General features: G+C 67.5%; 56 protein-coding genes, 2 tRNA genes and 1 riboswitch (1 of these 59 cut by a window edge). Of the genes, 24 read left to right on the plus strand and 34 right to left on the minus strand.

The window, feature by feature from the left end; genetic code table 11:
* Positions 1-281: 281 nt before the first annotated feature.
* From VRZ77_RS09290 to hisD, 8 genes are all read right to left on the minus strand, one after another.
* Entirely contained in the window at positions 282-641 is a 360-nt protein-coding gene (locus VRZ77_RS09290; RefSeq protein WP_414592460.1) for a response regulator transcription factor, read from the minus strand.
* Positions 642-765: 124 nt separating this feature from the next.
* Positions 766-1,422 carry a response regulator transcription factor gene (locus VRZ77_RS09295; protein WP_414592374.1) on the minus strand — a complete coding sequence of 219 codons (657 nt, stop codon included), beginning with the start codon at positions 1,420-1,422 and terminating at the stop codon, positions 766-768.
* 378 nt (positions 1,423-1,800) lie between these two features.
* Positions 1,801-1,876 (minus strand) — tRNA-Phe (locus VRZ77_RS09300).
* A 134-nt stretch (positions 1,877-2,010) separates the two neighbouring features.
* The gene (yacG, locus tag VRZ77_RS09305; RefSeq protein ID WP_414592375.1) at positions 2,011-2,235 is read right to left on the minus strand and encodes a DNA gyrase inhibitor YacG; all 225 of its coding nucleotides are present in this window, start codon (positions 2,233-2,235) and stop codon (positions 2,011-2,013) included.
* A complete protein-coding gene (locus tag VRZ77_RS09310) occupies positions 2,232-2,855 on the minus strand; it encodes a Maf-like protein (protein WP_414592376.1) in 624 nt (207 codons plus the stop codon). The genes yacG and VRZ77_RS09310 overlap by 4 nt, the downstream gene beginning before the upstream one ends.
* A gap of 126 nt (positions 2,856-2,981) precedes the next feature.
* Positions 2,982-3,389 (minus strand): low molecular weight phosphatase family protein, encoded by a 408-nt coding sequence (locus VRZ77_RS09315; protein WP_414592461.1) that lies wholly within the window; start codon positions 3,387-3,389, stop codon positions 2,982-2,984.
* A gap of 87 nt (positions 3,390-3,476) precedes the next feature.
* Positions 3,477-3,986, minus strand: a complete 510-nt coding sequence (locus VRZ77_RS09320; protein ID WP_414592377.1) for a UPF0262 family protein — start codon at positions 3,984-3,986, stop codon at positions 3,477-3,479.
* Between the two features lie 10 nt (positions 3,987-3,996).
* A complete protein-coding gene (gene hisD / locus VRZ77_RS09325) occupies positions 3,997-5,289 on the minus strand; it encodes a histidinol dehydrogenase (RefSeq protein ID WP_414592378.1) in 1,293 nt (430 codons plus the stop codon).
* Positions 5,290-5,463: 174 nt separating this feature from the next.
* Between hisD and VRZ77_RS09330 the strand changes: the two genes are divergently transcribed.
* Positions 5,464-6,312: an AbiJ-NTD4 domain-containing protein gene (locus VRZ77_RS09330; RefSeq protein WP_414592379.1), complete on the plus strand. Its 849-nt coding sequence runs from the start codon at positions 5,464-5,466 to the stop codon at positions 6,310-6,312.
* Between the two features lie 4 nt (positions 6,313-6,316).
* Here VRZ77_RS09330 and VRZ77_RS09335 read toward each other — a convergent pair whose 3' ends face one another.
* The 3 genes from VRZ77_RS09335 to VRZ77_RS09345 form a co-directional block, all read right to left on the minus strand.
* Positions 6,317-6,805: a DUF2948 family protein gene (locus VRZ77_RS09335; protein WP_414592380.1), complete on the minus strand. Its 489-nt coding sequence runs from the start codon at positions 6,803-6,805 to the stop codon at positions 6,317-6,319.
* A gap of 101 nt (positions 6,806-6,906) precedes the next feature.
* Complete coding sequence (gene murA, locus VRZ77_RS09340) at positions 6,907-8,196, minus strand: UDP-N-acetylglucosamine 1-carboxyvinyltransferase (RefSeq protein WP_414592381.1); 1,290 nt, start codon at positions 8,194-8,196, stop codon at positions 6,907-6,909.
* A 165-nt stretch (positions 8,197-8,361) separates the two neighbouring features.
* Positions 8,362-8,589, minus strand: coding sequence for a hypothetical protein (locus VRZ77_RS09345; RefSeq protein ID WP_414592382.1), 228 nt, complete (start codon positions 8,587-8,589; stop codon positions 8,362-8,364).
* A 190-nt stretch (positions 8,590-8,779) separates the two neighbouring features.
* On the opposite strand from VRZ77_RS09345, the gene VRZ77_RS09350 reads away from it, so the two are divergent.
* From VRZ77_RS09350 to VRZ77_RS09365, 4 genes are all read left to right on the plus strand, one after another.
* Positions 8,780-8,854: transfer RNA gene (locus tag VRZ77_RS09350), tRNA-Thr, on the plus strand.
* 326 nt (positions 8,855-9,180) lie between these two features.
* A complete protein-coding gene (locus tag VRZ77_RS09355; RefSeq protein WP_414592383.1) occupies positions 9,181-10,218 on the plus strand; it encodes a hypothetical protein in 1,038 nt (345 codons plus the stop codon).
* Between the two features lie 53 nt (positions 10,219-10,271).
* Positions 10,272-11,354 carry a hypothetical protein gene (locus tag VRZ77_RS09360; protein WP_414592384.1) on the plus strand — a complete coding sequence of 361 codons (1,083 nt, stop codon included), beginning with the start codon at positions 10,272-10,274 and terminating at the stop codon, positions 11,352-11,354.
* Positions 11,351-12,361 carry an acyltransferase family protein gene (locus VRZ77_RS09365; RefSeq protein ID WP_414592385.1) on the plus strand — a complete coding sequence of 337 codons (1,011 nt, stop codon included), beginning with the start codon at positions 11,351-11,353 and terminating at the stop codon, positions 12,359-12,361. Before VRZ77_RS09360 ends, VRZ77_RS09365 begins: the two co-directional genes overlap by 4 nt.
* A gap of 96 nt (positions 12,362-12,457) precedes the next feature.
* On the opposite strand, the gene VRZ77_RS09370 is transcribed toward VRZ77_RS09365, so the two are convergent.
* Entirely contained in the window at positions 12,458-12,850 is a 393-nt protein-coding gene (locus VRZ77_RS09370; RefSeq protein WP_414592386.1) for a GFA family protein, read from the minus strand.
* Positions 12,851-13,099: 249 nt separating this feature from the next.
* Between VRZ77_RS09370 and serA the strand changes: the two genes are divergently transcribed.
* Positions 13,100-14,389: a phosphoglycerate dehydrogenase gene (gene serA, locus VRZ77_RS09375; protein WP_414592387.1), complete on the plus strand. Its 1,290-nt coding sequence runs from the start codon at positions 13,100-13,102 to the stop codon at positions 14,387-14,389.
* 100 nt (positions 14,390-14,489) lie between these two features.
* Here serA and VRZ77_RS09380 read toward each other — a convergent pair whose 3' ends face one another.
* Complete coding sequence (locus VRZ77_RS09380) at positions 14,490-16,808, minus strand: Tex family protein (RefSeq protein WP_414592388.1); 2,319 nt, start codon at positions 16,806-16,808, stop codon at positions 14,490-14,492.
* Positions 16,809-16,950: 142 nt separating this feature from the next.
* Between VRZ77_RS09380 and VRZ77_RS09385 the strand changes: the two genes are divergently transcribed.
* Positions 16,951-18,441 carry a carboxypeptidase M32 gene (locus tag VRZ77_RS09385; RefSeq protein WP_414592389.1) on the plus strand — a complete coding sequence of 497 codons (1,491 nt, stop codon included), beginning with the start codon at positions 16,951-16,953 and terminating at the stop codon, positions 18,439-18,441.
* Between the two features lie 3 nt (positions 18,442-18,444).
* Here VRZ77_RS09385 and VRZ77_RS09390 read toward each other — a convergent pair whose 3' ends face one another.
* From VRZ77_RS09390 to VRZ77_RS09415, 6 genes are all read right to left on the minus strand, one after another.
* Positions 18,445-19,185 (minus strand): aspartate/glutamate racemase family protein, encoded by a 741-nt coding sequence (locus tag VRZ77_RS09390; protein WP_414592390.1) that lies wholly within the window; start codon positions 19,183-19,185, stop codon positions 18,445-18,447.
* 2 nt (positions 19,186-19,187) lie between these two features.
* Positions 19,188-20,492, minus strand: coding sequence for a TRAP transporter large permease (locus VRZ77_RS09395; RefSeq protein WP_414592391.1), 1,305 nt, complete (start codon positions 20,490-20,492; stop codon positions 19,188-19,190).
* Positions 20,493-20,550: 58 nt separating this feature from the next.
* Positions 20,551-21,072 carry a TRAP transporter small permease subunit gene (locus tag VRZ77_RS09400; protein ID WP_414592392.1) on the minus strand — a complete coding sequence of 174 codons (522 nt, stop codon included), beginning with the start codon at positions 21,070-21,072 and terminating at the stop codon, positions 20,551-20,553.
* Between the two features lie 27 nt (positions 21,073-21,099).
* Positions 21,100-22,146 (minus strand): TRAP transporter substrate-binding protein, encoded by a 1,047-nt coding sequence (locus VRZ77_RS09405; RefSeq protein WP_414592393.1) that lies wholly within the window; start codon positions 22,144-22,146, stop codon positions 21,100-21,102.
* Between the two features lie 260 nt (positions 22,147-22,406).
* On the minus strand, positions 22,407-23,249 hold the full coding sequence (locus tag VRZ77_RS09410; RefSeq protein ID WP_414592394.1) for a MurR/RpiR family transcriptional regulator: 843 nt from the start codon (positions 23,247-23,249) through the stop codon (positions 22,407-22,409).
* A 72-nt stretch (positions 23,250-23,321) separates the two neighbouring features.
* Positions 23,322-23,645: a hypothetical protein gene (locus VRZ77_RS09415; protein ID WP_414592395.1), complete on the minus strand. Its 324-nt coding sequence runs from the start codon at positions 23,643-23,645 to the stop codon at positions 23,322-23,324.
* 294 nt (positions 23,646-23,939) lie between these two features.
* On the opposite strand from VRZ77_RS09415, the gene VRZ77_RS09420 reads away from it, so the two are divergent.
* Positions 23,940-24,479, plus strand: a complete 540-nt coding sequence (locus VRZ77_RS09420; RefSeq protein WP_414592396.1) for a TRAP transporter small permease subunit — start codon at positions 23,940-23,942, stop codon at positions 24,477-24,479.
* A gap of 76 nt (positions 24,480-24,555) precedes the next feature.
* Complete coding sequence (locus VRZ77_RS09425) at positions 24,556-25,968, plus strand: TRAP transporter large permease (RefSeq protein WP_414592397.1); 1,413 nt, start codon at positions 24,556-24,558, stop codon at positions 25,966-25,968.
* Positions 25,969-26,047: 79 nt separating this feature from the next.
* On the opposite strand, the gene VRZ77_RS09430 is transcribed toward VRZ77_RS09425, so the two are convergent.
* Positions 26,048-26,536 carry a hypothetical protein gene (locus VRZ77_RS09430; RefSeq protein WP_414592398.1) on the minus strand — a complete coding sequence of 163 codons (489 nt, stop codon included), beginning with the start codon at positions 26,534-26,536 and terminating at the stop codon, positions 26,048-26,050.
* A 290-nt stretch (positions 26,537-26,826) separates the two neighbouring features.
* On the opposite strand from VRZ77_RS09430, the gene VRZ77_RS09435 reads away from it, so the two are divergent.
* Positions 26,827-28,074: a multidrug effflux MFS transporter gene (locus VRZ77_RS09435; RefSeq protein WP_414592399.1), complete on the plus strand. Its 1,248-nt coding sequence runs from the start codon at positions 26,827-26,829 to the stop codon at positions 28,072-28,074.
* Between the two features lie 27 nt (positions 28,075-28,101).
* On the opposite strand, the gene VRZ77_RS09440 is transcribed toward VRZ77_RS09435, so the two are convergent.
* Positions 28,102-28,620, minus strand: coding sequence for an NUDIX hydrolase (locus tag VRZ77_RS09440; protein ID WP_414592400.1), 519 nt, complete (start codon positions 28,618-28,620; stop codon positions 28,102-28,104).
* Between the two features lie 72 nt (positions 28,621-28,692).
* Here VRZ77_RS09440 and VRZ77_RS09445 point away from each other — a divergent pair, with 72 nt between their 5' ends.
* Positions 28,693-29,091, plus strand: coding sequence for an MAPEG family protein (locus tag VRZ77_RS09445; RefSeq protein WP_414592401.1), 399 nt, complete (start codon positions 28,693-28,695; stop codon positions 29,089-29,091).
* 16 nt (positions 29,092-29,107) lie between these two features.
* Positions 29,108-29,674, plus strand: a complete 567-nt coding sequence (locus tag VRZ77_RS09450; RefSeq protein ID WP_414592402.1) for an RBBP9/YdeN family alpha/beta hydrolase — start codon at positions 29,108-29,110, stop codon at positions 29,672-29,674.
* Positions 29,675-29,683: 9 nt separating this feature from the next.
* Here the strand turns inward: VRZ77_RS09450 and VRZ77_RS09455 are convergent, their stop codons facing one another.
* The gene (locus VRZ77_RS09455) at positions 29,684-29,896 is read right to left on the minus strand and encodes a hypothetical protein (protein WP_414592403.1); all 213 of its coding nucleotides are present in this window, start codon (positions 29,894-29,896) and stop codon (positions 29,684-29,686) included.
* Positions 29,897-30,008: 112 nt separating this feature from the next.
* Entirely contained in the window at positions 30,009-30,737 is a 729-nt protein-coding gene (locus tag VRZ77_RS09460; RefSeq protein WP_414592404.1) for a phosphatase PAP2 family protein, read from the minus strand.
* Between the two features lie 272 nt (positions 30,738-31,009).
* On the opposite strand from VRZ77_RS09460, the gene VRZ77_RS09465 reads away from it, so the two are divergent.
* From VRZ77_RS09465 to VRZ77_RS09485, 5 genes are all read left to right on the plus strand, one after another.
* A complete protein-coding gene (locus tag VRZ77_RS09465; RefSeq protein WP_414592462.1) occupies positions 31,010-33,304 on the plus strand; it encodes an MHYT domain-containing protein in 2,295 nt (764 codons plus the stop codon).
* 103 nt (positions 33,305-33,407) lie between these two features.
* Positions 33,408-33,532: riboswitch (TPP riboswitch) on the plus strand.
* A gap of 57 nt (positions 33,533-33,589) precedes the next feature.
* Positions 33,590-34,594, plus strand: a complete 1,005-nt coding sequence (gene thiO / locus VRZ77_RS09470; protein WP_414592463.1) for a glycine oxidase ThiO — start codon at positions 33,590-33,592, stop codon at positions 34,592-34,594.
* A complete protein-coding gene (gene thiS / locus VRZ77_RS09475) occupies positions 34,572-34,769 on the plus strand; it encodes a sulfur carrier protein ThiS (RefSeq protein WP_414592405.1) in 198 nt (65 codons plus the stop codon). The genes thiO and thiS overlap by 23 nt, the downstream gene beginning before the upstream one ends.
* A gap of 2 nt (positions 34,770-34,771) precedes the next feature.
* Positions 34,772-35,599, plus strand: a complete 828-nt coding sequence (locus VRZ77_RS09480; protein ID WP_414592406.1) for a thiazole synthase — start codon at positions 34,772-34,774, stop codon at positions 35,597-35,599.
* 36 nt (positions 35,600-35,635) lie between these two features.
* Positions 35,636-36,241, plus strand: a complete 606-nt coding sequence (locus VRZ77_RS09485; RefSeq protein ID WP_414592407.1) for a thiamine phosphate synthase — start codon at positions 35,636-35,638, stop codon at positions 36,239-36,241.
* Between the two features lie 105 nt (positions 36,242-36,346).
* Here VRZ77_RS09485 and VRZ77_RS09490 read toward each other — a convergent pair whose 3' ends face one another.
* From VRZ77_RS09490 to VRZ77_RS09505, 4 genes are all read right to left on the minus strand, one after another.
* Positions 36,347-36,904: a DUF2087 domain-containing protein gene (locus tag VRZ77_RS09490; protein ID WP_414592408.1), complete on the minus strand. Its 558-nt coding sequence runs from the start codon at positions 36,902-36,904 to the stop codon at positions 36,347-36,349.
* Positions 36,905-37,191: 287 nt separating this feature from the next.
* Positions 37,192-38,562, minus strand: coding sequence for an NAD(P)H-dependent oxidoreductase (locus VRZ77_RS09495; RefSeq protein WP_414592409.1), 1,371 nt, complete (start codon positions 38,560-38,562; stop codon positions 37,192-37,194).
* A 138-nt stretch (positions 38,563-38,700) separates the two neighbouring features.
* Complete coding sequence (locus VRZ77_RS09500) at positions 38,701-40,050, minus strand: hypothetical protein (protein ID WP_414592410.1); 1,350 nt, start codon at positions 40,048-40,050, stop codon at positions 38,701-38,703.
* Positions 40,051-40,300: 250 nt separating this feature from the next.
* Positions 40,301-40,885, minus strand: coding sequence for a DUF1134 domain-containing protein (locus VRZ77_RS09505; protein ID WP_414592411.1), 585 nt, complete (start codon positions 40,883-40,885; stop codon positions 40,301-40,303).
* Positions 40,886-41,255: 370 nt separating this feature from the next.
* Here VRZ77_RS09505 and chpT point away from each other — a divergent pair, with 370 nt between their 5' ends.
* From chpT to VRZ77_RS09525, 4 genes are all read left to right on the plus strand, one after another.
* Positions 41,256-41,903 carry a histidine phosphotransferase ChpT gene (chpT, locus tag VRZ77_RS09510; protein WP_414592412.1) on the plus strand — a complete coding sequence of 216 codons (648 nt, stop codon included), beginning with the start codon at positions 41,256-41,258 and terminating at the stop codon, positions 41,901-41,903.
* Between the two features lie 122 nt (positions 41,904-42,025).
* Positions 42,026-43,234: a chemotaxis protein CheW gene (locus VRZ77_RS09515; protein ID WP_414592413.1), complete on the plus strand. Its 1,209-nt coding sequence runs from the start codon at positions 42,026-42,028 to the stop codon at positions 43,232-43,234.
* 154 nt (positions 43,235-43,388) lie between these two features.
* A complete protein-coding gene (locus tag VRZ77_RS09520; protein ID WP_414592414.1) occupies positions 43,389-43,742 on the plus strand; it encodes a hypothetical protein in 354 nt (117 codons plus the stop codon).
* A gap of 70 nt (positions 43,743-43,812) precedes the next feature.
* Positions 43,813-44,241 (plus strand): DUF305 domain-containing protein, encoded by a 429-nt coding sequence (locus VRZ77_RS09525; RefSeq protein ID WP_414592415.1) that lies wholly within the window; start codon positions 43,813-43,815, stop codon positions 44,239-44,241.
* A 151-nt stretch (positions 44,242-44,392) separates the two neighbouring features.
* Here VRZ77_RS09525 and ctrA read toward each other — a convergent pair whose 3' ends face one another.
* Positions 44,393-45,094 (minus strand): response regulator transcription factor CtrA, encoded by a 702-nt coding sequence (gene ctrA, locus VRZ77_RS09530; RefSeq protein WP_241616557.1) that lies wholly within the window; start codon positions 45,092-45,094, stop codon positions 44,393-44,395.
* A gap of 533 nt (positions 45,095-45,627) precedes the next feature.
* Between ctrA and VRZ77_RS09535 the strand changes: the two genes are divergently transcribed.
* A complete protein-coding gene (locus VRZ77_RS09535; protein ID WP_414592416.1) occupies positions 45,628-46,023 on the plus strand; it encodes a flagellar export protein FliJ in 396 nt (131 codons plus the stop codon).
* A gap of 54 nt (positions 46,024-46,077) precedes the next feature.
* Here VRZ77_RS09535 and VRZ77_RS09540 read toward each other — a convergent pair whose 3' ends face one another.
* Entirely contained in the window at positions 46,078-46,710 is a 633-nt protein-coding gene (locus VRZ77_RS09540; protein ID WP_414592417.1) for a GNAT family N-acetyltransferase, read from the minus strand.
* Positions 46,711-46,889: 179 nt separating this feature from the next.
* Here VRZ77_RS09540 and VRZ77_RS09545 point away from each other — a divergent pair, with 179 nt between their 5' ends.
* Positions 46,890-47,990 (plus strand): sulfate/molybdate ABC transporter ATP-binding protein, encoded by a 1,101-nt coding sequence (locus VRZ77_RS09545; protein ID WP_414592418.1) that lies wholly within the window; start codon positions 46,890-46,892, stop codon positions 47,988-47,990.
* Between the two features lie 30 nt (positions 47,991-48,020).
* Here the strand turns inward: VRZ77_RS09545 and tmpT are convergent, their stop codons facing one another.
* The 4 genes from tmpT to recQ form a co-directional block, all read right to left on the minus strand.
* Positions 48,021-48,656: a thiopurine S-methyltransferase gene (tmpT, locus tag VRZ77_RS09550; protein WP_414592419.1), complete on the minus strand. Its 636-nt coding sequence runs from the start codon at positions 48,654-48,656 to the stop codon at positions 48,021-48,023.
* Positions 48,657-48,685: 29 nt separating this feature from the next.
* Positions 48,686-49,786 (minus strand): YncE family protein, encoded by a 1,101-nt coding sequence (locus VRZ77_RS09555; RefSeq protein WP_414592420.1) that lies wholly within the window; start codon positions 49,784-49,786, stop codon positions 48,686-48,688.
* Positions 49,787-49,800: 14 nt separating this feature from the next.
* Positions 49,801-50,349: an SRPBCC family protein gene (locus tag VRZ77_RS09560; RefSeq protein WP_414592421.1), complete on the minus strand. Its 549-nt coding sequence runs from the start codon at positions 50,347-50,349 to the stop codon at positions 49,801-49,803.
* A gap of 127 nt (positions 50,350-50,476) precedes the next feature.
* Positions 50,477-52,300, minus strand: coding sequence for a DNA helicase RecQ (recQ, locus tag VRZ77_RS09565; RefSeq protein WP_414592464.1), 1,824 nt, complete (start codon positions 52,298-52,300; stop codon positions 50,477-50,479).
* 130 nt (positions 52,301-52,430) lie between these two features.
* Here recQ and cbiB point away from each other — a divergent pair, with 130 nt between their 5' ends.
* A complete protein-coding gene (gene cbiB / locus VRZ77_RS09570) occupies positions 52,431-53,414 on the plus strand; it encodes an adenosylcobinamide-phosphate synthase CbiB (RefSeq protein WP_414592422.1) in 984 nt (327 codons plus the stop codon).
* Positions 53,415-53,429: 15 nt separating this feature from the next.
* On the opposite strand, the gene VRZ77_RS09575 is transcribed toward cbiB, so the two are convergent.
* A protein-coding gene (locus VRZ77_RS09575) for a phospholipid-binding protein (RefSeq protein WP_414592423.1) crosses the window boundary here: on the minus strand, positions 53,430-53,659 show its 3' portion. 151 nt of this gene lie beyond the right edge of the window; only the last 230 of its 381 coding nucleotides appear in the window; the start codon falls outside the window, past its right edge; the stop codon is at positions 53,430-53,432.

A 53,659-nucleotide genomic window follows, 5' to 3' on the forward strand; every position in this document is an offset into this window, starting at 1 on the left:
GCGGGGCGATGCGGCGGGTGGCGGGGGTGGTCATGGCGGCTCTCCTTGAGAAGGATGGCCGGCGGCCGGCTCGCGGGGAGAAGCGAGCGGCCGCCGTACCGGGGCATCTGACGGTGAATACGCTAGACCCGCGCTCGCCCGGAGCCTATTGGCTCTAGGGGTGAGCCGCTCATACATGAGTGTGAGGCTGGCCTGGCGCGTTGCCACAGGCAAAAAAAGCCGGCGCAACCCTCGCCGCGCCGGCTTAAATACTCGCGTTAGCTGAATGAAACAGACGCCCCTCAGGCGATGCCGCCGAGCGCGTGGTCGAGGCAGGCGATCATCTCGGTACCGTCGAACGGCTTGGCGAGAAAGCCGATGGCACCGCCCGCCGCCGCCTGCCGGCGCACGCGCTCCTCAGGGAAGGCGGTGATGAAAATGAGCGGCGTTTGGAAACCGTCCGCGCGCAACGCCTCCTGAAGCTCGATGCCGCTCATGCCGGGCATCTGCACGTCGGTGATGACGCAGGCGGCATCGGGCCGTCGCGGCGAGCTGAGGAAGTCTTCGGCCGAGGCGAAGGTGCTGACCGTGAGGCCGAGCGAACGCACCAGGCTGGCCGTAGCGGTCCGAACCTGTTCGTCATCGTCGATGATCGCGACCATCGCGGGCTGGCGCACGATGAATAATCCTTTGAAACCCGCCGGAACTTGGCCGGCGATACGTCGTGTCTCCCTTTTGTATAGGCCCCGGCCTGCCTCGCCGGAATCATATCTAGGTTTGCAGTGCCTATCTCTTCGGAGCTTCGATGCCGAGAAGCTCGGCCATGCGCACGAGGTCGGCGAGCGAGCGCGCGCCCATCTTGCGCATGACATGGCCGCGATGAATTTTCACCGTGATCTCGCTCAGATTGACCGCGGCGGCGACCTGCTTGTTCATCAGCCCGGAGGTGACGAGCGCCATCACTTCCTTCTCGCGCGGCGTCAGGGTCTGGTAGGCGTCCTGAACGCCTGAGGCCGCGCGGTCGGCCTCGCGCCGCACCCGGTCCTGCTCGATGGCGGTGGAGACCGCGTCGAGAATATCCTGATCGCGGAATGGCTTGGTGAGGAAGTCGACGGCGCCGGCCTTCATGGCGCGCACGGTCATGGGAATATCGCCATAGCCGGTCATGAAAATCACCGGCATGTTCAGGCCGGAGCGGGCGAGCTGGGACTGGAAGTCGAGCCCGCTGACCCCCGGCAGGCGGATGTCGAGCACCAGGCAGCGCGGCGTGTCCGGCAGGCTCGCCGCCATCAGCTCGGCCGCCGAGCCGAACAGCTGCACCTTGAGGCCGATAGAGCGGAACAGGCTGGAAAGCGCCTCGCGTAGCGCGATGTCGTCGTCGACCACGATGACGACGGGTTCGGCGGCGGGTTCGCCGCGGCGCGGCGTGGCGGGCGCTGTCACGATATCGGTTCCTTCACGGCGGGGAGGGCAGGAGGCACGCCATGCCGCACCCCGCTCCGGGCAGGAATGCGGCCAGCATGAGCTGTGATGATAGACAGGCTGACGGAAACGCCCAGCCCCTTCCACCGGATTTCCAGCCGTGGAACGGTGCGAAGCGCGGTGGCCCGTCGTCCTGGCGTCACGCCTTCAGCGGTATCGCAGATCCGCCCGGTGACGCTCCGTGGCGCGGCATGCCGGCATGATGCGACGCGTGGCTGCTTCTGCGAAGCGGCGACGAGCCAGAAAACGAGGGCTGTGAGACCGCGGCAGGAATAATGACGAACTGGCGGAAACACACCGCCCCCGCGCTGAAAAATCTAGCGATACCAAGGGGGTAGATGGTGCCCAGGGACGGAGTCGAACCGCCGACACTGCGATTTTCAGTCGCATGCTCTACCAACTGAGCTACCTGGGCGTAGCCGGCAACGGCGCGGGGCCGTGCGGAGCGGGGCGGTTTATAGAGTCTCGATTCCTCCCTGTCCATACGCGCCGACAGGGAAAATGCGTCTTTCCCCAGACGCTCCAGCCCCGTCCGGTTCCCGGCGCGCGTCAGCGCTCGCGTGGCGGAGCGGGGGCGAGCGGGGCTTCCTCGCCGTCCTCGTCGTCATCCTCGGTGGCGGGTATCGCGTAGCTGCCGCTCAGCCAGCGGTGCAGGTCGACATCGGCGCAGCGGCTGGAACAGAACGGGCGATATTTCTCCACCGGCGGCTTGCCGCAGATCGGGCAGCCCTTGCCGGGTGCGCCTTTCTCCGGCGTGGCGTCCTTGCCGCTCATGCCGGGTTGCCCCAGGCGTGGTGCACCGGATAGCGCTCGCCGGCGAGCATCGCCACGGTCTCGGCCAGCGGCAGGCCGACCACATTGGTGTAGGAGCCGACCATCTTGATCACGAAGGTCGCCGCTAGCCCCTGGATCGCGTAGCCGCCCGCCTTGCCCAGCCATTCGCGCGAGGCGACATAGGCGTCCATCTCCTCGCGGGAGAGCCGTTTGAAGCGCACGCGCGTCTCCACCAGCCGGGTGCGGACCGCGCCCTTGGGCGTCATCAGCGCGACGCCGGTATAGACGCGGTGCGCGCGTCCTGAGAGCAGGCGCAGGCAGTCGGCCGCCTCCTCGGAAATCTCGGGCTTGGGCAGAATGCGCCGGCCGACGCCGACCACCGTGTCGGCGGCCAGCAGATAGGCGCCCTCATACTCGCCCACCGCCTTGCGGCGGGTGTCGGCGGCGCGCAGCTTCTCCTGCGCCAGCCGCAGCGCGAGCCGGCGCGGCAGCTCGCTGCGCTCCGGGGTCTCGTCGATATCGGCGGGCAGCAGGGCGTCGGGTTCGAGACCGGCCTGCGCCAGCAGCGCCAGCCGGCGCGGCGAGCCCGAAGCCAGAACCAGGACAGGATGTCCGCTCACTCAGGTCAACTCCTCGTTCCACCGGGACGGAATGGCCGGTGGCGGCATCGGCAGGCCGGCCGCCGTCAGATGGAATCATCCGGCCGACAAGTAAAGGCTCTGCGAACAGCAATGCGCGCCCGCGCGTCAGGACGGGCGGAACCTGAGGCGTATCCGCTGCTCCAGTTCGTCGCGGACCGCGCGATAGGCGTCCATGCGCTGCTCGCGATTTCCGGTTTCCAGCGTCGGGTCCGGCGTCGGCCAGTATTCCACGTCGATGGCGTTGGTGCGGGTGAGCTCCAGCGCGCGGTGATGGGCGTCGGGCGAGAGCGTGATCACGAGGTCGAAGCCGAGCCCCTCGTTCTCCTCCAGCTCCTCCAGCGTCTGCGGACGGTGGCGGTGCACGTCGAGGCCGATCTCGTCGATCACGGCGGAGACGAAGGGATCGCTCTCGCCCTTCATCACCCCGGCGGAGCCGACATAGATCGAGCGGCCGAACAGATGGCGCGCCAGCGCGGCGGCCATGGGCGAGCGTACGCAGTTCTGCCCGCACATGAACAGCACCGCCTGCGGGCGCTCTTTGCGGGCAGCGCGGGGCGGCTTGAGCGAGGGCGGCAGGTCCGGCGGAGAGGCGATCACCGCTCACCCCTTCCAGTGCAGCGCGCACATCAGCGTGAATAGCCGCCGCGCCGTGCCGAAATCGACGTCGATCTTGTCTTTCAGCCGCGCGCGCAGCAGTTCCGAGCCCTCGTTGTGCAGCCCGCGCCGGCCCATGTCGATGGCCTCGATCTGCGAGGGTGTCGCGGTGCGGATCGCCGAATAATAGCTCTCGCACACCAGAAAATAGTCCTTCACCACGCGGCGCAGCGGGCTGAGCGAGAGATGGTGCGCGACCACGGGCGCGCCATCCTGCCGCGAGATGTCCAGCACCAGCCGCCCATCCGCCAGCGACAGAGTGAGGATGTACGGCCCCGGCTCGACATCGCCGCAGGGCGCGAAGCTGTTCTCTTCGATCAGGTCGTAGATCGCGATGGCGCGCTCATGCTCGATGTCGCGGTTGGACCGGCCGATCGAGGCGGCATCAAGGGTCACCGCCACGAGGCGGCGCGTTTCGGCATAAGGATCGGAGGGGGGTACGTCCTCGTCCGCCATGCCGGCCCCGTCACAGGTTGAGGCGTATGGCGACTGAGCGGGCATGGGCGCCAAGCCCCTCTGCCTCGCCGAGCGCGATGGCCGCCGGCCCAAGCGCGCGAAGCTGCTCGGGGCCGCATTTCAGAATCGACGTGCGCTTCATGAAGTCCAGCACGTTGAGGCCGGAGGAGAAGCGTGCCGAGCGGGCGGTCGGCAGCACGTGGTTCGAGCCGCCGACATAATCGCCGATCGCCTCGGGCGTGTGGGCGCCGAGGAAGATCGCGCCGGCGTGGCGGATCTCGCCTGCCAGCAACTCGGCATCGGCGCACATGATCTCCAGATGCTCGGGGGCGAGGCGGTTGGCGAGCGCGCTCGCCTCGCCGAGAGTGCCGAGCCGGATCACTGCGCCGAATTCGCGCCAGCTTTCCTCGGCGATGTCGCGGCGCGGCAGGGTGGCGAGCTGGCGCTCAACGGCAGCGATGACGGCTTCCGCGAGGGCGTCGCTGTCGGTCATCAGGATCGATTGTGCGGCGGTGTCGTGCTCGGCCTGCGCCAGCAGGTCGGCGGCGATCCAGTCCGGGTTCTGCTCGCCATCGGCGATCACCAGCACCTCGGACGGCCCGGCCACCATGTCGATCCCCACCGTGCCGAACACATGGCGCTTGGCGGCGGCGACATAGGCATTGCCCGGGCCGACGATCTTGGCCACGGGCGCGATGGTCGCCGTGCCATAGGCCAGCGCCGCGACCGCCTGCGCACCGCCGACGCGATACACCTCGTCGACGCCGGCGAGGCGCGCGGCGGCGAGCACCAGGGGATTGAGCACGCCGTCCGGCGCCGGTACCACCATGGCGAGCCGGGAGACGCCCGCGACCTTGGCCGGCACCGCGTTCATCAGCACCGAGGACGGATAGGCCGCCGTGCCGCCCGGCACATAGAGCCCCACCGCGTCGATCGCGGTCCAGCGATGGCCGAGCTCGACGCCGAGCGCGTCGACATAGCGCCCGCCCTCGGGCAGCTGCTTGGCGTGGTGCGAGCGGATGCGCTCATGCGCGAAGGTCAACGCCTCCAGCGTCTTGGCATCGGCCGCCATCACCGCGGCATCGATCTCCTCTTCGCTCACCCGGATGCCGAGCGCGCCAAGATCCACCCGATCGAACTGCTTGGAGAGCGCGATCAGCGCCTCGTCGCCGCGCGTGCGTACCTCCTCGATGATCCGCGCTACCGCCTGCGCCACATCCTGCGACACCTCGCGCTTGGTGCCCAGAAAGGCCTGGAAGCGGTCGGCGAAGTCGTCGGAGCGTGTGTCGAGGCGAAGCGGCATCTTTGGGTCCTGCGGCAGGGCGGTCAGGTCGGCATTCGGCGCCGGGGCGGCATAAATGACGGCTACCCTATCGCAACCGCTTCGCCGGATGACAAGGGGCGTAAACGCGGCGCTGCCTTGTAGCGAATCGTGGCCAATGCCACGCTGAAACAATGCCAACGAGATTCACGACGAATGGACCGTAAATCACTGACTTTCGAGCAGGCGGAAGGTGTGGAGCCTCTGCCCTCACAGCTTAATCGCAAAGATGTGTCGCCTCGCGTCCGCGCGACAATTTGGGCGGTACTTGAAGAAGAAATTCGCACCGAAGAAAGGCCATACGGCAAATTTGGCCCCCTGTGGTTTAAGATTTTTCGTAACGAATACGCTTTTCGTCAAGGTCGTCCAATTGATGAATTCGTTAACAGTTTTGCATCGTATTATAATAAAATAAAATCCGAAATAATGAATGCGGATTACATTCAAGTTTTTGGATTTTTACAGTGGGTCATCCGAGATCCCAGTACTCCCAAAAATTTCATTACAGAAATCGCCGAAGGGCTCGCATGGTCGCATGCCGCCTACAGGTTGATCGACGGCGACACGCTAGTGCCGGTCTCGGATCCTTTGGTCACAGAAGCTCTTGAACGGGCGATGGCGGATGCTCGCTCCTCCGGCATGGGGGCTGGGCTCGCTCATCTGCGCAGCGCCATCGATCAGCTAGCTACTGACCAATACGCCAATAGCGTGCGCGAGAGCATCCATGCCGTCGAGGCAGTGGCGCTGCGGCTCAATCGGGGTTCGAAGACTCTGGGCACGGCACTGACACGACTGGAGGCCAACGGTACCATCCACGAGGCTATGAAAAAGGGCTTCTCGGCGCTCTATGGCTACACGAATGACGAACGCGGCATTCGCCATTCGCTGATTGAGGGCGAGGCCGCGAAAGTCGATGAGGCCGATGCGCTTTTCATGCTCGGTGCCTGCGCGGCCTTTGTCAGCTACCTCATCGCGAAAGGGCAAGCGGCCGGGCTGATGAAGTGACGCTTCACTCCGCCGCGTCGTGGCAGGGCGTGCCCTTGGCGTCCCAGGCCGGGCCGAGGTCTTCCAGGCCGGCTTCGAGGCATTCCACGTGGAGCTGCACCTCGGCGCCGCCGGAAAACAGGAAGGTGACAACGCCGGACGGCGAGTCGGTTTCCTCGAAGGTCACGGCGAGCAGGTTCAGTGTCGCCTCCTTGGCGGCGAGGTCGATGCCGCGCAGCTTCGCCCCCATCACCCGCTCGAAATGCATGCCCGAGCGTCGGCGCACGCAGGGGCCAGCGATCTGGGCCGGCTTCTGCCCCGCGGCCGCCATCGCCTGCGCCTTCACCTCGGCCTGCACCGCCTTTTCCCAGTCGAAGCGGTTAGCCAGCAGCGCGAAGCGGTGCTCCTTCGGCAGATAGGTCATGTCGCCGACTGAGATCACCGCGTCCTGGAGATGGACGGAAAGCACCGAGAGATCTTCCGCATCCAGCGCGATCAGCTTGAGCCCTGCCATGTCGTTCCGTCTCCGCAGCGTTACACAGCGCGAAGATGGCGTCGCAGGCCGCGTCCGGCAAGGGACGGAAGAGTGCTTAAGCCATGCTCCGGTCGCGCAGCTCAGCCGGCGAGGCGCTCGATCTGCGCACCACAGGCCGAGAGCTTCTCTTCCAGCCGCTCGAAGCCGCGGTCGAGATGATAGACCCGGTGGATCATGCTCTCGCCTTCCGCCGCCAGCGCGCCGATCACCAGCGACACCGAGGCGCGCAAATCGGTCGCCATCACCGGGGCGCCCTTGAGCCGCTCCACGCCCTCGATGGTGGCGGTCTCGCCGTCGAGATGGATGCGCGCGCCGAGCCGGGCCAGCTCCTGCACATGCATGAAGCGGTTCTCGAAGATGGTCTCGGTGATGCGCGAGGTGCCAGATGCCCGCGTGGTCAGCGCCATGAGCTGCGCCTGCAGGTCGGTCGGGAAGCCGGGGAACGGCGCGGTGGTCACGTTCACCGGGGAGATGCCGGCGCCGTTGCGCTTCACGCGCAGCCCCTCATTGGAAGGTATGATCTCCGCGCCGGCCTCGCGCAGCGTGTCGAGCGCGGAATCCAAGAGGTCCGCCCGCGCGCCGGCGAGCATCACGTCGCCGCCGGTCATCGCGACTGCCATCGCATAGGTGCCGGCCTCGATGCGGTCGGGCAGCACGGCGTGGCGGGCGCCGCGCAGGCGCGGCACGCCGACGATGCGGATGGTCGCGCTGCCCTGTCCCTCGATCCGCCCGCCCATGGCGTTGATGCAATTGGCGAGGTCGACGATCTCCGGCTCGCGCGCGGCATTCTCGATGATGGTCTCGCCGTCCGCGAGGCTGGCGGCCATGATCGCGGTATGGGTGGCGCCGACCGAGACCTTCGGAAAATCGATGCGCGCACCCTTCAGCCCTTTCGGGGCGCGGGCGAGCACATAACCGGCGTCGATCTCGATGCCGGCGCCGAGCGCCCGCAGCGCGTCGAGATGGAAGTCCACCGGGCGCGTGCCGATGGCGCAGCCGCCGGGCAGCGACACCTTGGCCTGCCCCATGCGAGCGAGCAGCGGGCCGATGACCCAGAAGCTGGCGCGCATCTTCGACACCAGCTCATAGGGCGCGGTGGTGTCGACGATGACGCGGGCGTCGATCTCCATGGTCTGCCCGGCATAGGCATCGTCGCCCCGGCGCTTGCCGTTCACGGTGATGTCGATGCCGTGATTGCCGAGGATACGCTGCAGCTGGGCGACATCGGCGAGACGCGGCACGTTTTCGAGGATCAGCTTTTCCTCGGTGAGCAGTCCGGCGATCATCAGCGGAAGGGCGGCGTTCTTGGCGCCGGAAATCGGAATCGACCCGTTGAGGGGATTGCCGCCGACGATGCGGATGCGGTCCATGCGGTTTCAGGCTCCTTCGTCCGAGGGGCGGCGCGGCGCCATGACCTTCGGCAACAACATCGTCCGGCAATGCAACGAGGATCGGGCCGATTCGTGGCGCCGCCGTTCGCCGGTCTCTCGTCTAAGGGTCTAGCGCGTGTGGCGGGGCGAGACAACGCGCGCGGCTCAGCCGCCGGAGTTGCCCGCCTTATCCACTGCCGGCACGCCTGCATCTGCCGGTGGGCCGACGGTCTCCGCCTGTCCCGCATTCGCCTCCCTTGCGCTCTCTTCCCCCGCGCCTGCCTCAGCCTGCCGGCCGCGCGCCTGCGTCTTGCGGCGCTTGAGATTGGCCCGCAGCGCGGCCGCCAGACGTTCGGCGCGGGCCTTGGCCTCATTGTCTTCCGAACGGCTCATGAAGGCTCCTGTCGTGTGCGGGCGACGCTTCGGCGCGGCCGCGCGCTCCGCACCATCTCCGGCCCGGCAGGCGGGTGATGGGCGCGATGTTCACAGCGCGATGCTCTACGTTGGATGCAGACGCTTGCACAGACCGGCGCGCTGTGGCAAACACCGCCCCGCCTCGACGGGCTCAACGCCCTCGGGAAGCGCTGCGGTAGCTCAGTGGTAGAGCACTCCCTTGGTAAGGGAGAGGTCGAGAGTTCAATCCTCTCTCGCAGCACCATTTTTCCCATGGAAGTCACGCAATCGCTCAAAGAGTATCCGGCACCGTTCGTTTGGTGCCACGCGGCGGGTTTCCTGCGTCTGAGGCTGGCCCTGACCTCCGCGATGAAGGCGCCTTGCGCGCGATATTAAAGGATGGCTGAGGCGCCTGCCTGATCCCGGTCCCGCCGTCCGCACCCTACCCGGCAACGGTTGCGCCAGTGAGCCGATGCGGTGTGAATGGGAGGCGACGTCGCTTTGCATCGACGGATGAAACCACCGTGCTCTTCTGATACATTATGCCAGATTGAGATTCCGGAAGCTGGCGTTTTTTTGCAGGGGCAGCCCATGCGTGTCCGACTTCGGCCTTTTGGCCTTGCTCTTCTTGTTGTCGTTTCGATTGCTCTTCCGGTCATTGCCCGGGCTCAGGATCGTCTCTCTTATCCCGCCACGGCGGCCGTCGGGGCGGCACCGTCGTTGCAACTCGCCGCCGCGTCGCCGGCCGATGCGAGGGCGATGCAACTCGCCATATGGGGCTCAAGCACGTCGGGCGGGCTGCAGACGCCGCTGAAGCAGGTGGCGGCGGATCTGGGGATGGGCTTTCACGGCGGGGGACGCGGGGGTGACGGCAATGCCCAGATCCTCGCAAGGATGGGGGCGGCGCCGATCCATCTCGACGCCTTCACCCTACCGCCGACCGGTCCTGTGTCTGTGACGTCCGATCTGTGGGTCGGCTTCTCGAAGGTCGGGCCGACCTATCCCGGCTATCTCGACCTCCCGGTGCCGATCGCTGGTACGCTGGGGTGGGACGCCGAGAACAAGACGAGGATCTTCACCCGCGCCGTCGCGGGCACACCCTTGGAAGTGCCCGCGGACACGAAGTTTGTCCCCGACGCGGCCAGCCAGTTCCGCAGCGCCGTCACCATCATCGGATGCGGGAAGAACAACGTCACGGCCCGCGCAACGGTGGAAGATGTCGTCTGGGGGAACCGTGCGGCCTATGACTGGCTGGCGCCCACCGCCCGGCATGTTTTCGTGCTCGGCCAGTTCACCAATCGGAACTGGGGGCCGGGGGAGGCGCGCTATGACCTGCTCGTAGCCGTGAGGCGCGATGAAATGGCGCGCTTCGGTTCCGACTATATCGACGTGCAGGGCTGGATTCTGAGCGGCCAGGCCTTCACCGATCTCGGCATCGAGCCGACAGCCGAAGACCGGGCGGATATCGCCGCGAGCCGCGTGCCGGCGTCTTTCTTCCAGGACAGCCAGCACCTCAACGGCAAGGTGCGCAGGGGCATCGTGGCCTTTTTGATCAAGCCGCGGCTGGCGGGCTTGGGACGGTATGAGCAAGGCGTCGCTCATGCTACTCAAGGGGCGAAGCCGCAGTAAAATCGCGCGGCGGACTTTTTTGATGCGGACTGATTTTCGAAAGATCGACGGTAATGCAATACGCGTCCACACCAGCGACCTCGCGTGAACCGAAGATCATCATTCGGTTCTCCCTCGTCGTCATTCTGGCGATGGTGCTGCTGTATTTCGCCATCGTCTTCGGCCTTCGAGGGGCTTTCAGCGACACGGCTGGCAGTGATTCATCGACGGTGAAGCAGCTCGCGGAATCGGGATCTTTCGAAGATGTCGGCTCCTACGCGATGACCGCGTTCATCTACGCGCTCATTCCGTCCCCGCTGCGGCTGCCCTTCGTCTATGCGACAGGTGTCGCCTATATCATCTTCGCGCTTCGGACTGCCAATGATCGTTACTCCCTGGCAGTCGTCTCCTTCATCATGATTATGCCGCTGCTGACCGCAGTGGGTACCTTTCAGAAGGACCTTTTGCTGGTCTGGTTTACATTGCCGGTTGCCTATGTCTTTCGATCAAATGCGACCTTGTCGCGATCCATCCTCGTATATATCATATTCTATTCTCTATATGCGCTATATTTTAGAAAATACTTTTTTCTGATTATGTTTGTTACTTTCGCCTTTTACATATTTTTTGCCTATAATTATAAATTCAAGCTGATGGCAGTATTCGTTTCAATTGCCGTATTGCTTCTTGTTCCGACGGATGTGCTCTATCAGTTGCAGATTCCTCGCGATCGGGCGAATTTCGTGCGTCTGATCGAGGGTGTCCGCGGTGTGCGAACGGCGTTCCTGAACCCATACCCGATCGACGGCTTGTGGCATTTCACATTGAATTATCTCAATGCGTTCTGGATGCTGGATTTTTCCTTGATATCAAGAGGTTTCAGCATTCGAGAAGCCTTCCTGACGCTGAATGTCGTGGTCTATGTCTTCGCCATGTGGCGCGGCCTCGTTGACAAGGACCTGAAGATGAAATTCCTTGGTGCGATGATCGCCGGCCACTTCTTTCTTATTCATGTGTTCGAGCCGGATTCAGGGTCGTTCCTTCGTCATCTCAGCGCCAGCCTGTTGTATGTAACCATTATTATTTCGAAATTTTCTTATGAGACACGGCTGAAGTACCGCAAGGTCGTGTATCGCCCGGTGAGATTTGCAACATGACTGAATCGACCAGTGCCGGCGCCTATTTTGCGCGAGGCGTTGTTATTGTCTTGATGGTGTACGGTCATATCTCACTGATTGGCAGCACGCTCCACGCGCAGGAAGTCATTTACGAGTTCATGCATTCGTTCAGAATGCCTGTTCTCATTATGCTGACCGGCTTTTTCTTCAGCTTCCACCGTCCGGGCCCCGAAGTGGCGTATCGCTCGTTCCGATACGTGGTCGTGCCGTACTTCATATTTGAGCTCGGATATATTCTGATCCATTTTTCGGCGAATTATTTCGGTTTCATCAAAACCAATACCGCGCCGATCGCGACCTGGGCCGAATTTTTTCATACGATCTTCTTCGCTCCGACCGGGCCTTACTGGTACCTGTACAATCTCGGCTTCCTCCAGCTGGCCGTGGCGGCGGCGATCTATGTCACACGCGGCATGCAGGGGCGACAATTCGAGCTGGTCGCGCTGATCTTCATCTTCATGCTCTGGTATCTGCGCGTGCTGAACACGGATTTCATCGTGTTCTATCTGATCGGCGTCGCGATGCGCTGGCGTGGCGAGGAACTGACTGCGGGCATCCTGATCCCGCTGATCGCCTTCATCGGCTTCGCCTATCTCGGCGCGGGCCATATCGACGCGAGCTACACCCTGCGCGTTCCCTTCGTGGTCGGGACGGCTCTGCTTCTGGTCGGCATCGGCGCGCGGTTCGCCGCTTCCACCCGCATCGTCGCCTATCTCGGCATGAACTCGATGTCGATCCTGTGCTGGCACGCCTACATCATCGCCTGCCTGCGGCCGTTCGCGTCGCTGTTCCTGTCGGTCGATCCGACCGGCATTTCCTATGTGCTGTTCGCCACCGTGCTTGGAACCATCGGCTCGCTTTGGCTGACGCGGCTGACCGACCGTATCGGGCTATCGTCCCTTCTGTTCGGAATGGACAAGGCGACCCGCGACCTCAAGCGCCCGCGACCAGCCGCACCGAAGGTCGCGCCGGTGGCTGCCGAGTGATGAGGCGCTGACGTCCCGGGGCGTGATCCTATCGCGCGCCGGGCGACCGAGCTGCCGCGATGTCGGTGGAAACCGGCGGTGGCGCGGCGGTGGGCGCTACCCTTCCTCACGCTCCTGTGTCTCCCGGTCGCGCGGGTAATGGCGGGCAAGAGGGAAGGGCGGTAGCCAGGCTTCGCGGCGGAGGGTCCAGAGCTCATAGGTCGGGGTGAAGCAGTCGGTCGTGTCCAGCGCGCCGAGATGGACCTCCACCTCGTCGCCGCTACGCCCGAACACAGATGAGCCGCAGCGCGGGCAGAAGAAGCGGCCTGCATAGTCGCGGGTCTCGCCCTCGATGCTCACCGCGTCCTGCGGGAAGATCGCCGAGGCGTGGAACAGCGCGCCGTGATGCTTGCGGCAATCCAGGCAGTGGCACACGCCGACCCTGTAAGGGCGCCCAAACGCTATGAAACGCACGTCGCCGCACAGGCAGCCTCCGGTTACGCGGTCCATGCGTCCTTGCTCCTTTTGCGCCGATGCGCCGGCCATTCTGTCCGAAGCCGCGCGCCCCGGCCAGCGGGGGACTTCCGCCGCGCCGGCTGCGTGCGGCGCGCAAGGCTGGGCTGCGCGGAGGCACCGATCGGCAGCTCGAACTGGACGCCGGACGCAAAAGGATTAAGTTCCCGCCCGCCCGTGGATGCAAGCGCTCGCGGGCGGGGAAAGGTACGCCGCCAAGCCGGCCGCCTTTCGCCGGGAGCCCCAATGCCTAAGGACGCCGAGCCCGTGTTCCATCGCCCCATCGAATCGCCGCAGCTTTCGCTGTCCAAGGACAAGATCCGCGTCCTGCTGCTCGAAGGCGTCAATGACAGTGCCGTCGAGATCATGACCGCCGCCGGCTACTCCAACATCACGCGCCTCGCCAAGGCGCTGGATGGCGATGCGCTGAAGGACGCGCTCAAGGGCGTCCACCTGCTCGGCATCCGCTCGCGCACCCAGATCACGGCGCAGGTGCTGGAGGCGGCCGACCGGCTGATCGCCATCGGCTGTTTCAGCGTCGGTACCAACCAGGTGGACCTCGACGCCACCCGGGTTCACGGCATTCCCGTGTTCAATGCGCCGTTCTCCAACACGCGCAGCGTCGCGGAGCTGGTGATCGGCGAGATCGTGATGCTGCTGCGGCGTATTCCCGAGCGCTCGCGCGCCGCCCATGACGGGCGCTGGGACAAGTCCGCCAGCAACAGCCACGAGGTGCGCGGCAAGACGCTGGGCATCGTCGGCTATGGCAATATCGGCACGCAGCTCTCCAACCTCGCCGAGGCGATGGGCATGAAGGTGATCTTCTACGATCACACCGACAAGCTGCGCCACGGCAATACCGAGGCGGTGAGCAGCCTGCACGAGGTGCTGGCGCTCAGCGATATCGTCAGCCTGCACGTTCCCGAGACCCCGGCGACCCAGAACATGATCGGCGCGGCGGAGTTCGCGGCGATGAAGGACGGCGCCTATTTCATCAACAACAGCCGCGGCACCGTGGTGGACCTCGACGCGCTGGCCGACGCGCGCCGCTCGGGCAAGCTGCGCGGGGCGGCGGTGGATGTGTTCCCGGTCGAGCCGGGCTCGAACAATGAGCGCTTCGTCTCGCCGCTGCAGGGGCTGGATAACGTGATCCTCACCCCGCATATCGGCGGCTCGACCGAGGAGGCGCAGGAGCGCATCGGCTCGGAAGTGGCGCGCAAGCTGGTGGATTACAGTGACACCGGCTCGACCATGGGCGCGGTGAACTTCCCGCAGGTGCAGCTTCCCGCCCGCCCGCTCGGCACGCGCTTCATCCAGGTGCAGCGCAATCTGCCGGGCATGCTGGGGCGGCTCAACGAAGTGCTGGCCCGCCACCACGTCAATATCGCCGGCCAGTATTACGAGACCTATGCCGATGTCGGCTATGTGGTGCTCGATGCCGACGCCTCGGCGGCCGATAGCGAGCGGGTGCTCTCGGACATCCGCAAGCTGGAGGGCACGATCCGCGCCCGGCTGCTTTACGAATACAAGCTCTGAGCGGCACGCTGGCGAGCCGGCGCGAAATGGCGACGCCCACGCCGTGGTGAGGCGTGGGCGTGCGGTCTACTCGCCGTAGAACGGGAGGACGCCGACGCGCTCAGCGTCGCTTCAGCGCGTCCAACAGCGCGGCGCCGAGTGCGCCCTGCGGCTCGCGGGCTGGCGCTTTTGCCGGGCGGGGCCCGGGCGCAGGGCGGTCGTTGCGCGGCGCGGCGTCGACGGGCGGGCGGCCGGAAGGCGCGCCATCCTTGCGCATGGAAAGCCCGATGCGCTTGCGCTTGAGGTCGACCTCGACCACACGCACCTTCACCACATCGCCGACCTTCACCACCTCATGGGCGTCCTTCACGAAGCGGTCGGCGAGCTGGGAGACGTGCACCAGCCCGTCCTGATGGACGCCGATATCGACGAAGGCGCCGAAAGCCGCGACATTGGTCACAGTGCCTTCCAGCATCATGCCGGGCTTGAGGTCCTTCATGTCGTCGATGCCGTCGGCGAAGGTGGCGGTCTTGAACGCCGGGCGGGGGTCGCGGCCGGGCTTGTCGAGCTCGGCGATGATGTCGCGCACCGTGGGCAGGCCGAAGCGCTCGTCGACGAACTGGCGGGGATCAAGGCTCGACAGTGCTCCGCTGTCGCCCATCAGGCTGCGCAGGTCGCGCCCGCAGGCCTTCACGATTTTGCGTGCCACGCCATAGGCTTCCGGGTGCACGGCCGAGGCGTCCAGCGGCTCGGCGCCGTCGCGGATACGCAGGAAGCCGGCGCATTGCTCGAAGGTGCGCGGGCCCAGCCGCGCCACATCCAGCAATTGCCGGCGGCTGGCAAAGGCGCCGTTGGAGTCGCGATGGGCGACGATAGCCTCCGCCAGCGAACTGCCGAGCCCGGAAACGCGCGCCAGCAGCGAGGCGGAGGCGGTGTTGAGGTCGACGCCGACCGCGTTCACCGCATCTTCCACCACCCCGTCCAGCGCGCGGGCGAGGTGGTACTGGTCGACATCGTGCTGGTACTGGCCGACGCCGATCGACTTGGGTTCGATCTTCACCAGCTCGGCCAGCGGGTCCTGAAGCCGCCGGGCGATCGAGACCGCGCCGCGCAGCGAGACGTCGAGGCCGGGGAATTCAGCGGCCGCAAGCTCCGAGGCGGAATAGACCGAGGCGCCGGCTTCCGACACCACGACCTTCAGCGGCTTGGGTGCGGGCATGTCGCCCAGCATGTCGGCCACCAGCTTCTCGGTCTCGCGGCTGCCGGTGCCGTTGCCGATCGCGATCAGCTCGACGCCATGGGCGCGAATGAGGCGCGCCAGCTCTGCCTGCGTGCCGCGCACGTCGTTCTTCGGCGGGAAGGGGTAAACGGTCGTGTTGGCCAGCAGCTTGCCGGTGGCGTCCACCACCGCGGCCTTGACGCCGGTGCGGATGCCGGGATCGAGCCCCATCGTGGCGCGGGTGCCGGCGGGGGCGGCGAGCAGCAAGTCCTTGAGATTGCGCGCAAACACGTTGATGGCCTCGGTCTCCGCGCGGGTCTTCAGCTCGCCCATCAGGTCGAGCGAGAGGTGCAGCGCGAGCTTGACCCGCCAGGTCCAGCCCGCCACCTCGCGCAGCCAGGCATCGCCCGGCAGCCGGTCGCCGATGCCGTTGGCGTCGAGGATCATCCGCACCACTGGCTTGATCGGGGCCGGATCATCGGCGTCGACCTCGATCTCCAGCGACAGCACATCCTCGTTGCGGCCGCGCAGCATGGCGAGCGCGCGGTGGCTCGGCACGCCGGACCAGCGCTCCACATGGTCGAAATAGTCGGAGAACTTGGCGCCGGCCTCCTGCTTGCCGTCGACCACGCGAGCGCGGAGCTGGGCGTGCTGGCGCAGATGGGCGCGCAGCCGGCCGAGCAGATCGGCATTCTGGGCGAAGCCCTCGGAGATGATGTCGCGCGCGCCTTCCAGCGCCGATTTCACGTCCGGCACCTCTTCGGAGAGGTAGGAAGTGGCCAGATCGGCCGGCGCATCGGCGCGGTTGGCAAGGATGGCATCGGCCAGCGGGCCGAGCCCGCGCTCGCGGGCGATGTCGGCGCGGTTGCGGCGCTTGGGCTTGAAGGGGAGATAGATGTCCTCCAGCTCCGCCTTGGTGGTGGCGCCGGCGAGGGAGGCTTCGAGCTCCGGCGTCAGCTTGCCCTGCTGGCGGATCGACTCGACGATCGCGCCGCGCCGCGCCTCCAGCTCGCGCAGATAGGCGAGGCGCTCGCCGAGCCGGCGTAGCTGGGTGTCGTCCAGCCCTCCGGTCGCCTCCTTGCGGTAGCGCGCGATGAAGGGAACGGTCGCGCCCTCGTCGAGCAGCGCGATGGCGGCGGCGGCCTGCTGGGGACGGGCGCCGATCTCGCCGGCGATCTGGCTGGCAAGGCGGGCGGCGAGGGCGGCGGTATCGACGGTCATCGTGTCTCTTGGAATCGCTTCGGGGGCGCGACGATAGTCACCCGCGCCGGCAAATGCCAAGCGACGGCGAATGCCAAGAGGCCGCCAATGCCACCGGGCGGCGAATATGCTAGGCCGTCTCTCCCGCCGGAGAAGGAACGTCATGACCGCTTATGCTTCGCTCGCCCGCCATTTCGGCCGCGTCAGTGCCATGTCGAACGCCATCGGCATCTTGCAATGGGACAGCGACACCATGATGCCGTCCGGCGCGGCGGCTTCCCGCGCGGAGAGCCTGGCGCTGCTGCGGGTGCTGGCGCACGGGATGGCGGTGGACCCGCGTATCGGCGACTGGCTGGAGGCGGCCGAGGCCGAGAGCGAGCTCACCGACTGGGACCGCGCCAATCTGCGCGAAATCCGCCGCGTCTACACCGTCGAGACCGCGCTGCCGGCCGATCTGGTCGAGGCGAGCAGCAAGGCGATTTCCGCATGCGAGATGAAATGGCGGCAGGCGCGCGCCGACTCCGATTTCGCCGGGCTGCTGCCCTTTCTGTCCGAGGTGCTGAAGCTCCAGCGCGAGGCGGGCGCGGCCAAGGGCGAGAAGCTCGGCGTCTCGTCCTATGACGCGTTGCTCAACGACTATGAGCCCGGCGGCTCCTCCGCCCGCATCGACGCGCTGTTCGATGACCTGGCGGCCTTCCTGCCGGATTTCACGCGCAAAGCGCTGGACGCGCAGGCGCACCGGGCGGAGCCCGCATCCATCGAGGGGCCGTTCGCGATCCAGGCGCAGCGCCAGCTTGGGCTGAAGGTGATGGCGGCGCTCGGCTATGATTTCGAGCGCGGTCGGCTCGATATTTCCGCGCACCCGTTCTGCGGCGGTGCCGACAACGACGTGCGCATCACCACCCGCTATGACGAGGCGGACTTCGCCAAGGCGCTGATGGGCGTGATCCACGAGACCGGCCACGCGCTCTACGAGCAGGGCCGGCCCGCCGCCTATATGAGCCAGCCGGTCGGCCATGCGCGCGGCATGAGCGTGCATGAGAGCCAGTCGCTGATCATGGAGATGCAGGCGTGTCGTACGCCCGAGTTCTTCGCCTTCGCCGCCCCGCTGATGCGCGAGGCGTTCGGCGGTGCGGGGCCCGGCTGGGAGGCGGAGGCGATGTGGCGGCGCGCCACGCGTGTGGAACGCGGCTTCATCCGCGTCGACGCCGACGAGGTGACCTATCCCGCCCATGTCATCCTGCGCTACCGGCTGGAAAAGGCGCTGATCGCCGACGCCATGCCGCTCAGCGAGCTGCCGGCGGCGTGGAACGAGGGGATGCAGGCACTGCTCGGCATCACCCCGCCCAACGACCGGCTGGGCTGCCTGCAGGATATTCACTGGCCCTCCGGCGGCTGGGGCTATTTCCCCACCTACACGCTCGGCGCCATGACCGCCGCGCAGTTGTTCGACGCCGCCTGCCGGGCGGAGCCCGACACGCTGCCGGGCATCGCGCGCGGCGATTTCGCGCCGCTGGTCGGCTGGCTGCGCGCCAATATCCACGCGCAGGGCTCGCGCTACGCCACGGACGAATTGCTGACCCGCGCCACCGGCCGCCCCCTCGATGCCGGCGTGTTCAAGGCGCATCTCGCCCGGCGCTATCTGGGCGCGTGAGGCTCACCCGCCGGCGATGCGCATGGCGGGTCCCTTGGCGGGCGTGCGCCGGGTGAGGGTGGCGAGCGCTTCCGCCATCGTCACCGCTGCAAGCACGGCGTCGATGAGCGGCACGGATGTGTGCCCGCGCAGCCGATCGGCAGTTCCGGTCAGTCCGCCGGAGCCGAGCAGGATGGCGTCGGCGCCGTCCTCGTTCACCGCAAGATAGATGGCGCGCAACAGCTTCTCGTGCGCGGCCCGTCCGCCTTCCGCCGCCTCGGCAACGCCGATGCCGGCGGCCCGCGCGGTGGCGATGTCGGCGGCGCCGTGATGGCGGAGCTGCCGGCGAATGCCCGGCAGCGCCGCCTCCACCGTGGTGACGACGGCGAAGCGCCGGCCCAGCGTGCGCGCCGCCGCGATCCCCGCCTCCACCGCCCCGATCACCGGCGCCCCGGTCAGCGTGCGGGCGGCACAGAGGCCGATATCGTCGAAGGCGGCCAGCACATAGGCATCCGGCCGCGCGCCTGCGGGTGCGAGGCTGTCGCGCACCAGCGCCAGAACGCCCGGTTCGGCGGCGAGCCGGTCCGCCTCGCTCTCGATCGCGAACGGTCCCGCCGCCGGATTGACCACGCGGGCGAGCGTTGAGCCGGCGACCACACGCTCCACCGCCGCGCGGATATTGGCGGTGACGCGGGCATTGGTGTTGGGGTTGACGACCAGGAGGCGGGTCGACGCCGCCTCCCGGCCGGGCACTGACGGTCCCATGATCACCGCCCCGCCAGCAGGTCGGGCAGCCACATGACGAGCTGAGGGAACACCATCAGCAGCACCGCGAACACCATCATCAGCAGGACATAGGGCAGGGCTCCCCGCGTCACGTCGCTGTAGCTGCCGCCATCGGTGCGCACCCCATGGACCACGAACAGGTTCATGCCCACCGGCGGCGTGATGAGCGCGATCTCGCACATGATCACGATGAAGATGCCGAACCACACTGGCTCGATCCCCGCCGACACCACCACCGGGATCACGATCGGCACGGTGAGCACCAGCATCGACATCGCGTCCATGAAGGTGCCGAGCAGCACGTAGAACACCAGCAGCACCAGCAGCAGCGCGAGCTGGCTCAGCTCGAAGGCGGCGATCCACTGCGTCATGGCCTGCGCCGCGCCGGTCATCGAAATGGTGACGTTGAGCAGCAGCGAGCACACCAGCACGATGATGACCATGCCGCTGGTCTTCGCCGACTGGATCGAGCACTCGATCAGCAGGTCGAGCGTCAGCCGGCGGTTGAGCGCGACGAAGCCGAGCGCGATCATCACGCCGATCGCCGCCGATTCCGTCGGAGTGGCGAGCCCGCCATAAATCGAGCCCATCACCACGCCGAAAATCACCAGAGGCGGGATCAGATATTTGCCGAGCGCGAGCTTGTCGCGCAGCGGCATGTCGATCAGTTCGGTCGCCTGCGCGCCGGCCCTGCCGTGGAAGATGAAGATGTAGGCCGAGAACGCCAACGCCATCAGCACGCCGGGCACCACGCCGCCGGCAAAGAGCTGGCCGACCGAGGTGTTGGCGAGCGAGCCATAGACCAGCAGGTTGACGCTGGGCGGAATGAGGATGCCGAGCGTGCCGCCCGCCGCCAGCGAGCCGAGCGCCGGCGACATCGGGTATTTGTACTGCTGGAGCGCGGGCAACGCGATGGTGCCCACGGTGGCGGCGGTGGCGACCGAGGAGCCGGAGGTGGCCGAGAACAGGGTGCAGGTTGCGATGTTGGTGTGCAGCAGCCCGCCGGGCAGGCGCGCCAGCCACACCGCCATCGCGTCATACATGCGGTCGGCGATGCCCCCGCGCAGCAGCAATTCGCCCAGCAGCATGAACAGCGGGATGGCGAGGATGGACGGGCTGTTGACGCTCGACCAGATCACCCCGCCCATCATGTCGACGAGCGGCATGCCGTACATCGCATAGCCGCCCAGGGCGCCGACCGCGATGATGGCCACCGCGACCGGCAGGCTGAGGAACATGAGGAGCAGCATCAGCGAGAAGCCGACGCCGACAATGGCGATGCTCATGAGGGCGCTCCTTCGTGGATCAGGGCTTCGCGGCGCTTGAGGTCGTCAAGCTCGGCTTTCAGTTCGTCCTCGGGGGTGGGCGGGCGAAGCGGCGCGTCACCGCGCGCCAGTCGCCCGTCGCCAGCAGGCGCAGCGCCTGCGCGGCGAGGATGATGGCGGCGATGGGGAAGGTGGCGCTGGCGATCAGCCAGACCGTCTGCGGGTAGATCAGCGGCGTCGCCCAGGGGGTGGGGGCGATCGACTGATAGGCGAAGGTGTCCATCACCGTGTCGATGGTGAAGAAGAAGAAATAGCCGGCGAGCACCGCCATGGAGAGCACCGAGAGCGCATCCAGCACCGCCTGAACCGGCCTGGGGAACAGTGCGGTGAGCTGGTTGATGCGGATATGGGCATTTTCCACCAGCGCCACGGTGAAGGCGAGCGGGGCGGCGACCGCGATAGCGTAGCCGCCCAGTTCATCAATGCCGCCGAGCGAGACGGAGAACAGCTTGCGCAGCAGGGTTTCCGCCGTGATCGCAAGCGACAGCAGGATCATCAGCACCCCGAACAGGATGCCGAGCAGACGCGAATAGGTGTGCATGGCCGTTCTCCGTCGCGCCGGGCGGGATCAGAGGCCGAGCCCGGCGCCGACCGTGGCGCGCCAGCTCGCTTCGCAGTTCGGGGCCACCGCGTTGCACTGCTTGGCCCAGATCGGCAGCGACACTTCGCCGACCGCCGCGCCGACCGCCTTGAGATCGGCCTCGGACGGGGTGACCTCGGTGAGCTTGTAGGGCTTGCCGCGCTCGCAGGGCGTCTTGCCGGTGTTGCAGCGCATGGCGTCGGCATAAAGCTCCTCGGAGAACGCCCAGATGTCCGTGGTCAGCCCGCCGATGGCGGCGGCGAGCTTCTCCTGCTGCTCGGGTGTGAATTTCTTCAGGCTGTTCTGGTTGATGGCGTAGCCGTTGACGGCGAGCTGCAGCGCGATCGGCAGCACGGTGGTGGTGGCTTCCGGCCAGCCGCCGGAATTGGCCGAGGCCGGGCCGGTGATGGCGCAATCGACCACGCCGCGCGCCAGCGACTGCTGGACTTCGCCGAACGGCATTGAGATGCCGGTTGCGCCGAGCTTGGCGACGAAATTCGCCGCGCTCTGGTCGCCGACGCGGACCTTGAGACCCTTGAGATCGGACAGGCCCTTCACCTCGGGCTTGCAGAAGATCACCTGCGGGCCGGCGGGCCAGACGCCGAGCAGGCGGGCGTTGAACTGGCTCTGGATCCGGGCGTCGACGAAGGGCTGGAACGCGGCGATGTGCTCGCGGCCGGCGGCATAGGAGGTGTTGAGGCCGACGAGGTCCAGCCCCAGGATGGAGGGCTCGTCGCGGCTCACCTGCGGGCCGCGAATCGACACGATGTCGAACAGGCCGGATTTCAGGATGCGCAGCCCGTCCGTGTCCGGGATGCCGGCGACGTCGACCGGCAGGTACTCGACCTTGATGTCGAGCCCCGTGGTCTCGGCCAGCTTTTCGAAGAAGGGCCGTTCCTTCTGCTGGGCGATGAGGCCGGAGCCGGAGGGCTGGCCGAGCACGCGCAGGGTGATGGTCTCAGCGCCGGCAGGGGCGATCATCAGGGCAGAGAGCGCGCCGAGGAGGAGCTTTCGGGAGAGGACAATCTTGGGCATGCGGGTTTCCTTTGCGAACGATAAAGCGGGAGGGTTGCTGCGTACGCTCTGGAAGCGCTGCCGGGTGGGGCCGAGGCCGCTGCCGCCGCACTTCCTTACCGGAAAAGGAATACAGATTTCATGCCAACTTATAAGAAATCACAGTTTCATATTTATTTTCAAAGATTTATGAGGTTTCCGGGCCGCCGTTGGTTCATGAAATTCTGATTTCATGTGATTGAATAGTAGTGCGCAGTTTCGTGCAACTGCCCAAAGATCGATCAGAGTTCTTCCAGCGCGTCGTTCAGCGCCTCGATGCCGCGCAGCCTGGTGCGGCCGGCGGCGGCCGCTCTTTCGATGCAGCGCGTGGCGAGAAGCTGGCACACCGCCATCACCGCGACATGGCTGAACAGCGGGCCCGGCGCCAGCGTCTGGCAGCGCAGATGCCAGGCGGCGCTGGACAGGAAATTCTCGCCCTCGTCGGTGATGTAGACCAGCTTCGCCCCGCTCCTGTGAATCTGGTCGAGGATCAGCGGCAGGCGGGCGACACGCCGGCGCAGGCCGAACACCACCACCACATCCTGCGGGCCCAGACTCACCAGATGCTCGCCCAGCGTCTGCCCGGCGCCGGGAATGGCAATGATGTTCTCCACCACTTGGGTGAGCTGCCATTGCAGGTAGCTGGCGAAGGAGGCATTGGCGCGAAAGCCGATCACCCAGGTCTTGCGCGCGCCGAGAATGGCGTCGGCGATCGCACTCGCCTGCGCGTCGGTGATGGCGAGGAAGGTGGCTTCCAGATTGGCGATCGCCTGCGCGGTGTGGGCGGCGACCGACTGCTCGGCGGCCGAATCCACCGAGGTCGAAAGGAACAGCCGCGAGCCGGTCTGCTTTTCGGCGCGGGCGTGGCGCCGGGCTTCCTCGTAATTCTCATAGCCGAGGCGCTGAACGAAGCGCGAGACCGTGGCCTTGGAGACATGGGCGAGCGCGGCCAGCTCCTGCGCCGAATAGCTCGCCAGTTCGCCGGGAAAATCGCAGACGAAATCGCCGAGCCGCTTTTCCGCCGGGTGAAGCGTGGGAAGCGCCTGCCGCACCCGGGTCAGGAAGGACCGTTCCTTGGACTGCATGACGACTCCCGCGAAACTCCAGTTTCACGACGGTCATACAATGCGGCGCCCGGCGCAAGGGCGCCCTCCGCCTCAGGCAGGGGAAAGCGGGCCGCTCTCGGCTCGGGGCAGCACGCGCAGGTGGATTTCGTCGGCGCCGGCGGCATAGGCGGCGGCGCGGGCCTTGGCGCCGGCCGGGCCGCTCCACAGCGGCTGGCAGCGCCCGGCCGAACGGCGGACGGCCAACGCGATGGCGTCGGGATAATCCGGGGCGTCGTCCACGGCATAGACCGAGAACACCTGCCGGCGGCCGCTGCCGTCGCGCCAGAGATGGAAGCGTCGCGCCAGAACGAGATCGGCCGCGCTCAGCGGTCCATCGTCGCTCAGGTGCCGGTCATCGGGTGCGGTGCGCATCATCATGTGAACAAAAATAGAACATCATTCCCCGGCGTCAATCGCCGCTGCCTATGGAATCGGCGAATATGCTGAAGGTTCCCCTACCAACGAGCGAAAGTCGCGGTTGCACACGCGAATGTGTGCGGGCATGGCGGGTGGCGGCTTGCGCCCTCCGGCGGTATCGGCCTGCCCCTTGAGAAAGCCGCGTCGGCCGGGCTTAAATTGCGTGAGACGATGGTCTATCTTGCGCAATCGTACACAAACGGCGGATTGAACGCCGAAATAAGAACACACCTTTTTCCGAGGGGACGTTGCATGGGTGGGCTTCTGGCCTTCAGCCGGGCTGTGGACTGGCTGAACGAGCGGTTCGGGCGCGTTGCCGATTATTGCGTGCTGGCCGCCTGCCTCATCAGCGCGGGCAATGCCACGGTGCGCTATCTGTTCAGCTATTCGACCAACGGGCTGCTGGAAATCCAGTGGTACCTGTTCGGCGCCTTGGTGCTGCTCGGCGCGCCCTATACGCTCCAGCGCAACGAGCATGTGCGGGTCGATCTCGTTTACATGGCGCTTTCGCCGCGTGGCCGGCTCTGGGTCGACGCGCTCGGCTTCACCATCATTCTGATCCCCGCCGGTCTCTATTTGTCCTGGCTGTGCTTCCCGTTCTTCTGGCAGGCCTTCGTGTCCGACGAGGTGTCGCAGAACGCCGGTGGCCTGATCCTGTGGCCGGCGAAGCTGTTGCTGCCGCTGGGCTTCGCACTGCTGACGGCACAGGGCGTCTCCGAGCTGATCAAGCGTGCCGCCGCGCTTCAGGGCGTGATCGAGGTTGAGACCGAGTACGAGAAGCCCCTGCAATAGCCGAGCAGACCGCGCGCCGTGAGGCGTCCCGCACCGCGTCCTCCCCCTATCCCTTTTCGCCAGAGACGAGCCCCGCATGTTTTCACACGGCGTAATGCCCCCGCTGATGTTCGCCGGCATGGTCTGCTTCATGCTGGCGGGCTTTCCGGTCGCTTTCTCGCTGGTCGCGGTCGGGCTGTTCTTCGGCACGGTCGGGATCCTGACCGATCATTTCCATCTCAGCTTCCTGCAGGCGCTGCCGCTGCGCTTCTACGGCATCATCTCCAACGACCTGCTGCTTGCCATTCCGTTCTTCACCTTCATGGGCGCGATCCTCGAGCGCTGCGGCCTGGCGGAAGACCTGCTGGAAGGCACCGGCAAGCTGTTCGGCAAGGTGCCGGGCGGCCTCGCCTATGCGGTGATCGTGGTCGGCGCGATTCTCGGCGCCATTACCGGCACGGTGGCGGCTTCGGTGATCGCCATGGGCGTGATCTCGCTGCCGGTCATGATGCGCTACGGCTACGACCAGAAGCTGGCCACCGGCGTGATCGCGGCGTCGGGCACCATCACCCAGCTCATTCCGCCCTCGCTGGTGCTGATCATCCTTGCCGAGCAGCTCGGCCGTCCGGTCGGCGAGATGTATCTCGGCGCCATCGGCCCCTCGATGCTGCAGGTGCTGATCTTCCTCGGCTATGTCTTCGTGATGTCGCTGATCAAGCCGCAGATCATGCCGCCGCTGCCGCCCGAGGCGCGCGGGGAGGGCGGCTGGCCGCTGATCTGGCAGGTGCTGCGCGGCATGGTGCCCTCGATCGTGCTGATCATGCTTGTGCTCGGCACGCTGGCCATGGGCCTTGCCACCCCGACAGAGGCGGGCGCCATGGGCGCGGTCGGCGCGATCCTGCTGGCGGCGGTGCACAGCCGTCTCTCCTGGACGCTGGTGCGTCAGGCCATGGCCTCGACCGCCCGCATCACCTCCATGGTGGTGTTCATCCTGATCGGCGCCACCGTGTTCAGCCTCGTGTTTCAGGGCATGGACGGCGCGCTGTGGATCGAGCACCTGCTGTCCCAGCTCCCCGGCGGGCGCCTGGGCTTCCTGATCTTCGTCAACGTCTTCGTCTTCTTCATCGCGTTCTTCCTCGACTTCTTCGAGATCGCGTTCATCATCGTGCCGCTGCTGGTGCCGGTGGCGATCAAGCTCGACATCAACCTGATCTGGTTCGGCGTGCTGCTCTGCGTGAACATGCAGACCGCCTTCATGCACCCGCCCTTCGGCTTCGCGCTGTTCTATCTGCGCGGCATCGCGCCGCCCTCGATCAAGACCTCCCAGATCTATTGGGGCGCGATTCCGTGGCTGTTCATGCAGCTCATCCTCGTGGTGGTGGTGATCATGTGGCCGGAGGCGGTGACCTACTGGATCAGCGCGGGGCCGACCGTCGACCCCAACACCATCGAGCTGAACATTCCGCAATTGGATGCGCCGCCGCTGGAAATGGGGCCGCCGCAGTTCTGACGCGGCATCGCGACATCGCCAACAGGCCCGATCCCGACCGGATCGGGCCTGTTGCATTTCTGGGGTATCGGCTGGGCCTTCAGGCCGGCCGCAGCGCGGTGCGCCCGCCCCGGATCGCGGCGAAGCCGATCGCCACGAACAGCGCCAATACGACGAGCTGCGCGATGGCGAAGGGCGGTTCGGACTGGGTGGGGGCGCTGGCCTGGAGGACGGGGATCTTCACGAAGGCCTGCGCCACGCCGACGAAGACCAGCAGATACAGGCTGATGACCACACCCACCACATAGACCAGCCGCCACGGCCCGGCATAGTTCAGGAGGTAGCGCGCGGGGAAGGTCGCCGCGAGCACCACCAGCGCCACCACGCCGACAATGTGCGAGGGCAGCACGGTGTTGAAGGGAAAGCCGAAGCCGGTCAGGCTGGTCGCCGCCGCGGTTCCCAGGAACAGCGCCGTGACCATGGGCCGGTCGCGCCCGCCGATGAGGTCGTAGACGACCACGATGCCCGTAGCGATCGCGATCAGGCTCAGCCAGGTATGAAATCCGGTCCAGTTGGTCGGGTCGAACATGAAGGGCTCCCAGCCTCGGTGCGTTGTTCAAAAAGCACCGTGCGGCGACAGGAGCCGATCGGCACCCTTGCGGCCGCTTCCCGTGCCGGCCGCATGCTAATCATGTTAGCCATCCTGAAACGATGACGCCAGCGGAATGCCGATGCGCCCGGCCCATGTGATCACAGCTTGATGAGCTGAGAGTGGAATGATCGCCTCTGTGTCTTCTGGCCAATAGGTCGGACGGCGCATCTGGGCCATAAGGCCATCCCCGGCGAGCTGCGCCGGCGCCACAAGCCTTCGGTCTGCTCATGTCCTCTACTTCCGCCGCGCCTGAGAATCCCCATCCCGGCATGAGATTCCGGGAGTTCGTCGTGTTCATCGCCGCGATGATGGCGACCAATGCCATCGCCATCGATTCCATGCTGCCCGCGCTTCCCGAAATCGGGCACGCGCTCGCCATCGACACGGCGAACCACACCCAGCTCGTGATCACGGCCTATCTGCTGGGTTTCGGCGCGGCGCAGATCGTCTATGGCAGCCTGGCCGACCGCTTCGGCCGGCGCCGCGTGCTGATGGTGGGACTGGCGATTTACACCCTCGCCTCGATCGGCGCGATCTTCGCCGGCAGCTTCGAGGTGATGATGGCCGCGCGGGTGTTGCAGGGCGTCGGCTCGGCCGCGACGCGTATCCTCGCGGTCGCCATCGTGCGCGACTGCTATTCCGGCCGGCAGATGGCCCGCGTCATGTCGCTGGCCTTTATCGTGTTCCTCGCGGTGCCGATCGTGGCGCCGTCCATCGGCCAGCTCATCGTGCTGTTCGCGCCGTGGCGCGGCATCTTCGTCATGCTGTGCCTGTTCGGCGCGGTGCTGATGGGGTGGACCTGGCTGCGCCTGCCGGAAACCCTGCACCCCGAGGACCGCACCCCGATCTCGATCGCTGGCATTTCCCACGCCTTCGGGCTGGTGCTCGGCAGCCGGATCACGGTCGGCTACATGCTGGCCATGACCATGGTGATGGGCGGCCTGTTCGGCTTCATCAATTCCTCGCAGCAGATCTTCGCCGATGCCTTCGACGCGGCGCATCTGTTCACCATCGTGTTCGCGCTGATCGCGGTGTTCATGGCGCTGTCCTCGCTGCTCAACGCCCGCATCGTCGGGCGGATCGGCATGCGGCGCGTGTCCCATGCCGCGCTGCTCGGCTATCTGGCGGTCACGCTGATCCATGCCGGTGTCGTCGCCTCGGGCGTCGAGAACATCTGGACCTTCTCGACGCTCCAGGCCGGGATGATGTTCTGCTTCGGGCTGATGGTGTCGAACTTCAACTCCATGGCGATGGAGCCGGTCGGCCATGTCGCGGGCACGGCCTCCTCGCTGCTCGGCTTCGTCAGCACCATCGGCGGCGCGCTGCTCGGCTTCCTGGTGGGCCAGCTTTTCGACGGGACGACGCTGCCGTTGACCTTCGGCTTCGCCGCCTTCGGCGTGATGGCGCTGGTGTTCGTGCTGTTCGCGGAGGGGCGGCTTTTCAGTTCGCACGGCGCGCCGGCCGGCCGGTCCTAGTTTCCGGCTCCCTCGTGCCGGCGCGGCTCAGGGCGTGCTGCTGGAGGCGAGCGAACGCGGCGCGCGCAAATCCTCCTCGGGCGGCAGCGTCCAGCCGCGCGACTGGGCAAAATCGAGAATCAGCGTGCCGAGGTCCGGCTCGTCGACCAGCAGCGCCGCCTCGTCCGGCGCGACCCACATATGTACCCGTTCGTGGCGCTCGGGCCATTCCGCGAGCTGGCGCTTGACCATCAGGGGATAGACCGTGACGCGCGCCAGCGCGAAATGGTTCTCTAGCCGCTTCCAGTACAGGTAGCGGCCGCAGGATTTGCGGCTGATCTCGCCGAGCACGCCGGCCTCCTGCCGCGCCTCGATCTGCGCCGATTTCCAGTCCTTGCGGTTCTTCATCGGCCAGCCTTTGGGAATCACCGCGCGATGGGTCTCGCGCGAACTCATCACCAGGATTTCCAGCCGGCCGTTCTCGGCTACGCGGAACGGCAGGGCCGCGACCTGTGTCAGTGGGCGGCCGGAGGCGGCTTTCCGTTTTTGTTGTTTTGCATTGGCCATGGCTGCTAAATCTAACCGGCCTTTCCGCGCACAGCGACTGTTTTCGCCCGTCCTTCCCGATTGGAAGCCTCGATGACGACCGAGTTGACGCTGCTGGCCTGGACGCTGGTCCTCGCCATCGTTCAGATATTGCTGCCGGCGATGTTACGCAATCGTGAGACGGGGCTTGATTACAATGCGAGCCCGCGTGACCGCGAGGGGCCGCCGGTCGGGGTGGTCACGGGGCGGCTGAAGCGCGCGCAGGCCAACCTGTTCGAGACGCTGCCGCTGTTCGCGAGCGCGGTGCTGATCGCCCATGTCGCCGGCCGCGACGGAGTGCTCACCCTGTGGGGTGCCGGGCTCTATTTCGGCGCGCGTGTGGTCTATGTGCCGCTTTATGCGTTCGGCGTACCCTATCTGCGTTCACTGGTGTGGTGCGTCGCCATGCTGGGCCTCGTCCTCATTCTCGCCGCGCTGCTGTTGCCGGCCTGACCTTCCCGGTGCCTTCATGTCCGTTGATTTCAGCTCGTTCGATTTCCTCGTCGTCCCTGGCCGCGAGAATGCGCCCGCCGCGCATTGGCAGTCGCACTGGCTGGGCGCTTTCGCCAACTCCTCGCGGCTGATCCAGGCCGACTGGTCGCGCCCGGAGGTGGGCGCGTGGACCGGGCGGCTCGATGCGGCGGTGGAGGCGGCGCCGCGCCGCGTGGTGCTGATCGGCCATTCGGTCGGGGTCGCGACCATCGTGCGCTGGACCGCGAGCGCGCCGGCCGCGCGGGTCGCCAAGGTGGCGGGCGCGTTCCTCGCCGCGCCGACCAATGTCGAGGACCCCGATCCCTCGTTCGATCTGGTGCGCAATTTCGCGCCGATGCCGCTGGCGACGCTGCCTTATCCGGCGCTGGTGGTGGCGAGCCGGGACGATCCGCGCGTGACCATGCCCCGCGCGCGCGAATTCGCGCAGGCCTGGGGCGCGGATATCGCCGATATCGGCGAGGCCGGGCATATCGGCAGCGCTGCCGGTCTCGGCATGTGGCCGGCGGGCCTGCTGCTGCTGGGCGGCCTGCTGGCGCGGATCTGACGAAACGCCTCAGTGATGCCCGCTGAGCATCTCGGCGATGGCGCGTGCCACCTGCTTGGTCACGCGGCGCCGGTACTTGCGGTGGACGAGCTGGCCATTGTGGTAGATGTCCTGTTCCACATAGAGGTTCTCGCCATCCCAGTGCAGCACGTTGTCGGACTCGGTGGTTTCGATCACACCGATCTCCCGGATCAACTGACCTTCGAGGGTCGAAGCGGGCATGGTCTTTCCTCCTGGAGCGGGCCTGGCACTCGCCGCGGCGTGGGGGCCTCTGATGTGGACCCTTCGCCGTCGCGGCCGTGTCACAACATAGCTCGGGACGCGCCGAACGCCATCACCCTTCGCGGGCCGCCGCGCTGCTTTCCTCAGGCTCGATGTCGCCGTGCCGCTGGAGCATCAGCGCCACCAGCCAGCAGGCGAGCGCCCACGCTCCGCCCAGGCACCAGCCGGCCAGCACGTCGGTGGGCCAGTGCACGCCGAGATAGACCCGGCTGATGCCGATCAGCAGCGTCAGCGTCACCGCGACCGTCAGCGCATAGGCCTTGATCCGCCGCTTGTGCTCGGTGCGCACGATCAGGACGCCGAGGGTGAGATAGGTCAGCGCCGCGCCCATCGCATGGCCGCTGGGAAAGCTCAGCGTGTGCACCTCGACGAGATGCGCCACGAGATCGGGCCGCGGGCGCTCGAAACCGAGCTTCAGCAGGGTGGACATCACGCCGCCACTGGCGGTGGCCAGCAGCACGAACAGCGCCGAGGCGCGCTTGCCGTCCATGAACAGGAAGCCGGTGACGATCAGCGTCACCAGAATCAGCACCGTGGTGCTCCCCAGCGCGGTGATGTCGAGCATCGCGATCTCCAGCCACGCCGGGCCGAGCGGGTCGGCGGTGTCGCCGGGCACCCGGAACGCCAGAAGCAGCGCCTCGTCGAAGCCATGGGTTTCGCCCTCGATCACCTCGTCGGCGAGCAGTGCGAACCCCAAAAGGCCCGCGGCGATGGCAATGAGCGCGTAGAGCACCCCGAGCTCGGCGAAAAAGCGCGGGCGGGGCGAAGGCGGGGTCGGCATGGCGTCTTCCTCGTACATTCCCTTGAGCGAGGGGAACCAAATCGGGGCATGCGGTGTTCCCGCTGGACCAATGCAACAGGAGGAAGGCATGCTTAGAGGTGGTCTGCTATGGCTTATCGGCATTCCGCTGCCGATCATCATCGTGCTGTGGCTGATGGGGTACCTGTAATTCGAATTTCTCCTGCCGTCGGCACTATGAAGGTGCCGGCGGTATGTACCAGTTTGGCGCACGGTAGGGGGAGCCGGTCGCCGGGGGCTCGAATATCGTGACGATGCACGTCGTCGGCAGCCATGATGTCGCGCTGGTCGCCCTGTCGATCCTGATCGCGATTGCCGCTTCCTATACCGCGCTCGATCTTGCGGCACGCATTCGGCCGGCGGCGCCTGCCACGCAGCGCGGCTGGCTGGCGGCGGGAGCCTTGGTGCTGGGCGGCGGCATCTGGTCGATGCATTTCATCGCGATGCTGGCGCTGCAGGGCGGCGTGGCGATCTCCTACGATCCGCTGCTGACGTTGTTGTCCTTCCTGATCGCGCTGGCCGCGACCGGTGCGGCCTTTCTCGTGGCCAGCCGGCCGGCGACCACGCGGCGGCTGGTGCTCCTGAGCGGCGTATTCATGGGGCTCGGCATCGTCGGCATGCACTACACCGGCATGAGTGCGATGCGCCTCGCCGGGCACCTCGAATATGACTACCTGTTCGTCGGCGGCGCCATCATCATCGCCATCGGCGCATCGATCGCCGCGCTGTGGCTGGCGTTCCGCCGCTATTCGGTGATTCAGCGTGTCATCGCGGCCATCGCGCTCGGGATCGGCATCGCCAGCATGCACTATGTCGCCATGATGGGCGTCAGCTTCGTGACCTCGGACGAAGCGATGTCGAGGCATCAGGCCGCCGGGATCGGCGTTTCCTATCTCGCGGTGCTGGTGACTGGCACCAGCTTCATCATTTTCGTCGCTGCCATCCTCGCCGCCATGTACGACCGCCGCTTCGTGCTGCTGGCCGAGCGCGAGGCCGCCATGTGGCGCGAGGACGAGGAGCGCTACCGCACGCTTTATCGCCGCACGCCGCTGCCGCTGCATTCGCTCGGCCCCGATGGGCGGATCGAGCAGGTGAGCGACAAGTGGCTCGACATGCTCGGCTATCAGCGCAACGAGGTCATCGGCCGCCCGCTCACCGACTTCATGACGCCGGAATCCGCCCGCCAGCGCAACGAGGAACACTGGCCGCGCCTCGTGGGCACCGGCGAGCTGCGCGAGGCCGAGTACAAGCTCATCACCAAGGACGGCCGCCAACTGGACTGCGTGCTCTCCGCCGTCGCCGAGCGCGACGCGGAAGGGCGCCTGACCAAGACGCTGTGCGGCCTCATTGACATCTCCGAGCGTCGGCAGGCCGAGGAGGCGCTGCGCCAGGCGCAGAAGCTGGAAGCGGTCGGCCAGCTCACCGGCGGCATCGCCCACGACTTCAACAATCTGCTGGCGGTGATCCTCGGCAATCTGGAACTCGCCAACAAGCGCGCGCCGGACGATCCGCGCCTGCGCCTCCTGCTGGGCAACACCATGCAGGCGGCGCAACGCGGCGCGGCGCTCACCCAGCGCATGCTCGCCTTCGCCCGCCGGCAGGACCTAAAGCCGCAGCCGGTCGACGTGCCCGAGCTGGTGCTCGGCATGGCGGAGCTGATGCGCCGTTCCATCGGCCCGAGCGTGAAGATCGAAACCCGGTTCCCGCTCGGCCTGCCGCGCGCGCGGGTCGACGCCAACCAGCTCGAACTGTCGCTGCTCAACCTCGCGGTGAACGCGCGCGACGCCATGCCCAATGGCGGCTCGATCGTGATCGCGGCGCGCGAGGAGGACATCGACGCCGCCCGCGCCGCGTTGGAGCCCGAGGGGCTGCCGGCCGGTCGCTATTTCTGCCTCACCGTTACCGATGACGGCATCGGCATGGACGAGGAAACGCTCTCGCACGCCACCGAGCCATTCTTCACCACCAAGGGCGTGGGCAAAGGCACCGGGCTCGGGCTCGCCATGGTCCACGGCCTCGCCGCGCAATCCGGCGGACGCCTGGTGCTGACCAGCCGCAAGGGCGAGGGGACGACGGCGGCGATCTACCTGCCGATTGCCGACGAGACCGCGAAGCCGCTTGTCGCGCCGCCGCCGGAGCACGTGGTGGTGGATTCCAGCGGCGCCCGCATCCTCGTGGTCGACGACGATCCGCTGGTGCTCTCGGCCACGGTGGCGATGCTGGAGGACCTGTCCTATGTCGTGACCGAGGCGTCCTCGGCGCAGCAGGCACTGAACCTGCTGGACGGCGGGGCGACGTTCGACGTGGTGCTGACCGACCAGGCGATGCCGGGCATGACCGGCGTTCAGCTCTACCTTGCCATCCGCAAACGCTGGCCGGAGCTGCCGGTCATCCTCGGCACCGGCTATGCCGAACTGCCCCCGGAAGCGGGGGCCGATCTCAAGCGGCTCGGCAAGCCGTTCAGCCGGGATGCGCTGGAACAGGCGATCTCCGTCGCCACCCGCGGCACCAACGAGAACGTGGTGCGCATGTCGACGCGCCAGGCCTAGCCGGTAGGGCCTCTGGCCGGGTTCCGGCGCGCGGCGCCGGGCCGGGAGGTGTTGCGAATATTCCCGGCACTCCCGTGACATCGGCCGTTCGAATGATTATATCAGACCCGTCCAGGGGAGCCTCGTCAGGAGGCTGAGAGGCCATCGGCGCGCGGGTTATGCGCGGCATGGCGACCCTTTGAACCTGATCCAGCTCGGACTGGCGGAGGGAGGGAGTGCATGACCCCGCATAACGATATCCATGGCGAAACGGCGACGGATGCGGCGCGCGCGACCGGCAACGCGATGCGGGTGCGCATCGTCGGCGCTGGCGTGGCGGGGTTGACCTGCGCCCACGCCTTCGCCCGGCGCGGCGCACGGGTGACGCTGGTGGACCGCAATGCGGGTTCCGGGCGCGGCTGCTCATGGTATGCGGGCGGCATGCTCGCGCCATGGTGCGAGCGCGAGAGCGCGGAGCCGATCATCGTCGAGCTGGGGCTGGAATCGCAGGACTATTGGCGCGAAGCGGTGCCGGACGTGCCGAACGAGGGCAGCCTCGTGCTGGCGCAGCCGCGCGACCTGCCCGACCTGCGGCGCTTCGCCCGCCGCACCGATCATTATGAATGGCTCGACGGCACCGCCATCGCCGCGCTGGAGCCCGATCTCGACGGGCGCTTCGACCAGGGCCTGTTCTTCGCCAGCGAATCGCATCTGGAACCGCGCAAGGCGCTCGCCGCGCTCACCCGTCGGCTGACCGACGAGTTCGGCGTCGAGATGAGATTCGAGGCGGAAGGTTTCACGCCGGAGGCGGACGACGCCGATATCGTGGTCGACTGCCGGGGCCTTTCCGCCCGCGACGAGCTCACTGACCTGCGCGGCGTGAAGGGCGAGATGCTGGTGCTCTATTCCACCGAGGTGTCGCTCAAGCGCCCGGTGCGCATGCTGCACCCGCGCATCCCGGTCTATATCGTGCCGCGCGGCGACGGGCATTTCATGATCGGCGCCACCTCGATCGAGAATGACGAGCGCGGCCGCGTCACCGGGCGCTCCATGCTGGAGCTGCTCGGGGCGGTCTACGCGCTGCACCCGGCCTTTGGCGAAGCGGAAATCGTGGAGATCGGCGCGGATGTCCGCCCGGCCTTCCCCGACAATCTGCCGCGCCTGCGCCGGCGGGGAAAGACCATTTACGTCAACGGCCTGTATCGCCACGGCTTCCTCGCCGCCCCTGCGCTGGCGCGCCGCGCGGCGGAACTGGCTTTTGACGGGACGCATTTCCCGGAGGTGATGGATGAAGATCGTCGTGAATGGTGAGGCGGCCGAGACCCGCTCGGCCAGCCTGACCGAACTTCTCACCGAGCTCGGCTATGCCGACGCCGTCGTCGCCACTGCGGTGAACGGGACAATGGTGCGCGCCGCCCGCCGCGGCGAGACCCCGCTCACTGAAGGCGACCGCATTGAAATCCTCGCCCCGATGCAGGGAGGCTGAGCATGGACGCCGTGAACACCACCACGAATGCCACATCATCGAGCGCTAACACCGATCCGCTGGAGTTCTACGGCACGCAGGTGTCGTCTCGCCTGCTGCTCGGCACGGCGCAATATCCCTCGCCCGCCATTCTCGCTGAGGCGATCCGCTCCAGCGGCACCGAGATCGTCACGGTCTCGCTGCGCCGCGAATCCGGCGCTGCTAAATCAGGCCAGAGTTTCTGGTCGCTGATCCGCGACCTCGGCGTGAAGGTTCTGCCCAACACCGCCGGCTGCAAGACCGTGAAGGAAGCCGTCACCACCGCCGAGATGGCGCGTGAGTTGTTCGGCACGCCCTGGGTCAAGCTGGAGGTGATCGGCGAGGACGACACGCTGCAGCCCGACGTGTTCGGCCTGGTCGAGGCCGCGCGCATCCTGTCGCGCGATGGCTTCCAGGTGTTCCCCTACACGACCGAGGACCTCGTTGTCGCCGAGAAGCTGGTTTCCGCCGGCTGCGAGGTGCTGATGCCGTGGGGCGCGCCGATCGGCAGCGGGCGCGGGCTGAACAATCCCTATGGCCTGCGCTCCATGCGCGCGCATTTCCCCGGCATTCCCCTCGTGGTCGATGCCGGCGTCGGCGTGCCGTCCCATGCGGCGGCGGCGATGGAGCTGGGCTATGACGCGGTGCTGCTGAACACCGCCGTCGCCAAGGCGGGAGATCCGGCGCGCATGGCGCGCGCCTTCGCCCGCGCGCTGGAGGCCGGCCGCGAGGCCTTCCTCGCCGACCCGATCGACGCGCGCGACATGGCCGCTCCCTCAACCCCGGTGATGGGACGCGCCGTGCTCGGCTGATCCATCGCCACCCTTCGCGTAAGTTCAGGTGCCTAGATGAAGCTCGACCCGTTCTATCTCATCGTCGACCGCGCGAGCTGGCTGCCGCGTCTGCTGCCGCAGGGCGTCAAGCTGGTGCAGCTGCGCGCCAAGGAGATGGAGCCCGACCAGCTTCGCCGCGAAATCCTGCTGGCGAAGGAAAGCTGCGCGCGCTACGGCGCGCAACTCGTGGTCAATGATTACTGGCAGCTCGCCATCGAACTCGGCTGCGATTTCGTGCATCTGGGCCAGGAAGACCTCGCGGACGCCGATGTCGGCGCCATCCGCGCGGCCGGCATGCGCCTCGGCATCAGCACCCATGACGATGCCGAACTCGACACCGCGCTGGCGGTGCGGCCGGATTATGTCGCGCTCGGGCCGGTCTATCCGACCATCCTCAAGCAGATGCGCTGGGCGCCGCAGGGGCTGGAGCGGGTGAGCCAGTGGAAAGCGCGCGTCGGCAAGGTGCCGCTGGTCGGCATTGGCGGGCTCACCATCGAGCGTGCGCAGGGCGTGCTTTCCGCCGGGGCCGACTGCGTGGCGGTGGTGACTGACGTGCTGCTGAACCCCAACCCGGAAGTGCGCGCCCGCGAATGGGTGCTGGCCACCCGCGAGCGCGCCTGACCGCTCCACATCCGGTAAGGGGATCGTCGAGTGCAAGGCCGTCGCTCCCGGCGCACGGGTCGCCGGGAGGAGGAAGGGCTCTACAGGGCCTGCCGCACTGGCGGTTTACGGGGAATAGCGGCCCTTGCCCGCGCTCAGGAGCGCATTGAGCATCGGCAGTTCCGGCGGTGGGGCGCGTTCGATGCGGGAATATTCTCGCCCGTCCGGCGTGCGCCGGAACAGGCCCAGCTCCACCAACTCGCGGCGCAGCAGCGCATGGTCGCCGAAGCCGTGATGCTGGTTGAGCAGCTGGTTCATCCGCTTTTCCGCGAACACCTCATGCGCGGGAAGCTGCGCCCACAGCACCCACAGGCACAGTTCCTGAAGGTTGCGCTTCTTGGGCCAGCGCTGGAGCGCGCCCGCGACGTCAAACAGCCGCAGCGCCCTGGCGCAGCGGGCGTGATCGGGCGCGCGGGCGGGCGGCGCGGCCGGTTTCTCCAGTCGGCGGCGGGCCTGCGCGTCGGCCCTCAGATGCTGGAAGTTGCGGAAGCCGGCGGCGCGGGCCAGCAGGTTGAGCAGCTCCACGTGGCCGGGCGGCTGCTCCCGGCCGGTCAGGTCGTTGCGGAGCGTGCGGGCGAGGGCGGAAATATCCGGTGCCTCATAGGCCAGAACGGTTCTGGGCATGACTTATCCTCATGCGTGCCGGACTCTGGAAGGGAGCGTCGGGGTTGCCGTCTTGCGACCGGGCACGGGGACAAGTGCGAAGGTCATCTGTCGTGGTGCAGGTTTAGCTCCCCTTGCGGGGCGGCAACGCCTCGGTGAACTGCGGACCGTGGCGGGGATGTACACGGCGCGCGCGGCGAAGTCCAGCGAGGCAAAAGGCCGTCATTGCGTTGTGAAGCGGCGCGCGATCCCGGCGCATCGCCTGCGGCGATGGCCGGAATGACGGCTGCAGGCAGGGCAGGGGGCGGCTATTCCGCCGCGACGCGCGCGGCCCCGGCGAAATGGCGTTCCATCTCGCGGCGCAGGCGCACCGTATCGTCCTCGACCATCGCGACATCGGCCCAGCCGACGATCTCGCCCTCGGCGATGTCGCGATTGAGTTTGGCGTGGTGGGCGAGGCCGATGGGCAGGCCGCCGCGCGCCAGCGAGGTGCCGGCCGGCAGCAGCTTGCCCCACACCGTGAAGCCGCCTTCGCCGTCCAGCGTCTCGCCGGCTTTCAGCGGGCGCTTGGCCACCGCCACCACATCGGCATTGAAATGCTCGGTGACGCCGGTCGGCTCGCCGCGCAGCGCGGCGGCGGCGACCGAGACCCCGAGCTCCAGCCCGATCATGTGATAGGGGCGATACAGCGCGGTGTAGCGGCCGGAGGAATCCGTCACCACGCCATATTCCTTGAAGCAGCGCCGCGCATAGTCGCCGCTCGGGCCGGGCTCGGCCTCGAACACCACATAGACGCCCCAGCGCAGATCGCGGAACACCGGCCGCCCGTCGCGCTCCAGCGAGGAGACGGTCTCAACCGTGCCGGAATGCTCCAGCACACCGCCGGCCTCGCGCGGGCGCAGGATGCTGGCGAGGTCGTCGACGCCGCAGGGCGGGAACAGGAGGCCGTCCGAGGGCGCCTTGAGGTCGGCGGCATTGGCGATGGCGGCCATCTCGATCGAGGATTTGGTGCCGTCGGCGAAGGAGTTGAACATCTGCGCGTTCATGCCGCCCTGCGCCGCCTGCTCGGGCGTGAGGCCGTAGAGGTCCCAGATCGTGTCCGGGGTCGAGCGGTGGAAGCTCGGCAGGTATTTGGTGCCCTTGCCGGCGCAGACGACGTTGAAGCCGCAGGTGCGGGCCCAGTCCACCATGTCACACACCAACGCCGGCTGGTCGCCATAGGCCATGGAATAGACCACGCCGGCCTTGCGGGCGCGCTCGGCCAGCAGCGGGCCGACCAGCACGTCGGCCTCGACCGTGACCATCACGATGTGCCTGCCGTTCTCGATCGCCAGCAGCGCGTGACGGGCGCCGGCCGCCGGGCTGCCGGTGGCCTCGACCACGACGTCGAGCCCGTCGGCGGCGATCAACGCGCCGGCATCCTCAGTCAGCATGGTGCGCCCAGTTCGGCGCGCCTCGTCGAAGGAGGCGGCGACGGTGGCGCCCGCGTCCCAGCCGGTGCGCTCCAGCGCCTGGCGCGCACGGCTCGCCGACAGGTCGGCGATGCCGAGAAGGTGCAGGCCGGGGGTGGTTCGGATCTGCGACAGGAACATCGAGCCGAATTTGCCGGCCCCGATCAGGCCGACCCGGACCGGGCGGCCGGCATCGGCGCGCGCCTTGAGCATGCGGGCGAGATTCATGGACTTCCTCCCTGTGCGCCGGACGTTACCGGCCATCGGGCGCAGCTTCGGCCGCGCCCGGCGTGTTGATCACGCTGGGGAAGCATAGTCCGAACCGGCGGATACGATCCAGCCGGGACACTCCATTCGGGGAAAACTCTATCCCGCCGCGACCTGATCCTGCGGCGGCGGGCTGTCGGGCACGAGGCCGGGCGGGGTGCCGTCGGCCGGTTGGCCGTTCGCGGCCTGTCCGTTCAGCGGTTGGCCGTTGCGGGGCTGGCCATTGCCGGCGGCGTGAGGCGTGCCCTGTTCCTGGAGCGCGCGGATGCGGTCGGCCAGCGTCGGGCCGGCGCCGTTCTTCTTTCTGGAAGCAGCGCCCGTGGCCAGCAGCGAGACGACGGGCGAGCCGGGGCCTTCCAGCGCGGCGGTGATGCGGGCCACTTCGGCGGCGACCTCGCTGAGATGGGCGCGCAGCAGGCCGGCATCTTCCACCGCCGGCGCGCCCGGAACCACCGGCAAGTCGGCATCGAGGCGGGCCTGCAGCGCGTTGCGCTCCTCGCGCGCCTTGGCCAGCGCGCCTTCCAGCATGGCCTTCTCGGCCTGCAGCATGGTCACCTGATCCTGCGACTGGCGCGCCGAGGTCTCGGCGGCGCGCTGGTAGCTGAGGGCCAGCCCATTGCTGCGCTCGGCCTCGACCCGTACCTCGTCGCGCTCCTTCTCGACCGCGGCGGAGCGCTGTTCCAGCAGCTCGACCGTGATGCGCAGCGCGGACAGCTCGGCGCTGACCAGCGCGGCCTGGCTGGTGGTGGCGGCAAGGCTGGATTCGGTGAGCGACAGGCGCCCGCTGAGGTCGGCGGCGCGGCGGCGCTCGACCGCGAGCTGCTCGGAGGTGGTGCGCAGGCTGGCGCGCTCTTCTTCGAGGGCCGCCGTGGTGCGGGCAAGCCGGTGCTCCAGATCGGCGACGCGCCCGCTCAGCGTGTCGCGCAGCGTGGTCAGCGCGACGTTCTCGACCTGCAGCTCCTCGGCCCGGGTCTGGCTGTCGTCGCGGGCGGCGCGGGCCTCGGCAAGGTCACGCCGCGTGATGTCGAGCGCGGCGGAGACGGTCGCGAGCTCGCTGGTGCGGGCGCCAAGCTCGGTGGCGATCTGCTGGTCGTGGCGCTCCAGCTCGGCATGGCGGATTTCCAGCGCGGCGAGCGTGGCGGAGGTCTCGTCCAGCCTGAGCTGGCGGACCCGCAATTCCTCGGTCTGGCGGCTGATCTGCGCCCATTGCTCGGCGGTGCGCTCGCGCAGCTCGGCGACGTCCATTTCCTGGCGACGCGCCTCCAGGGCGAAGGCGGCGCGCATCTCGTCCTTCTCGGCCTGGAATTCGGTCACGGAGATCGGCATGGCCGCCTCCATGCGCCGGCGCGTCAGCCTGACCGCGCGGCGCCAGACGGCGGGCAGCGTGAGCAGGGCGAGCAGCGTCGCCGACAGGAAGCCGATTGCGGCGTACATGATCGTTTCGATCACGCGGCGGTCTCACCTTGGCTCATGGAACGCCGCGAAGGCAGCGCTCCAACTCATGGAACAGAGCAGTCATACGGGCAGGCACGCGGTCGGCGCCAGCCCGTTTCGAGTGGTCGTCGGCCCTCGCGGCACGCGGAGCGTGCGAACGGGCAACCTTGGCGGAGCCGTTCGGCTGGCCACAGCATAGCGCCCAACCGTTACAAACATCAAAACGGCCGGTCGTGCCGGCCGTCCATCGTCTCTCGTGCGTTGGTCAGAAGGGGTTCCACGTCGCCGCGGGCGTGAATTTCAGGTAGCCGATATTGGCGCCGAGGCGCACGCCGACGCCGGAGCGGATCGGCACCACCACCATGTTGTCGGCTGCGAGCGCGGTCATGCCGAAGCCGGCCACGAAATAGGCCGATCCGGAAATGCCGCCAAAGCGCCGGAAGATGTCGTTGATGGAATTGAGGTTGTAGACCAGGATCATGGTACGCGCGCCGTCGCCGCCGAAATCCCAGCCGAGCGAGGGGCCCTGCCAGAACACCCGCAGGTCGCCGGCATTGCGGGTGTAGAGCGTGCCCTCACCATAGCGCAGGCCGCCGACAAAGGCGCCGCTGCCTTCCTGGCCGAGGATATAGCCATTGGGCTGGCCCCACTGGCTGACCGCCTTCTCGATCGACAGCGCGAGGCCGCGCGAGACCTCTCCGAAGAAGCCGTGGCCCTGGCTGACGAGCTCATCGCTCGAATAGGAACCCTGCTGCTGAGGCTGCTGGGCATATTGCGCCATGGCGGGGGCGGCGGCGAAGGGTACGCAGAGCAGGGCAAGGCAGGCAAACAGGGCGCGCAAGGTCGGCATGGGCGGTCTCGCGGTTGGTCTCGACGATGGACAGGCAGCGGCATGAGGCGTGCCGGGCCGGTCATCCACCGGCACGCACACGTCCCAGCGTATCATTAGCACGTAGTGCGACCTTAGGAAGGCGGAGCGGGGTGCGGCACGCGCGCTAGGGCCGCGCGGTGTAATGCGCCCGCGTCCGCCGACCGGGCGCGAAGCCGCACGGACGCTGGCCTCGTGCGCGGTCCCCGCTTGAATGCAGCCGGTGAGGCATTGCCCGCCGCGGGTTGGCGCGGGCAGGGGTGCGGTGTATCACAACGCCGGTCCGTTCCGCGCGAAAGCGCGGCGATTCGCCCGAATCCGCCTTAACCGAACCTGCCTCCATGGGAGCCCGATGACGACCGCCATCGATCTCGACAAGCTCGACCTCGCCGCCCTGCTGTGCTCGCGCGTGTGCCACGACGTGATCAGCCCGGTGGGCGCCATCGTCAACGGGCTGGAAGTGCTGGAGGACGAGGACGACGCCTCCATGAAGCAGTTCGCGCTCGACCTCATCGCCAAGAGCGCGCGGCAGGCCTCGGCGCGGCTGCAGTTCGCGCGGCTCGCCTTCGGGGCGGCCGGTTCGGCCGGCGCCCAGATCGACACCGGCGACGCCGAGACCGTGGCGCGCGGTTTCATCGTCGACGACCGCACCAGCCTGGAGTGGCAGGTGCCGCGCGCGCTTCTGCCCAAGAATAGGGTCAAGCTGCTGCTCAACCTGCTGCTGGTGGCCGTCGCCACCATCCCGCGTGGCGGGCGCATCGCGGTGAGCGCGACCGGGGAGGGTGAGGCCGGCGGCTTCCGCCTCGTCACCGCTGGCAGTCATGCCCGTATTCCCCCGCATCTGCCCCAGTTCCTTGCCGGCGAGCCGCCCGAAGGCGGCAGCATCGATGCCCATGCCATCCAGCCGCATTACACCGGCCTGCTGGCCCGTGAGGTTGGGATCGCCATCAGCTTCGCGCTGGAAGGCGAGGGGGTGACCATCACCGCCGCTCCGGTGTGAGCGTCCGGCGAAATCGGTATCGACGTCCGTTTCGTTACGGCACCTTCAGACGACATTAACGCGTGGCGGCACATTTTGTCGGCGAGCGCCTCCGGGCGTGCGTCGTATCGAGTGCTGCGTCCATGTTTGAACGAGACTTCTCTTCCGCTCCCGGTGAAAGCGCCCCGGCATCCGGCGCGCGCGCGTCCGGCGTGGCGGAGACGACGAGGCCGGCGGTGGTGCCGCTGCGCCCGCGCGCGCCGGACCCGATTTCGCCTCGGCAGCTTTCCCCTCGCGAAGTCCCGGAAACCGATCTTCTGGTGTTCGCCCTGCGTGGCATGCGCTTCGCGCTGCCGGCGGCGCGCATCGTCGACACGCTGCCGGTGACCGGCGAGCGCTGGGGCAAGCTGCTGAACATGGCCGCCGCGGGCACGCTCGGCAGCAGCGGCCTGCCGCTGATCCGCCTGTCCGCCCGGCTCGGCTTCCCGCCGGAGACGGCGCCCGAGCGCGGCGCGCTGGTGCTGTTCGGAACCGGCGGGCGGGTGCGGGCCACCGTGCTGGTGGACGATGCGCCGGTGCGGATGCGCGCCCGGGTCGCGCCGATGCCGGCGGCCTGGCGTGCGCATTTCCAGCCCTGCGCCGAGCTGATCGAAGGCGTCGCGCTGCTGCCGGACGGCACGCAGGCGGCGATGCTGGACCTTGCCATCGGCGTCGATGCGCCGCGCGCCCGAGTGATGCCGCGCGCCGGGCGCGACAGCGCCCATCTTCTGGTGCGTGCCGGCCGGCGGGAGCTGGAAGCGGTGCGCGTCGCCGCGCTGCGCGGGCTGCAACGGATAGATGACGGAGGGGCCGCTGGCGGGCGCGCGCTGCTGCTGCTTGGTGGCGAAGGCGAGGCGGTCGCGGTCGACGAGGTGATCGGCCTCGCGCCGCAGGGCCGCGTCGAGCGGATCGCCGGCGTGCGCTACCTCGTCGCCTCCAATGGCCGCTACCGGCTGCTGGAGCCCGGCGAAACCAGCCCGGACACGCTGGCGGTGCTGCGTGTCCTGGTGACGGCACCGCCCGGCGCAGCGCGCGACACGCTGCGCGATCTGGTGCGCGCCATGGGCCATGACGTGTCGCTGGCCGACGACCCGCGTGCTGCGCGGCTTGCCGGTGGGCGGTTCGACGTGGTGCTGTTCGACCTCGACACCTATGCCGATGTCCGCGAGGCTGGGATTGCGGTGAGCGATGGCGCGCGGCGTATCGGCCTCTCCGCCCAGCGCGGCATGCCGGTTCCGGCCGGCTTCGAGCGCGTGGTGACGGCGGGCGACGCGGTGGCATTGATCGCGGCGCTGATTGGTAGCGGCGCCTGACGCGCTGCCGCGTCCGAGGCATTCACGCAAAGCCTGTTCACGCATCCCTGATCGCCGCGTCCGCTGGGTCCGTGCTGTTCCTCCTGTCGGCTGGCGGCGGCTGTGCTAGCGTGACCTAGCGCTGCTTCGGCGCGGCAGGATATTCGCGCACGCCATGATTTTCGTCCGTACCCTCCGGCTGCTGCTGACGCTTCTGGCGCTCGGTTTCGCCATGGCGAACCCGGCGGCGGCGGTTCCGGCGATGGCATCGGGCGCCGTGGATGCGACCGCGGAGGCGATGCCCTGCCATGAGACGGCGGCCACGCCGGCCAAGGCGGCGCCCGCTACTCGGTCGATCGCGGGCGGCGCTCATCTGTGCTGCGTGCTGGCCTGCCTCGTGGTTCCGCCGCTCGGCGAAATCGCCTTGAACCATCCGGCGGCGCGCGCCAGCGCGCTTGCGCCAGCGGCGATGCAGGTTCCGAGCGGCCGCCTGGTGGCGATGCCGACCCCTCCGCCGCGCCTTTCCTGAAGCTCGTGCCGAACGGGCGCCGCCACCCCGCGTGGCGCGCCGACGCATCGATCATTCAGGAGTTCACACCATGAAGACCTTCATCCGCGCCGGCTTCTTCGCCGGCAGCCTCATCATGTCCGCCGCCGCCTTCGCCCAGCAGGGCATGCCCTCCGGCAACATGCCCATGCCCCATGGCAACATGCCGGGCATGGACCATAGCGCCCATATGGGCGGGCCCGCTCCTGCGGCGAACGCGAACAGCCCCTCCAGCGCTGCCTTCGCCGCCGCCAATGCCAAGATGCATGAAGGCATGAGCGTGCCGATGACCGGCGACGCCGATGTCGATTTTGCGCAGGGCATGATCCCTCATCACCAGGGCGCGATCGACATGGCCAAGATCGAACTGGCCTTCGGCAAGGATCCGGAGCTGCGCAAGCTGGCCGAGGACATCATCAAGGCGCAGGAGAGCGAGATCGCCTTCCTGAAGAGCTGGCTGGAGAAGAACGCGAAGAAGTAGCGGCCAACCCGACCCGCCATCCCGGAGCTTACGCCCGGGGTGGCGGGGCAAGGTGCGGGGATCGCCGCTGCAAACAAAAACCCCGCCTTGCGGCGGGGTTTCTAGTTGGACGGACCCGGTGTCAGGCCCGCCTCTCGGGAACTCGTCCGGCTCAGGCGGGGATGCGCTGCTCCTGCTCGCCCATCTCCCGCAGCACATAGCCGCGACCCCAGACCGTCTCGATGAAATTGTGGCCCTGGCTGGCATTGGCGAGCTTCTTGCGAAGCTTGCAGATGAAGACGTCGATGATCTTCAGCTCGGGCTCGTCCATGCCGCCATAGAGATGGTTGAGGAACATCTCCTTGGTGAGCGTCGTGCCCTTGCGGAGCGAGAGCAGCTCCAGCATCTGGTATTCCTTGCCCGTCAGGTGCACGCGGGCGCCGCCGACCTCGACCGTCTTGGTGTCGAGGTTCACCACCAGCTCGCCGGTGATGATCACCGACTGGGCGTGGCCCTTCGATCGCCGGACGATGGCGTGGATGCGGGCGATCAGCTCGTCCTTGTGGAACGGCTTGGTGAGATAGTCGTCGGCGCCGAAGCCGAGGCCCTTCACCTTGTCCTCGATGCCGGCGAGTCCGGAGAGGATGAGGATGGGCGTCTTCACCTTCGCCACGCGAAGGCCCTTCAGCACATCATAGCCCGACATGTCGGGCAGATTCAGATCGAGGAGAATGATGTCGTAATCATAGAGCTTGCCGAGATCGACACCCTCCTCGCCGAGATCCGTCGTATAGACGTTGAAATTCTCGGACTTGAGCATCAGTTCGATGCTTTGCGCGGTCGCGCGGTCGTCCTCGATGAGCAAGACGCGCATGCCAATCCCCTTCCCTCGCCACGGCCCCCGGGGTTTCGGCACAATCGGACATTACGCTGCCGAGCGTGACCCCACCCCGCGCCCGGCTTTGGCACCACCGATTCGACCTTCGATGGATTAGGGATAACAAAGTCTGATTCTCCTGCACAAGCGGGGTTCTCGATTTTCTTCGAGTCTTTCCGCAACGCGCTGGAACAGAAACAGAATCTTTGAGTCCAAACCCTAGAGTCGAATCTCAAGAAGTGCCTCTAAGTGAATCCTGCGACTCTGCTTTTCCGCAAAAGCCGACGATCCACACCGGACGGTGACCCGATCATTAACGAGCCCGGTAAACAAATCGTTTCCATCCGCCTGAAGAGTCACAGATTCAGCCGCCAATCGCCGCAATGTCGGCCACGGGGTAAGGAAGCGGCAACATCTGTTGGCGATCATGCCTGTCGCCGCTGCGTAATGGCGGCTCGAACCGGAGGGGTATGCGTCGTGCAGAGCGACCGCATGGGGGCCAGCCGGACGAAAAGCGGAGTAACGCCGGCATGAAGCTCGACACAGCCATCCGCCTCAAGCGGTTCCAGGCGGAGGAAAAGCGCCGTCATTTCGTTCAGATCGAGAGCATGATCTCGGATTTCGACAGGATGGCGCGCGAACTCGACCGGGAAATCGAGGCCGAGGAACAGCGGGCGGGCATTACCGACGCCCAGCACTTCGCCTACCCGACCTATGCCCGCGCCGCGGCGACCCGGCGCGACAATCTGCGCCGCTCCGCCGACGAGCTGAAGCAGCAGCTCGACGATGCCCGCGCGCTGTGGGACGCGGCGGTCGAGGAACTCAAGAAGGTCGAGGCGCTCGGCGAGCGCGAGCGCGGCGCCGACGCGCCGGCGGAAATCGTCAAGAGCGTCGCCGGCCGGGCGCGGGCCAGCCTCTCCCTGTAAACCGTCGCGCGGAACAGGGCCGGGCGGAACGGGATCTGGCGACCCTGTCGTCGCTCAGGGCGCGATGATGGGAATATGCGGCGCCGCCTTGCGCGGCAGCACGCCCGACAGGCGCGGATCGTCCACCACCTCCACCATCTGCGCCACCGGCGCGAAGCCGGCCTTGCGGTAGAAACCGAGGGCGGCGGGGTGGTCGTTGGAGCAGGTGTGCACGAAGAAGCGCGACACCTCGCGCGTCCATACCCGTTCATTGGCACAGTTGATCATGAAGCGGCCGGCCCCCGCGCCGACCAGCGACGGCACCACGCCGAAAAACGCCAGCTCGACATCCGGCGGCTGCCGGAAATCCAGCTCCAGCAGGCCGAGATCGGTCTCGTCCCCGCGCTCCAGCACGTAAATCTCCACCGCCGGATCGGTGATGATCGCGCCGAGCGCGGCGTCGGAAAGCGACTGGCGTGAGAACCACAGCCAGTCCTCGCCAATAGCGGCGAACAGCGCGCGATACCAGCCGACATCCGGCGCGGTGACGCGACGCAGCCGCAAATCCTCGCCACCGCGCTCGGGCAGCGGCGCCGGGCGCGCGCGCATTTCCAGGAAGGTGACGATGGTCGCGACCTTGCCGGGCGGCAGCGCGGTATAGCCGTTGAGATCGAGAACGGGTTTCGGAGACGGGGAGGGATCAGTCACGGGAACCTGCCGGCATTGCTGAACGAGGCCTGTTCTACAGGGCAATGGCGTACCGGCGCCATGGGGACCTTATCAGCGGGGATGGAATTGCTCTCGAACCCCGCCGAGGGTTCACAACTGCGAATTTTCAGATATCTTACGGGTAATTCGAATTATTACACATTACGGAAGTTAATTAGATGACCGTCGCCGTGTCCATCGAATCCGTCGGCAAGAGCTTCGGCAGCGGGGCGCCGGCGCTGTCGGATGTCTCGCTCGACGTGGCGCCGAGCGAGCTGGTGGCGCTGCTGGGGCCGTCCGGCTCGGGCAAGACCACGCTGCTGCGCATCGTCGCCGGGCTGGAGCAGCCGAGCCATGGCCGCGTGCTGTTCAACGGCGAGGACGCGCTCTCCGTCCCGGTGCGCCGGCGCGGCATCGGCTTCGTGTTCCAGAACTACGCGCTGTTCCGGCACATGACGGTGGCGGAGAACGTCGCCTTCGGCCTGCGCTCGCGCCCGCGCGCCGAGCGACCCACGGAGGCCCAGATCAAGTCGCGCGTTGCCGATCTGCTCGCGCTGGTGCAGCTCGAAAGCTATGGCGGGCGCTTCCCGGCCCAGCTCTCCGGCGGCCAGCGCCAGCGCGTGGCGCTCGCCCGCGCTCTGGCGATCGAACCGAAGGTTCTGCTGCTCGATGAACCCTTCGGCGCGCTCGACGCACTGGTGCGCAAGGAACTGCGCAAATGGCTGCGCGAACTGCACGACCGCACCGGCCACACCACGCTGTTCGTGACCCATGACCAGGAGGAGGCGCTGGAGCTTGCCGACCGCGTGGTGGTGATGGGCAAGGGCAAGATCGAGCAGGTCGGCACGCCGGACGACGTGTATGACCGCCCGGCCACCGCCGCCGTGTTCGGCTTCATGGGCGAGTCCAGCCGTATCGAGGTCGAGGTGAAGGACGGCGTGGCGCTGGCCGGCGCCACCCCGATCGCGGCGGCGACGCAGACCGTGCCGGACGGGCCGGGCCTGCTCTATGTGCGCCCGCACGACATTTCGCTCGGCCTGCCGGGTACGCCGGGCCTCAAGGGCCAGGTGCGCGGCTTCCGCCGCCACGGCGCGATCCGCCGGGTCGAGGTCGAGGTCGGCAGCGCGCTGTTCGAGGCCGACATCGCGCCCACGGTGCGGGTGCCGATCGGCGAAGCGGTGGCGGTGCGGCTCGACCGCGCCCGGCTGTTTCCCGGCGGCGGGCTCGGGGTCGATTGCCGCGCCCCGGCGGCGCAGCAGACCGGCGAATACGCGATCTGAAGCCCTCGCGAGGGCGCGCCCCCGCGAGAGTCAGCGCGGCTCCAGCAGCCAGGCTTCCTCATAGGCGGGATGACCCTTGAGGCCCTCCTTCAACGCCGCGCGCTCCAGCCGGGAGACATGGTAGGCCGCACCATAATGGCGGCGTATCTCGTGCTCGGGCACGCTGAAGGGCGGCCCAGCCATCAGGGCGGGGTCGTAGTCGAAGCTGATGAGAAGCTGGCGGGCGTGGTGGCTCAGCGCCGCCAGATGCGCGGTGTAATCGCCTCGCATCGCCTCGGGCAGCGCGACCAGCGCCGCGCGATCATAGACCGCCGACACCGCGCCGAGTGCGTGCCGGTCGAGGTCGAAGATGTCGCCGGCAAACACGGTGATCCCCTCCGCCTCGAACCGCTCCAGCGGCCCCTCGGGAGTAATGGTCGGCATGCGGCCCAATTCGGCGAAGAGCTGTTCCACGGCGAGCCGGCTCAGCTCGGCGCCAGCGACGTGGTAGCCCTGCGCCAGCAGCCAGTGGATATCGAGGCTCTTGCCGCAGAGCGGCAGGAACACCCGCGCGCCGGCGTGCAGTTCCAGCGCCGAAACATGGCGCAGCAGCAGCGGATGCGGCGCGGCGCCGTGAAAGGCGATCTCGTTGTCGCGCCATTTGCGGCGCCAGAACTCGTGATCCATCGCGTGCTCCTGCGGAGAATAGGGAGAGCTTAGCGCGACGTCGCCCGGATGAAACTCCCGAAGGCGCGCGGGCCATCCGCAACCACGATGTCGTCGACCAGCTTGAGCGTTTTCGCGTCGACCACGCTCAGCGTATTGGTCTCCCAATTCGCGACATAGACGAAGGCGCCATCGCGGCTGGCGGCAATGCCTTCCGGGTATTCGCCGACCGCGACCGTGCCGACCGGCTCAAGCGTGGCGAGGTCGAATACGCTGAGCGTGCCGGCATATTGATTGGTGACGAAGCCGCGGCCCTGCGCCAGCGCGACCGCATAGGGCCGCTCGCCGACCTTCACCGTGGCGATAAGCCGGCGGGTGGCGAGGTCGATGACGCTGACATCGTTGGAGGCGACGTTGGCGGTGTAGGCGCGCGTGCCCGCCGCATCGATGGTGACGCCGAACGGGCGGCTGCCGACCTTGATCTCGCCGACCCGCTTAAGGCTCCCCGTGTCGATGAGGCTGACCGCATCGGAATCGCGATCGGCGGAGAGCAGCAGCGCGCCGTCCGGCGTGACCGCGAGGCCGGAGGGGGAATCGCCAGTTTGCACCGTGCCGAGGATCCGCGCGCTGGCCGCATCCACGGCGATGATCCGCGCGCCGTACCAGTCGGCGACATAGGCGATGTCGCCGGAAGGGTGCACGGCAACCCCAACCGGCCCGCCGCCGACATCGACCCGTGCCGTGACCGTGCGGGTCGCGGCGTCGAGGATGGTGAGCGCCTTGCCATCCGGGCTGGTGACGAAGGCGCGGCGACCATCCGGCGACACCGCGATGCCGGCCGGCTTACCGGGAATCGGCAGGCTCGCCACCACCGTGCGGCTGTCGAGGTCGACGATGGAAAGCATCTCCGCCGGCTGCGAGGTGACGAAGGCCTCGTCCGCACGGGCAGGGAAGGCGGCGAGGAGAGCGGCGATCGCCAGAGCGCCCCAGAACGCTCTCCCAAGGGGAGAGGGGGCGATGTCGCGCGTCCCGCAGCCGCCCTCCCGGACGGTCGGAGGCCGGTCCGGGATCGCGCGATTTGTCGGGAGACGCGCAGGCTTACATCTCGCCATGGCGCGGACGATGCGCGGAAGCCGACGCGCGCGCGGCATCGGCGCCCTGTACCTCAGCTGCCGCCTTCGATCTTCTTCTTCAGGTTGTCGAGCCCGGCCTTGTAGAGCCCGGTCACGGCCTTGATCGCGGCTTCGTCGTTCAGTTCCGGCGGCGGATCGTTATTGGGGTAGCCGCGATAGAACGCGCCGCGCCATTCGACTTCCGACTTCTTGCCGTCGTCGAGCGGGGACACCACCAGCCAGGACGAATAATTGGTGACCGGGAGCACCTTCACGTCGACCTTGTCGATCCGGTACATCAGCGTCATCTTTTCCGGCTCCAGCTTGGCGACTTCCTCGTCCACCGTCGCGCCGCCCTTGAGCGTCAGCGTGCGCTTGGCGCCGGGCGCGTTGCCGCCGGTTCCCTCGGTCTTCTCCACCACCGGGATCCAGCCGCCGTCCTGGAAATTCGACACCACTTCCCAGACCTTTGCCGGCGGGGCGTTGATCTCGATCTTCTCGGAGACCTTCTGGCGCGTCGGGCCATGGGCATCGGCGCCACTGAGGGTGACGGCGGCGAGGGCGACCGCGGCGCCGGCCGCGGCAAGGAGTTTCAGCTTCATCGTTTCCATCCCGGAGACTGATTTTGGACCCGGACTTCACGTCCGTTGCGGGCAGTCTACGAAGAGAAACGGCGTTCGTGAACTCTTGGATTCGGGAAAAACTTCCCGATTTCTATATTTGAATTTCCTAAGAAAATTCTTTGAGAATCTTAAGAAAGGCCGCGCCGAAGGCTTCCAGCTTCGCTGCGCCAACACCCTTCACCCCGGCGAGTTCGGAGCGCGTGCGCGGATGCTCCACGGCCATCTCCTCCAGCGTGCGGTCGGCAAACACGACATAGGCCGGCACGTTGCGCTCGGCCGCGAGTTCGCGGCGCAGCGCCTTGAGCTTGCCGAGCAGCGCCGCCTCGGCGGGGGCGAGGTCGGGTCCGCTGTCGCGCCCCGGCTTCTCGCGGCGGCGCTTCACCGGCGCGCGCAGCGTGAAGGCGCGGGTGCCCGCCAGCACCGCCTGCCCGGTCTCTGTGAGGGTGAGCGCACCGAAATGGGCGGCGTCGGCATGCAGCGCGCCGGTGGCCACCAGCTGGCGTAGCAGCGCGCGCCATTCCGTCGCCGGCCGGTCCGCCCCCGCGCCGAAATCGGCCAGCCGGTCATGGCCGCGGGCGCAGACCTGATCGGTACGCTGGCCGGTGAGCAGGCTGGCGATATAGGCCGCGCCGTAGCGCTCGCCGGTGGCGCGGGCGAGGCGCAGGGCGAGCTGGGCCTGCCGGCTGGCATCCACCACCTTGGGCGGATCGCGGCACACGTCGCAGGCGCCGCACGCCCTCGCGCGCTCGCCGAAATAGCCGAGCAGCACCGCGCGCCGACAGGTCACCGCCTCGCAGAAGCCGACCATGGCGTCGAGCCGGCGGGCTTCCATCATCTTGCGCTCGGGCGAGGAATTCTCCTCGTCGAGGAAGCGGCGGCGGGTGGCGATGTCACCGGCGCCATAGAGCAGCAGCGCCTCGGAGGGGAGGCCGTCGCGCCCCGCGCGGCCGATCTCCTGATAATAGGCTTCCAGCGTGCCCGGCGCGTCGGCGTGCAGCACATAGCGCACATCCGACTTATCGATGCCCATGCCGAAGGCGACGGTCGCGACCATGACGATGCCGCGCTCGGCGAGGAAGGTCTCCTGGTTCGCCGCCCGCGCCTCCGGGCTCAGCCCGGCATGGTAGGGCAAGGCGCGGATGCCGAGCGATTGCAGCCGCTCGGCGGTCTCCTCCACCTTCTTGCGCGAGATGCGGTAGACGATGCCGGACACGCCGGGCCGCGCCCGCACGAAGCTCTCGATCTGCTGCGCCGGGGCGGTCTTTTCCTCCACGCCGATGAAGATGTTCGGCCGGTCGAAGCCGGACACGAACACCCGCGCCTGCCCGCCGAGCAGCCGCTCGACGATGTCGGTCTGGGTCGCCTTGTCGGCGGTGGCGGTGAGCGCGACCATCGGCAGGTTGGGGAAGATATCGCGCAGCCGGCCGAGTTCGAGATACTCGGCGCGGAAGGAATGGCCCCATTGCGAGACACAATGCGCCTCGTCCACCGCCACCAGCTTCAGCGGCAGGCGGGAGAGCGCGGCGAGCATGCGCTCGGTCATCAGCCGTTCGGGGGCGAGATAGAGCAGGCGTACCTCGCCCGCCGCCACGCGCCGCCAGATCGCGACATTCTCCTCGCGCGACTTGCCGGAATGGATCGCCTCGGCGGCCACACCCTGCAATTTCAGCGCGTTGACCTGATCGTCCATCAGCGCGATCAGCGGCGAAACCACCAGCGCCAAGCCGCCCAGCACCAGCGCGGGAAGCTGGTAGCACAGCGACTTGCCGGCCCCGGTCGGCATCACCGCCAAAGTCGGCGCGCCGGAGAGCACGGCGTCCACCACCTCCTGCTGGCCGGCGCGGAAGCGGTCGAAGCCGAACACCTCGGCCAGATGGCGCTTCTTGCTGGCCTCCAGCTCGGCTGGCAGCAGGCTGTGCGAGGGGGGCATCATGTTCATCGCGGCGCAGGCGTGCTTTCAGATCTTGGCGCCGGATCGTCAGGCAGGGGCTTGCCGCCTGCGGCGCGGAAGGAAATGGTGCCACCCTCCATGATCCCGCCGAATCGGAGAATCAGTGCGGATGGCACTGGAGCTTACCCTTGCTTTAACCGCTCTGGCGCTGCTGTTCGAGGCGGCATTCGGCTATCCGGCCGCGCTGTACCGCGCGATTGGCCATCCGGTGGGCTGGATCGGCCGGTTGATCGCGCTTCTAGAGCGCTGGCTGAACCGCGAGGAGGCCGCGCCCGGCGAGCGGCGGCTGGCGGGTGTGGCGACGCTGCTGGTGATCCTCGCGGCGAGCTTCGGGCCCGGCTTTCTCCTCCAATCCTGGCTGCTGTCGCTGCCGTTCGGCCTGTTCGGCGTCGCCATCCTCGCCTCCTCTCTGCTCGCCCAGCGCAGCCTTCATCTGCATGTTGCGCGGGTGGCGCAGGGGCTGGATCGCTCGCTGGATGAGGGGCGGGCGGCGGTCTCGCAGATCGTCGGACGCGATCCGCATGTGCTGGACGAGGCCGGCGTCGCCCGCGCCGCGATCGAGAGCCTCGCGGAGAATTTCTCCGACGGCATCGTCGCCCCGGCGCTGTGGATGGCGGTTGGCGGGCTCGGCGGGGCGGCGGCCTACAAGGCGGTGAACACCGCCGACAGCATGATCGGCCATCGCAACCGGCGCTATCTGGAGTTCGGCTGGGCCTCGGCCCGGTTCGATGATCTGGTCAACCTGCCGGCGGCGCGGCTCGCCGGCGCGCTGATCGTCGCGGCCGCCGTGATGGTGCCGGGCGCCTCGCCGGCCAATGCCGCGCGCGCGATCCGGCGCGACGCCCGCCGCCACCGCTCGCCCAATGCCGGCTGGCCGGAGGCGGCAATGGCCGGCGCGCTTGGGCTCGCGCTCGCCGGGCCGCGCCATTATGGCGGCCAACTTTCGGTGGACGGCTATATGGGCGAGGGCGGCCGGCGCGACTGCACCTCCGCCGACATCCGCCGTGCGCTGAAGCTCTACCGGGTGGCGGATACCTTGCTGGTCGCGCTCGCCGTTGCCGGGGCGGCGGCCTTCACGCTCGCGGCGTGGTGAGGGCGCGGCGGGCGCTTATTCCGGGAAGCGCCGCTGCGCCGTCGCTTCGCCCAGCGTCTTGCCGTCGGCGCCGATCGCCAGGATCGACCAGCGATAGGTATGCGAGCCGGAGGGCGGGGAGGGGCCGACCCAGGTACTGTTGAGCGCGCCGCAGGCAATGGTGCCCTTGCCGGACCAGGCGACCTCGCCGCCGCCATGGCGGAAGGACGGCACGTTGAGGTCGGTCATCTTGAGGCGAATTTTCG

The sequence above is a fragment of the Ancylobacter sp. G4_0304 genome (assembly GCF_047501495.1).
GTDB lineage: Bacteria > Pseudomonadota > Alphaproteobacteria > Rhizobiales > Xanthobacteraceae > Ancylobacter.

What these genes read in the sequence shown, in the direction of transcription:
- VRZ77_RS09390 (WP_414592390.1), bottom strand. Translation starts at nt 19,185, where the DNA reads ATGGGACCGTCAGTGCCCGGCCGGGAGGCGGCGTCGACCCGCCTCCTG.
- VRZ77_RS09345 (WP_414592382.1), bottom strand. Translation starts at nt 8,589, where the DNA reads ATGAGCCGTTCGGAAGACAATGAGGCCAAGGCCCGCGCCGAACGTCTG.
- VRZ77_RS09435 (WP_414592399.1), top strand. Translation starts at nt 26,827, where the DNA reads ATGTCCTCTACTTCCGCCGCGCCTGAGAATCCCCATCCCGGCATGAGA.
- chpT (WP_414592412.1), top strand. Translation starts at nt 41,256, where the DNA reads ATGACGACCGCCATCGATCTCGACAAGCTCGACCTCGCCGCCCTGCTG.
- VRZ77_RS09535 (WP_414592416.1), top strand. Translation starts at nt 45,628, where the DNA reads ATGAAGCTCGACACAGCCATCCGCCTCAAGCGGTTCCAGGCGGAGGAA.
- VRZ77_RS09415 (WP_414592395.1), bottom strand. Translation starts at nt 23,645, where the DNA reads ATGATGCGCACCGCACCCGATGACCGGCACCTGAGCGACGATGGACCG.
- VRZ77_RS09315 (WP_414592461.1), bottom strand. Translation starts at nt 3,389, where the DNA reads ATGTGCGGGCAGAACTGCGTACGCTCGCCCATGGCCGCCGCGCTGGCG.
- cbiB (WP_414592422.1), top strand. Translation starts at nt 52,431, where the DNA reads ATGGCACTGGAGCTTACCCTTGCTTTAACCGCTCTGGCGCTGCTGTTC.
- VRZ77_RS09495 (WP_414592409.1), bottom strand. Translation starts at nt 38,562, where the DNA reads ATGAATCTCGCCCGCATGCTCAAGGCGCGCGCCGATGCCGGCCGCCCG.
- yacG (WP_414592375.1), bottom strand. Translation starts at nt 2,235, where the DNA reads ATGAGCGGCAAGGACGCCACGCCGGAGAAAGGCGCACCCGGCAAGGGC.
- VRZ77_RS09290 (WP_414592460.1), bottom strand. Translation starts at nt 641, where the DNA reads ATGGTCGCGATCATCGACGATGACGAACAGGTTCGGACCGCTACGGCC.
- VRZ77_RS09420 (WP_414592396.1), top strand. Translation starts at nt 23,940, where the DNA reads ATGGGTGGGCTTCTGGCCTTCAGCCGGGCTGTGGACTGGCTGAACGAG.
- tmpT (WP_414592419.1), bottom strand. Translation starts at nt 48,656, where the DNA reads ATGGATCACGAGTTCTGGCGCCGCAAATGGCGCGACAACGAGATCGCC.
- VRZ77_RS09545 (WP_414592418.1), top strand. Translation starts at nt 46,890, where the DNA reads ATGACCGTCGCCGTGTCCATCGAATCCGTCGGCAAGAGCTTCGGCAGC.
- VRZ77_RS09455 (WP_414592403.1), bottom strand. Translation starts at nt 29,896, where the DNA reads ATGCCCGCTTCGACCCTCGAAGGTCAGTTGATCCGGGAGATCGGTGTG.
- VRZ77_RS09330 (WP_414592379.1), top strand. Translation starts at nt 5,464, where the DNA reads ATGGACCGTAAATCACTGACTTTCGAGCAGGCGGAAGGTGTGGAGCCT.
- VRZ77_RS09440 (WP_414592400.1), bottom strand. Translation starts at nt 28,620, where the DNA reads ATGGCCAATGCAAAACAACAAAAACGGAAAGCCGCCTCCGGCCGCCCA.
- VRZ77_RS09370 (WP_414592386.1), bottom strand. Translation starts at nt 12,850, where the DNA reads ATGGACCGCGTAACCGGAGGCTGCCTGTGCGGCGACGTGCGTTTCATA.
- VRZ77_RS09380 (WP_414592388.1), bottom strand. Translation starts at nt 16,808, where the DNA reads ATGACCGTCGATACCGCCGCCCTCGCCGCCCGCCTTGCCAGCCAGATC.
- recQ (WP_414592464.1), bottom strand. Translation starts at nt 52,300, where the DNA reads ATGCCCCCCTCGCACAGCCTGCTGCCAGCCGAGCTGGAGGCCAGCAAG.
- VRZ77_RS09335 (WP_414592380.1), bottom strand. Translation starts at nt 6,805, where the DNA reads ATGGCAGGGCTCAAGCTGATCGCGCTGGATGCGGAAGATCTCTCGGTG.
- VRZ77_RS09320 (WP_414592377.1), bottom strand. Translation starts at nt 3,986, where the DNA reads ATGGCGGACGAGGACGTACCCCCCTCCGATCCTTATGCCGAAACGCGC.
- VRZ77_RS09385 (WP_414592389.1), top strand. Translation starts at nt 16,951, where the DNA reads ATGACCGCTTATGCTTCGCTCGCCCGCCATTTCGGCCGCGTCAGTGCC.
- VRZ77_RS09480 (WP_414592406.1), top strand. Translation starts at nt 34,772, where the DNA reads ATGGACGCCGTGAACACCACCACGAATGCCACATCATCGAGCGCTAAC.
- VRZ77_RS09410 (WP_414592394.1), bottom strand. Translation starts at nt 23,249, where the DNA reads ATGCAGTCCAAGGAACGGTCCTTCCTGACCCGGGTGCGGCAGGCGCTT.
- hisD (WP_414592378.1), bottom strand. Translation starts at nt 5,289, where the DNA reads ATGCCGCTTCGCCTCGACACACGCTCCGACGACTTCGCCGACCGCTTC.
- VRZ77_RS09460 (WP_414592404.1), bottom strand. Translation starts at nt 30,737, where the DNA reads ATGCCGACCCCGCCTTCGCCCCGCCCGCGCTTTTTCGCCGAGCTCGGG.
- VRZ77_RS09355 (WP_414592383.1), top strand. Translation starts at nt 9,181, where the DNA reads ATGCGTGTCCGACTTCGGCCTTTTGGCCTTGCTCTTCTTGTTGTCGTT.
- VRZ77_RS09520 (WP_414592414.1), top strand. Translation starts at nt 43,389, where the DNA reads ATGATTTTCGTCCGTACCCTCCGGCTGCTGCTGACGCTTCTGGCGCTC.
- thiO (WP_414592463.1), top strand. Translation starts at nt 33,590, where the DNA reads ATGCGGGTGCGCATCGTCGGCGCTGGCGTGGCGGGGTTGACCTGCGCC.
- VRZ77_RS09365 (WP_414592385.1), top strand. Translation starts at nt 11,351, where the DNA reads ATGACTGAATCGACCAGTGCCGGCGCCTATTTTGCGCGAGGCGTTGTT.
- VRZ77_RS09485 (WP_414592407.1), top strand. Translation starts at nt 35,636, where the DNA reads ATGAAGCTCGACCCGTTCTATCTCATCGTCGACCGCGCGAGCTGGCTG.
- VRZ77_RS09450 (WP_414592402.1), top strand. Translation starts at nt 29,108, where the DNA reads ATGTCCGTTGATTTCAGCTCGTTCGATTTCCTCGTCGTCCCTGGCCGC.
- VRZ77_RS09405 (WP_414592393.1), bottom strand. Translation starts at nt 22,146, where the DNA reads ATGCCCAAGATTGTCCTCTCCCGAAAGCTCCTCCTCGGCGCGCTCTCT.
- ctrA (WP_241616557.1), bottom strand. Translation starts at nt 45,094, where the DNA reads ATGCGCGTCTTGCTCATCGAGGACGACCGCGCGACCGCGCAAAGCATC.
- VRZ77_RS09395 (WP_414592391.1), bottom strand. Translation starts at nt 20,492, where the DNA reads ATGAGCATCGCCATTGTCGGCGTCGGCTTCTCGCTGATGCTGCTCCTC.
- VRZ77_RS09400 (WP_414592392.1), bottom strand. Translation starts at nt 21,072, where the DNA reads ATGCACACCTATTCGCGTCTGCTCGGCATCCTGTTCGGGGTGCTGATG.
- VRZ77_RS09505 (WP_414592411.1), bottom strand. Translation starts at nt 40,885, where the DNA reads ATGCCGACCTTGCGCGCCCTGTTTGCCTGCCTTGCCCTGCTCTGCGTA.
- VRZ77_RS09430 (WP_414592398.1), bottom strand. Translation starts at nt 26,536, where the DNA reads ATGTTCGACCCGACCAACTGGACCGGATTTCATACCTGGCTGAGCCTG.
- VRZ77_RS09465 (WP_414592462.1), top strand. Translation starts at nt 31,010, where the DNA reads ATGCACGTCGTCGGCAGCCATGATGTCGCGCTGGTCGCCCTGTCGATC.
- VRZ77_RS09555 (WP_414592420.1), bottom strand. Translation starts at nt 49,786, where the DNA reads ATGCCGCGCGCGCGTCGGCTTCCGCGCATCGTCCGCGCCATGGCGAGA.
- VRZ77_RS09445 (WP_414592401.1), top strand. Translation starts at nt 28,693, where the DNA reads ATGACGACCGAGTTGACGCTGCTGGCCTGGACGCTGGTCCTCGCCATC.
- VRZ77_RS09490 (WP_414592408.1), bottom strand. Translation starts at nt 36,904, where the DNA reads ATGCCCAGAACCGTTCTGGCCTATGAGGCACCGGATATTTCCGCCCTC.
- murA (WP_414592381.1), bottom strand. Translation starts at nt 8,196, where the DNA reads ATGGACCGCATCCGCATCGTCGGCGGCAATCCCCTCAACGGGTCGATT.
- thiS (WP_414592405.1), top strand. Translation starts at nt 34,572, where the DNA reads ATGAAGATCGTCGTGAATGGTGAGGCGGCCGAGACCCGCTCGGCCAGC.
- VRZ77_RS09360 (WP_414592384.1), top strand. Translation starts at nt 10,272, where the DNA reads ATGCAATACGCGTCCACACCAGCGACCTCGCGTGAACCGAAGATCATC.
- VRZ77_RS09515 (WP_414592413.1), top strand. Translation starts at nt 42,026, where the DNA reads ATGTTTGAACGAGACTTCTCTTCCGCTCCCGGTGAAAGCGCCCCGGCA.
- VRZ77_RS09525 (WP_414592415.1), top strand. Translation starts at nt 43,813, where the DNA reads ATGAAGACCTTCATCCGCGCCGGCTTCTTCGCCGGCAGCCTCATCATG.
- VRZ77_RS09425 (WP_414592397.1), top strand. Translation starts at nt 24,556, where the DNA reads ATGTTTTCACACGGCGTAATGCCCCCGCTGATGTTCGCCGGCATGGTC.
- VRZ77_RS09560 (WP_414592421.1), bottom strand. Translation starts at nt 50,349, where the DNA reads ATGAAGCTGAAACTCCTTGCCGCGGCCGGCGCCGCGGTCGCCCTCGCC.
- serA (WP_414592387.1), top strand. Translation starts at nt 13,100, where the DNA reads ATGCCTAAGGACGCCGAGCCCGTGTTCCATCGCCCCATCGAATCGCCG.